Source organism: Crossiella sp. CA198 (assembly GCF_052078295.1).
GTDB lineage: Bacteria > Actinomycetota > Actinomycetes > Mycobacteriales > Pseudonocardiaceae > Crossiella.
This window is the reverse complement of record NZ_JBQJIM010000009.1, coordinates 115,344-173,014: the sequence shown is the minus strand read 5'-3', so window position 1 is coordinate 173,014 and position 57,671 is coordinate 115,344. Positions and strand designations below refer to the sequence as shown.

The following is a 57,671-nucleotide window of genomic DNA, read 5'->3' as shown; positions in this document are numbered from 1 at the left end:
GAACAGCATTGGGGTGTCGAGGTTTCCGTTGGCCTGCAGGATCACGTAGCCCAGGCCCTCGTTGGCGCCGACGAACTCGCCGACCACCGCGCCGGTCACCGCCAGCGTCACCGCGACCTTCAGGCCGGCGAACAACTGTGGCAGCGCGGCCGGGAAGCGGATCTTGACGAAGGTCTTGACCGGACCGCCGCCCATGGTGGCGGCCAGTTCCAGCATTTCCGCGCTGACCGACTTGAGCCCGGTGACCATGGAGATCACCACCGGGAAGAACGCGATCAGCACCGCCACCAGGACCTTGGGCTCCAGGCCGAAACCCAGCCACACCACGAACAGCGGTGCGATCGCGATCTTGGGAATCACCTGGGCGAACAACAGGATCGGGTAGAGCGTGCGCTCCACGGTCGGCGAGTAGACCATCAGCACCGCGGCCAGCACGCCCAGCACCGCGGCGATCAGGAAGCCGAGCAGGGTCTCGTAGCTGGTGACCCAGGTGTGCTCGCCGAGGTAGGACCATTTGGCGGCGAAGACCGACAGTGTCGCGCCGGGGGAGGGCACCAGGTAGGGCGCGACCAGGCCGGTGGCGGTGATCAGCTGCCAGGCCAGCAGGCAGGCGGCCAGCAGTGCGACCGGCCGCCAGGAGCGTTCCAGCCACCGGCGGGCGCGGGCGGCGCCTGCGGATTCGCGCTCGGTCATCGGATCCCCGTTCTCCGGTGGAAAGCGCCGTACACTCAGCACTGTCCAATCGGAAAGCGCTTTCCGAATCGCGTTGGGTCAGTACGCTAGAGCCGTCGTCCAGCACGGTCAAGAGGGGGAGGAAGCCTGATGACGTTGTCCGGCCTCACGATCGAGCGGGTCGAGACCTTCGCGGTGGCGCTGCCGACCCTGCGCGACTTCGGCGTGGCCGGTGGCGCGGTCGCGGTGGCCGGGCGGCCCAGCATCCGGATCCTGGTCAAGGTCAGCGCGGACGGGGTGTGCGGCTGGGGCGAGGCCACCCCGATCCCGGCCTGGACCTACGAGACCGCCGAATCCATCGTCACCACCATCGACCGCTACCTCGCCCCGGCCATCCTCGGCCGCCCGGCCTGGGACCTGGACGGCGTGACCGCGGTGTTCGACCGCGTGATCAACCGCGGTTTCTCCATCGGCGCGCCACTGGCCAAATCCGCGGTGGACATCGCCCTGCACGACCTGCTCGGCCACGCGCTGGGGGTGCCGCTGGGCGTGCTGTGGGGTCAGCGCCGCGCCGAGCGGATCCAGCTGGCCTGGGTGCTCTCCGGGCAGACCCCGGCCGAGGTGGCCGATTCGGTGGCCGAGGGCCTGGCCGCGGGCTACCGGGCGTTCAAGGTCAAGATCGGTCTGCACGCCGAGCGCACCGACCTGGCCGTGGTCGCCGCGGCCCGCGCGGCCGCCCCGGACGCGCCGCTGTGGGTGGACGCCAACCAGGCCTACACCGTGGACAGCGCGCTCCGGCTGGCCCGCGAACTGCACGGGCTGGGCGTCACCGAGTTCGAACAACCTCTGCCTGCCAACGACATCGGCGGGCTGCGCCGGTTGCGGGTGCTGAGCCCGCTGCCGATCGCACTGGACGAGAGCCTGCGTCACCCCACCGATCTGGCCACCTTTATCCGTCTAGACGCGGTAGACGTGGCGATCGCCAAGGTGCAGCGCACCGGCGGCCTGACCCTGTCCCGCCGCCTGTGCCAGCTCGCCCAGGACAGCGGGGTGCGGCTGATGGGCTCCGGCCTGACCGACTCCGACCTGGGCCTGGCCGCCGCACTGCACCTCTTCGCCGCGCACGGCATCACCGGCCCGGTCGATCTCAACGGCAGGCAGTTCATCGACTCCGCCTACACCGGCGAGACAACGGTGCAGGTCAGCGACGGTGTCGCCCAGGTGCCGACCGGGCCAGGGCTGGGTGTGCAGGTGGATGAGGCCGAGGTGCGAAAACGAGCTGTGGACGTGCTCGCCGCCCCGTAGGGTCAGCTCGTGAGCACCGCCAGCCCGCGCCGCCGTGCGGAGATGTTCGTCCCCGCCGACCGCGACCCGAGGCTGGCCGCCCCGGCCACCGGCGCCGAGCGCGAGGTGTTGCTCGGCATCCTGCACGGCCAGCGCGCCACCCTGGAACTCAAGTGCGCCGGCCTGGACCGCGCGCTCGCCGACCGATCGGTAGGGCCGTCCACACTGTCCCTGCTCGGCCTCATCCGGCACCTGGCCGAGGTGGAACGCCGCTGGTTCCGCCGGGTGCTGGCCGGTCAGGACGTGCCGCCGCTGTATGTCACCGCGGACCGGCCGGACGCCGATTTCGACGGCGCCGCACCCGATCCGGCGGTCATCGAGGCGGCCTGGACCCACTGGCGGGCCGAGGTCGCCTTCGCCGAGCAGTTCGTGGCGGCGGCGGAGAGCCTGGACGTCGAGGGCGTGGACGGCTGGCGCGGCCCGGTGTCACTGCGCTGGGTGCTGATCCACCTGGTCGAGGAGTACGCCCGGCACAACGGACACGCCGATCTCCTGCGGGAGCGGATCGATGGCGCGATCGGCGTCTGAAATGGAGCACTGAGTTGCTAGTCGACCCGTCCAACACCGAACAACTCCGAGCCTGGGACGGCGGCCAGGGCGAGTTCTGGACCCGGCGCGCCGACCGCTTCGACGCGGGTGTGGCCCGCTACCGGGAGCACTTCTTCGCCGCGGCCGCGATCGAACCGGATTCCACCGTGCTGGACGTCGGCTGCGGCGCCGGTCAGGTCACCAGGGACGCCGCCCGCCAGGCGAAATCGGGACTGGCGCTCGGTGTCGACCTGTCCGCGCCGATGCTCGCGCTGGCCAGGGAACTCGCCGGCCGGGAGAACCTGCCGAACGCGGTGTTCGGCCAGCTCGACGCCCAGGTGCACCCCTTCGCCGAGCACGCCTTCGACCGGGTGGTCAGCAGGCACGGCGCGATGTTCTTCGGCGACGCCCCCGCCGCCTTCGCCAACCTGGCCCGCGCGCTGCGCCCCGGTGGTCTGCTCACCCTGCTGAGCTGGCAGCCGATGCCGCGTAACGAGTGGATGCGCACCTTCCGCACCGCCTTCGCCAACGGCGTCGAGCCCACCACGCCGCCGCCGACCGCGGGCGGGCTCACCGATCCGGACCTGACCAGGGACCTGCTGAGCACCGCCGGATTCACTGATATCGCGGTGGACCCGGTCAGCGAGCAGATGTGGTTCGGCCGCGATGTCCCGGACGCGCTGGAGTTCATCACCGAGCAGTTCGGCTGGATCATGCGCGAGCAGGACGCGGACACCCAGGCCCGGATCGTCGAGACGGTGCGGGCGGACCTGGCCGCGCACCTGGCCGAGGACGGCGTGCGCTACGGCTCGGCCGCCTACCTGGTGCGCGCCCGCCGCCCCTGACCCCTCACCAGCGCCAGGCGTACCGCAGCTCGGCCTGCCACTGCTTGCGGTCGGCGGGCCAGCCGCGGTCATAGGTCTGGTGGATCCGGAACCCCATGCCCACGCCCAGCGCGATGTGCTGATCCCGTTCCAGTGACAGGGAGAACGGCACGCCCTTGTCGTCGTACCAGCGCTCGTGCTGGCGGATGCACAGCTGGTCGCCGAGGAAGCTGTTGGCGCACGGCGCGGGCGGGTACCAGATCTGCTCGTGCCGGAAGTTCACCACCGCGCCGTTCGCGCCGACCTTGATCGTGCCAGTGGCGGAGAGGCAGTAGGCGGTGGCCGGGATGGTCCAGCGCACGTAGTGCTGTCTACCTCCACTAGACGGCAGTGGCCGCATGTTGGCGCAGTTGGCGTCACCCATGGACTCCGCGGTCACCCGCTGGGTGTTGAAGTTGCTGTTGGTGTGGTCGAAGTAGCCGTTGACCAGCAGCCAGTCCCCGTCCTTGACGAAGTGCTCGCCGTAGCCGGGCGGCCACTCCTTCGGGTGACCCCAGGCGATCTCGGACTCGGTCTTGTCCGCGTTGAGCGGTTTCCAGGCCCACTGACTGGCGACCACGCCCTCGGCCCAGAGCTGCCCGGCGGCGCGCTCGAAGACCAGCGCGTAGTCGCCGTAGTTGGGCGCGGCGACCGCGCCTGCGGTGGGTAGCGGCAGGGCAAGTGCGATGGCCAGGGTGACGGCGGCCAGGCGGCGGATCACGTGTCGAACCTCCGGTGCTCGGATGTGCCGCGGGCACAATCCCACAGTGATCGCTCCCCGCGGGCGGGTTCGCCAGGAGACGCCCCGCCCGCAGGGGAACCTACCGATCGGTCGGCCCCGGTGCGGCCAGCGTGACGATCTCCGGCTGCCGCCCCGCCAGACTGATCGGCACCCGGGAGAGCACCCGGAACCCGGTGGGCCGGACGTCGTGCTCCGGCAACAGCAACACCGCCCGACCGCCGGGCCGCAGTACCCGGCGCAGCTCCCGCCAGAAGCGGTCCGGGCGGCGGGCGAGAATCCCGGTGGCCGGAACCTGGCGGTCCCAAGGCGGATTGCAGAGCACCAGGTCGATGGAGCCGTCGGCAACGGGAATCCGCCCGGCGTCAGCCACGCTCCACGCAATCCTGGCCATTGACCGCCCGGAACCCGTCACACCCCAGCCGACTGCGGCTCCGGCGTGCCCAGGCCCCGTCACGTCCCAGCCGACTGCGGCTCCGGCCCGCCCAGATCCCGCCGTCGCCCAGTCGGTCCCGGCTCCGGCGCGCGTTCCGCCCGCGCCCCTGCCCAGGCCCGCCTCCGGCACTCCACCCCAGTTCGCCCGCGCAGCCGCCACCGCCCGCGCATCCCGGTCAAACCCCAGCACCACCTCCGCCCCAGCCAACGCCGCCTCCACCGCCACCGTGCCCGCCCCACAACACGGATCCAGCACCCGGCCGCCAACCCCACCCAGCCGAACCATCGCCGCGGCCACCGGCGGATGCACACTCCCTGCCCGCGTCACCCGCCGATACTCCCGCCGGTGCAACGGCCGTGCAGCAATCCGCAACCCCACCAGTGCCCGATCACCCTCCAGCGTCACCCGCCAGCCCAACCCGCCACCCGGCGGCGCGACCCCACCCCGCCTGCTCCAGTACGGCATCCCCAACCGCGCGGCCAGCGGAACACCCACCGCGTCCTCGATGTCATACCGGGTGAAGTTCCGCCGCCCCACGAACGAAGCCGAAACCTCAACCCCCGCAACGGTGTCCGCGCCACCACACTGCTTCCGCAACGCCAGCGACTCCGCCACCGGCATCGCCAGCACCGCGGCGGTCAGCCGCTTCAAGTCAGTCCGCGCAGACCCGACACCACGCACAGAAGCACCGTGCACCAGCACATCATCGGCACACCGCAACCCGAGCACCGCCGAAGTCGGCTCCGCACAACGGAATCCGACCTCCCGATACCCCACCCACTCCACGGCGCCCAGCAGGCGGACCTCATCGGCCGCCACCTGTTCCAGACCCTGCACCGTCCGCGCCACCAGGCGCGCGGCCGTCACCAGCGGACGACTGCGCCCGGACGCGGAGAAACACGAAAGATCACTTGATCTTCTCCCACGTCGCGACCCGGGATGGCGTCCTGCCGTCCCGCATCACCGGCGATGGGGATACCCGTGAGCCGCCGGCGGTCGCTCAGCGTCGGAAGAAGAAACTCATGGCGCCGACGGTATCGGCGGCGGCAACCGATTTTCCGCCCGGACCGTAACGCCACTGGATCAACTCACGACGTGCAGGTGATATCCGTCCAGGGGAGGAACGGCGAGTGAGTCTGACAACGTGGTGGCAGTCGCGTAAACGCAAGTGGCCGTGGGTGGCGGGGCTGGTCCTGCTCGGGCTGGCGATCATCGGCGGCCTGACCGGCGGCCGCGGCACAACGGTCCCTGGCACCTCGGTGACGGTGTCCGCGGTGGCCGAGACCCCGGGCGGGGTGATCGTGCCGCCGGGGGTGATAGGCAAGAACCCCAAGGAGGCCAAGGCCGAACTGGCGGCGCTGGGGTTCCGGGATGTGCGGGTGGAGTCCGTCGACGGGCGGCAGGTGATCGTGGAGTCGAACTGGCGGGTGGTGTCGGTGACCAGCGTGGGCACCGCGGTGGCCGTCACCACCGGGCTGGTGCTGCGGGTGGACAAATCCCAGTCCAGCACCACCACCGAGGCCCCGCCTCCGCCGCCCACCACCCGCAGGCCGGAGCCCAGTCCGGAACCGCCGCCCGAGCCGGAACCGACCCGGCAGACCAACCCGGCGCCGGTGTACTACAAGAACTGCACCGACGCCAGGAACAAGGGCGCCGCACCAGTGCGCAGGGGAGATCCCGGGTACGGGAGACACCTGGACGAGGACGGTGACGGGATCGGTTGCGAGAAGAGGTAGTCGGCCATCGGGGCGAATATCGCGGCGCGAGTGGGCAGAGATGATCCACTCGCGGGCGGGCAGGCGGAGCCGGGTGTTGACTCGGGGGCATGCGGCGGATCGTGATCATCGGGGCCGGGCAGGCCGGTTTGGTGCTGGGGCTGGGACTTCTGCGGCACGGTTACGCGGTGACTGTGGTCGCCGAACGGTCCGCCGCCGAGGTGCTGGCCGGACGCCTGGTCTCCAACCAGTGCGTGTTCCACCCCGCCCTGGTCCGGGAGCGCGAACTCGGCATCAACTTCTGGGATGATCGCGCGATCCCGGTGGAGACGGTCTCCTTCACCGCGCCCGGCATGTCCTGGCGGGCGCCGCTGGACCAGCCCGCGCAGTCGGTGGACCAGCGGGTGAAGGTCTCGGACTGGATGGCCGAGTTCACCCGGCGGGGCGGCGAACTCCGGCTGCACCGGGTCACCCCGGAGGAGCTGGAACCGTACGCGCGGGAGTTCGACCTGGTGGTGGTCGCGGCGGGCCGCGGGCCGCAGTTCGACCGGCTGTTCCCACGCAACCCTGAATTGTCGCCGCATACCCAGCCGCAGCGCGGCATCGGGGTGCTGTACGTGCGGGGTGGCACGCCGCCGCCCGGACTCAGCTTCGCGCTCGGTCCGCACGGCGAGTGCTTCGGGCTGCCGATCCTCTCCGTCGACGGGCCGGTCTACGGCGCCGGGATCTTCGCGGCGCCCGGCGGACCCCTGGACCGCTGGGACGACATCACCGACGTGCACGCGCACCTGACCCGCGCCCAGCAGCTGATGCGGGAGCATTTTCCTTGGCAGGGCGGCATTCTGGACGGCACCGAGCCGGCCGGGCCGCTGGAGTTCCTGCACGGCCGGATCACCCCGGTGGTGCGCCACCCCGTCGGCACGCTGCCCTCGGGTGCGCTGGTGCTGGCCATGGGGGATACCGCGGTCACCAACGATCCACTGTCCGGGCAGGGCGCCAACATGGCCGCGCACGCCGCCCGCAGTTACGAGGAAGCCATTGTGGCGCACGGGAATCGGCCGTTCGACGCGGAGTTCATGCACGGGGCGTTCGCCCGGTACTGGGCGCGGGCCGCGCACGCCACCCGGTTCAGCCTCGACCTGCTCGACCCGCCGCCCGCGCACGTCATGTCCACTTTGGACACCGCGCAGCGGGTGCCCGAGGTGGCGCACCGGTTCGCCCAGCTCTTCGCCAACCCGGTCGACTACACCGGCTGGCTCACCGAGGAGACCGCCGCGCTGGACTACCTCGCCGCCGCCTCAGCCCGCGCCGCCGCCCAGTAGCGCCTCGGCCAGCGCGGTGCGCGCGCTCAGCACCCCCTTGCCCACCCGGTGGCTGGCCACCAAACCCGCGCCACGCAAGGCGTTGAGGTGCTGGGACACCGCGCCCGCGGACATCCCGGTGCGGCGGGCCAGTTCGGTGGTCGAGGTGGGCGCGGTCATCTCGGTCAGCAACCTCGCCCGGGAGCGGCCGAGCACCGCGCCCAGGTTTTCCGTTGGGCCGGAAGGAGTTTCCCACAGTGCGGCGACACCACGGGCCGGGTAGGCGAGTTGCGGGGCCTCGCCCGCGGAGATGCTGAGCACCGAGGGCCAGACGAAGACCGAGGGGACCAGCACCAGACCGGGGCCGTCGGTGACATTCGGGGCCTGGCAGTGGGTGTTGGCCACGGTCAGCGCCGCACCGTCCCAGCGCACCGACTCGTGCAGGTCGTTGAGCAGCGCGCCGATGCCCTGCTCGGCCAGCACCCGGGCGCCGCGGAAGACCTCCCGGTCCAGCAGCGCCCGGATCCGCGGCCAGTCCGGCGCCAGCGCGTGCTGCCAGTACCCGGTGATCTCCGCGGCCAGCCGGGTCAGCCCGGCCACCGGATCCTGGTGCAGTGCCTGGATCTCCGGGGTCTTCGGGATGCCGGACAGGTCCAGGTGCGCGCGCACCAGCTCGGGCGGGGTGGCCCTCAGCGCGGCCAGTTCGACGGTCAGGTCCGGGGCCTGTGGCGGCGGGGTGAGGAAGTCCGGGATGTAGTGCGGTGTGGCCGGGACCAGCTGCCACAGCAGAGAGTCCGCGGGTGGATACGCGGTGCGGGCGACCCAGGGCGCGTGCAGCACCCGGCCCTCGCCGCCGCGCAGCACCCGCAATCCGGCTACCACTTCCCACAGACAGGACACGGACAGTCGCACCCTGGCCACACCCTGTGCGGCGAAACCGATCGCGACCACCAGACCTGCCCATCGTTTTAGCTGAGGCGAAAAAGATAGGCAGGTGCCGGTCCGGCACACAAGCTGGGGGAGTGAGCCGAACCCACCACGCCGCCGAGTTCCGGCGGCTGCACGAACTCCGCCCGCTGGTCCTGCCCAACGCCTGGGACCCGGCCAGCGCGCGCGTCATCGAGGCCGCGGGCGCCGCGGCCATCGCCACCACCAGCGCCGGCGTGTCCTGGGCGCACGGCCGTTCGGACGGCGAGGGCCTGGACCGGGCCGGGATGATCGCCGCCGTGCGCGCCATCCTGGACACGGTGGCCATCCCGGTCACCGCCGATGTCGAGGGCGGCTACGACGATCTGGCCGGCACCGTCGCCGAGCTGGCCGAACTGGGCGTGGCCGGGGTCAACGTCGAGGACTCCGCGCACGGCGTGCTGCTCGACCCGGCCGCCGCCGCGGACCGGATCCGGCTAGCCCGCAAGGCCGACGCGGACCTGGTCCTCAACGCGCGCACCGACGTCTACCTGCTCGGCGGCAGCGGTCCCGAAGCCCTCGCCGAGGCGATCGCTCGCGGCAACGCCGCCGTCGCCGCCGGTGCGGACTGCGTGTTCGTGCCCGGCGTCATCGCCGAGGACACCATCGCCGCGCTGGTCGAAGCCCTGCACGGCCCGCTCAACATCATGGCCATGCCCGGCGCTCCTTCGGTGGCCCGGCTTGGTGAGCTGGGGGTGGCCAGGGTCAGCGTGGGCTCGGGCATCGCGCAGGCCGCGCTCGCCGCCACCGAACGGGCGGCGCGGGAACTCCTGACAACCGGCGGCTACGGCGCGCTGGCCGACGGCCTGCCCTTCGGCGAGGTCAACTCGTTGTTTCGCGCGCGGTGAGTTCCAGTCCGCGCAGTAGCGGCAGGTAGACCTCGTCCACCAGGGCGTGCACGGTGTCGTCGGTGATCTTCTCGCCGCCGTGGATGGCCTCCAGGCGGACCAGGTTGATCGGCAGCTGGATGAGTCGCGGGGACAGTTCGAGGGGGTCCAGTTCCCCTCGGGCCGCCGCCTCGCGCAGGATCTTGGTCAGCACCTCGGCCAGTGGTGAGTCGTGCAGGCGTTCGCGCAGCACCGCGGTGATCTCCGGGTGCCGGAACGTCTCGCCCATCACCCCGGCGAGCATCTCGCTGAGCATGCCCTCGATCCGCCGCGCGATCTCGCTGAACATCTTGATCAGGTCGCCACGCAGGGACCCGGTGTCCGCGGGCAGCGGGTCCATTCGTGCGGGCAGCCTGCGGTTCCAGGCCGCCAGGACCAGTTCGGCCCGGTTCGACCAGCGGCGGTAGATCACCGGCTTGCTGGTCCCGGCTCGTGCGGCCACCGCCTCGATGGTGAGCCGGTTGTACCCGGTCTCACTCAGCTCGGTCCAGGCCGCGTCCAGGATGGCCTGTTCCAGCTCGGCACCGCGGCGGCGCGACTTCGGCTCGCTCACCCTGCCCCTTTAAGTACGTTGCGTTTCTTAGCTGGGGAGTCTACGTTGGAAAAGTAAGATACGGAACGTTTCTTCTGTGGGGTATTCGGTGTTGAACCGACTGTTACGTACCTATCTACGGCCGTACACGCGGGAGCTGTCGGCGGTGCTCGTGCTGCAACTCATCGGCACGATCGCCTCGCTGTACCTGCCCAGCCTGAACGCCGACATCATCGACCACGGCATCGCCACCGGCGATACCGGCTACATCCTGTCCACCGGCGGCTGGATGCTGGCCGTCACCCTTCTCCAGATCCTCTGCTCGATCGGCGCGGTCTACTTCGGCGCCCGCTGCGCGATGGCCTTCGGCCGCGATGTGCGAGCCGCGGTCTTCCACCGGGTCGGCGAGTTCTCCGCCCGCGAGGTCAGCACCTTCGGCGCGCCCTCGCTGATCACCCGCAGCACCAACGACGTGCAGCAGGTGCAGATCATCGTGGTGCTGGTGTGCACCATGCTGGTGACCGCGCCGATCATGTGCGTGGGCGGCATCGTGATGGCGCTGCGCGAGGACCTCGGCCTGTCCTGGCTGCTACTGGTCTGCGTGCCGGTGCTGGTGATCGCGATCGGGCTGATCATCTCCCGCACGGTGCCGCAGTTCCGCAAGATGCAGGACCGCATCGACCAGGTCAACCGGGTGCTGCGGGAGCAGCTCACCGGCGTCCGGGTGGTGCGTGCCTTCGTCAGGGAACCCAGTGAGACCAAGCGGTTCGCCGTGGCCAACGACGCGCTCACCGACACCGCGCTGCGGGTGGGCCGGGTGCAGGCGCTGCTGTTCCCGGTGGTCATCCTGGTGCTCAACGTCTCCGGTGTGGCCGTGCTGTGGTTCGGCGCGGACCGGGTGGACCTGGGGCAGATGCAGATCGGCGCGCTGACCGCCTTCCTCAACTACCTGCTGCAGATCCTGATGTCGGTGATGATGGCCACCTTCATCGCCACCCTGATCCCGCGCGCCGCGGTGTGCGCGGAGCGGATCAACGAGGTGCTGGACACCGAGTCCTCGGTGCGGCCGCCGGACAGCCCGGTGCGCGAGCTGCGCGGGCACGGCGAACTGGAGTTCCGGGACGTCGAGTTCCGCTACCCTGGCGCCGCCGAACCCGTGCTGCACAACGTGTCCTTCCGCGCGCGGGCCGGGCAGACCACCGCGATCATCGGCAGCACCGGTGCTGGCAAGACCACCCTGCTCTCGCTCATCCCGCGACTGGTCGATGTGACCGCGGGCGCGGTCTTGGTGGACGGGGTGGATGTGCGCGAGGTCGCGCCGGAACTGCTCTGGGAGCGGATCGGCCTTGTCCCGCAACGTCCTTACCTGTTCACCGGCACCGTGGCCGGAAACCTGCGCTACGGCAACCCGGCGGCGAGTGACGCGGAACTGTGGCAGGCCTTGGAGATCGCCCAGGCCAAGGACTTCGTCACGGACATGCCCGGCGGACTGGACGCGCCGATCACCCAGGGCGGCACCAACGTCTCCGGCGGGCAGCGGCAACGCCTGTCCATCGCCCGCGCCCTGGTGCGCGAACCGGAGATCTACCTGTTCGACGACTCCTTCTCCGCGCTGGACCTGGCCACCGACGCCCGGCTGCGCGCCGCACTGCGCCCGCACACCGGGCAGGCGGCCGTGCTGGTGGTGGCGCAACGCGTGTCCACCATCCTGGACGCCGACCAGATCATCGTGCTGGACAACGGATCCATCGTCGGCACCGGCACCCACCACGAACTGCTGGACTCCTGCCCGACCTACCGGGAGATCGTCCAGTCCCAGCTGACTCCGGAGCAAGCGGCATGAGCGCCCCCACCACGAGCACCGCCCCCCGGCCACCGGCATCGGGGCCCATGGGCGGGCGGTTTCCCGGCATGGGCATGCCGATGGGCAAGGCGAAGAGCTTCAAGTCCTCGGCGAAACGGCTCTTCGGCCGGATGCGGCCGGAGCGCCCGAAACTGTTCGCCGTGCTCGCCCTCGGCGTGCTCAGCGTCGGCTTCTCCGTTGCCGGGCCGAAGATCCTGGGGCAGGCCACCGACATCATCTTCAACGGCGTGCTCGGCCGGATGCGCGGCGATGCCAACGCGCACATCGACTTCGCCGCCCTCGGCGTGGCGCTGACCTGGGTGCTCGGGCTGTACCTGGTGGCCGCGGCGTTCGCCTACCTGATGGGCCTGCTGCTCAACGGGGTGGTGCAGCGGGTGGTGTACCGGCTGCGCGAGGATGTCGAGGAGAAGTTGCACCGGTTGCCGTTGCGCTACTTCGACAGCCAGCCCCGCGGTGAGCTGTTGTCCAGGGTCACCAACGACATCGACAACATCTCCACCACGTTGCAGCAAACGCTGAACCAGTCGCTGACCTCACTGCTGACCGTGGTCGGCGTGCTGGTGATGATGTTCACCATCTCCCCGCTGCTGGCGGTGATCGCGCTGCTGATCATCCCGCTGTCCATGGTGATCACCGCCCAGATCGGCAAGCGCTCGCAGAAGTTGTTCGTGGCGCAGTGGCGTGAGGTCGGCGCGCTCAACGCGCACATCGAGGAGGCCTTCACCGGTCACCAGCTGGTCAAGGTCTTCGGCAGGCAGCGGGAGTCCGAGGCGGAGTTCGCCAGCCGCAACGAGAAACTGTTCGGCTCCAGCCTGGGCGCGCAGTTCATCTCCGGGCTGATCATGCCCTCGATGATGTTCCTGTCCAACCTCAGCTATGTGCTCATCGCGGTGGTCGGCGGCCTGCGCATCACCAGCGGCGCGATGACCCTGGGCGAGGTGCAGGCGTTCCTGCAGTACTCCCGCCAGTTCACCCAGCCGCTGACCCAGGTCGCCTCCATGGCCAACCTGCTGCAGTCCGGCGTGGCCTCGGCCGAACGCGTCTTCGAGCTGCTCGACGCCGAGGAGCAGAAGCCCGACCCGGTGGAGAACTCCCTTCCGGCGCAACGACATGGCCGGGTGGAGTTCGAGCGGGTCAGCTTCTCCTACAGCAAGGATCAGCCACTGATCGAGAACCTGTCCCTGGTCGCCGAACCGGGTCAGACCGTGGCCATCGTCGGACCCACCGGCGCGGGCAAAACCACCCTGGTCAACCTGATCATGCGCTTCTACGAACTCGACGCCGGCCGGATCACCCTGGACGGCACCGACATCACCAGCCTGAAACGGGAGGACCTGCGCGGCCAGATCGGCATGGTGCTGCAGGACACCTGGCTCTTCGGCGGCACCATCCGGGACAACATCGCCTACGGCCGCCCGGACGCCACCGAGCCGGAGATCCTGGCCGCGGCCAAGGCCGCGTTCGTGGACCACTTCGTGCGCACCCTGCCGGAGGGCTACGACACGGTGATCGACGAGGAGGGCGGCAACGTCAGCGCGGGTGAGAAGCAACTGCTGACCATCGCGCGTGCCTTCCTGGCCGACCCGTCCCTGTTGATCCTGGACGAGGCCACCAGCTCGGTGGACACCCGCACGGAATCGTTGGTGCAGCACGCGATGGCCAACCTGCGCACGGCCCGCACCAGCTTCGTGATCGCACACCGGTTGTCGACGATCCGGGACGCGGACGTGATCCTGGTGATGGAGTCGGGGCGGATCGTGGAGCAGGGGGATCACGAGCAACTCCTTGCGGCGCAAGGGGCTTATCACCGGTTGTATTCGGCGCAGTTCAACGCGACGCCGTGAGTGAGCGGGGCGGCCGGGGTGTTCCGGCCGCCCCGCTGTGCTCGTCGGGCAGAAGGGTCAGGTCGCCTGTCGCCCGTCGCCCATCGGGCGCTGCCCGCTGCCCGCTGCCCGCTGCCCGCTGCCCGTCGCCCGTCGGGCGCTGGCCGTCGGGCGCTGCCCGTTGTGTATTGGGCGCCGCGCGCTGAGCGCTGGGGGCGGAGTCGCTGTCGGCGTGGGCTAATCCGCCGACACTCGCGCGGCCCCGATCATCTGCCGCCCGCGCGCCCGCGCGCCCGCGCGCCCGCCCGTCCGCCTGCCTCCCTGCCTGCCTGCCTCGCCGTCTACAGCCCTGGTGCCATGAGTGGTCGACCACTCATGCTCTCTGCTTCAATCCGAACCCGCCCCGCCCGCCCTGCCGCCTGCCGCCCCGCCCCGCCATCTGTTATCCCTCCGTCAGCAACCCCGCCACCATGAGCGGTCGACCACTCACAACCCTTGTTTCAATCTCGAACTCGCCCGCCCCGTCCCGACCTGTCCCGCCGTCCTGCCCGGGCGCCAGCGGCTCGCCAAACCAGCGATCGCCACCCATCGGATCAACCGCTCACCGAAAACGTCTACATTGCGAATGGTCGCTCATCCGCGGTTATGCTCCGCCAAACGATCAAACGAACACGGGCGGTACCGGATGCGAGAGCCAAGCGAGGCCAGGCGTCGACGGATCCTGGCCGCCGTCCAGTCCCGTGGCTCGGTCCGGGTGACCGACCTGGCCACCGAGCTGGACGTCTCGGTCGTCACCATCCGCCGCGACGTCGAGGAACTCGCCAAGGCGGGCACCCTCCGCCGCGGCCACGGCATCGCCCGCTCCCTGCGCGCCCCCGAACCCACCCCCGCACCCCCGCCCGCCGAGGGCGGCGCGGTCGCCCTGGTCGTCCCGGAACGGCACGCCTACCTGCACGAAACCATGCACGGCGCCCGCACCGCCCTCGAAGAGGCCGGGATGCGGGTGGTGCTGCACATCGCGCCGCAGGTCGCAGGCGCGGAGCGGCCGATCGTGGAGCGGGTGCTGGCCGAGGACGTGCGCGGCCTGCTGATCGCGCCCCGCTGGCGGACCACGGCGGCCGAACTCGCCGACGACTGGCTGGCGGCGGTGCGGGTCCCCCTGGTGCTGATGGAACGCAGGCCCTGGCCGGGCAGCGCGTTGCACGGACTGGACTCGGTGTGCACCGACCACTGGTACGGCATGCACCTGGCGGTGGCGCACCTGGTCGCGCTGGGACACCGGCGGATCGTGCTGGCGGCGCGGGATGACAGTCCGACCGCGCGGACGTTGCGGGCGGCGTTCGCGGAGATCGCCTCGTACCGGGCGGAGATCGAGGACTGGGTGGTGGTCCTGAGCGCGGCGGACGCGGGGGCGGAGGCGCCATCCGGGCAGGTCGAGCCAAGCCTGGCCATCGCCGCCGGGTGGATCCCGGCCGGAGTCGACCCGGGGTCGGCGCTGCACGAGGCGGGCGCGTCGCGTATCGCCGCCGCGGCAGGCGGCTGGAGGCCGCGGTTGTCCGGGCCCCCCGAAGCCGCACCCGCCCTGGCCGCCACCCTGCGCGAGCACCGCGCCACCGCCGCCATCCTGCACGGCGACGTCGACGCACTCATGCTCGTCCAGCAACTCGCCGAAGCCGGGATCCGGGTCCCCGACGACTGCTCCATCGTCGCCTACGACGACGTCGTCGCCGCCCTCGGCAGCCCGCCCCTCACCGCCGTCGCCCCACCAAAAGCCCAGGTCGGACGCGCCGCCGCCGAGCTGCTCCTGCACCGGCTGGCCACCCCGGGCGAATGGCGGGCTCGCCGGGTGGAGCTGATCCCGGACCTCAAGGTGCGGGGGTCCACCCGATCGATTTGATCGTTTGATCGGTTTGAGTTTGTCTGATCGTTCTATTGACCTGAAATGCTCAGGCGATCAGGATTCGGTGACCTCATCCTGCCAACGGAGGCGCCGATGTCGACTCGCTTGAGCCGTCGTTCGCTGCTGACCGCGGCCGTCGCGCTTCCGGTGCTCGGCGCCTGCGGTCCGGATCCCACGCCACGGAAACCGGGGCCGGGTGGCGGGCCGGTGCGGATCACCTTCTGGTCCTCACTACGGGGCAGCCGCCAGGTGGTGGAGGCGTTCAACAAGTCGCAGAACCGGATCTTCGTCGACTTCCAGCAGGTGCCCTCGGGCGGGCAGGGCGGGTACGCCAAGCTCAGCAACGCCGCCCGCGCCGGGAATCCGCCGGATGTGGCCACCATCGAGTACCCCCAGGTCCCTGGATTCGCCATTGACGGGGTGTTGCGGGATCTGACCGGGTTGATCAGTGATCGGCTGCGGGCCAGGTTGCTGCCACAGGCGTGGGGGCTGACCACGTTCGAGAACCGGGTGTTCACGGTGCCGCTGGACGTCGAGCCGATGGTGCTGCACTACCGGGCCGACCTGTTCGCCCAGCACAACCTCGCCGTGCCACGCACCTGGAGCGAGTTCGCCGAACTGGCCAAGGTGGCCCGCGGGCTGCCGGGGGACCGGCGGCTGGCGCTGTTCGCCACCGACGGCGGCGCGCAGTTCGCCGGGTTCTCCTGGCAGGCGGGGGCACAGTGGTTCAGCACCACCGGCGGCGCCTGGAACGTCTCCATCGCCGACGAGCCCACCCGGCGGGTCGCCGCCTACTGGCAGCAGCTCATCGACGAAGGGCTGGTCTACACCAACGCCGCGGACAGCACGCACGCCGACGCCCAGATCGGGCAGGGCCGGGTGCTGACCCGGCTCACCGGCGCCTGGGACGCGGGTGCGCAGATGAACGCCCGGCCTGGGCAGAAGGGGCTGTGGAAGATCGCGCCCATGCCGCAATGGGACGGCGTGACCCGGGAGTCCGTTGCCACGCACGGGGGATCCACTTTCGCGGTCACTCAGGCAAGCGCTTTCCCCGAGGCCGCGATGGAGTTCATCGAGTGGCAGGTCTCGCAGCCGGAGTCCTTGCGCGCCAGGCTGTCCAGCGGCACCAGCAGCCAGTACCCGGCCGCGTCCGCGCTGGTGGAGGTGGGCAGCCAGGCCTTCGACCGCGCCTACTACGGCGGCCAGGACATCTATCGGCTCTTTGACACCGAGGCCCGCAAGATCCGGGACGGCTGGACCTGGGGACCACGGATGACCGCCACGCTCAAGCTCATGCACGACGGCTTCGCCCGCGCCGGCGGCGGCCAGGGCAGCCTGCTCGACGCGGTGCGGGAGGCGCACAGCGGAACCATGCCGGACCTGCGGGCGCTGGGCCTGACCACCACCGAGGTGACCGGGTGAAGCGCGGCGGACTGGCCTGCGCGCTGCTGATGGCGCCGTTCTTCGTGCTGTTCATCCTGGTGTTCCTGCTGCCGGTCGGCACCGCGGTGTGGCTGAGCTTTTTCAGCGACGACCAGCCGGGCCTGGGTTTCGGCCCGGAGTCCACCGTGTTCATCGGCCTGCGTGCCTACCTGGCCGTGCTCACCGACCCGACCTTCCTCGGCGGCATGGCCACCGTCGCGCTGTACTGCCTGCTCTACATCCCGCTGATGGTCCTCGGCGCGCTCGGCCTGGCGCTGCTGCTCGACTCCGGCGCCGCGCGGCTGCGGGCCTGGGCCCAGCTGGCGTTGTTCCTGCCGCACGCGGTGCCCGGCATCATCGCCGCCATCATCTGGCTCTACCTCTACACCCCCGGCCTCAGCCCGGTGATCGAGGTGTTGGCGCAGGCCGACATCACCGTCGACTTCCTCGGCGTGCGGACCGTGCTGCCGTCCATGGTGAACATCGCGCTGTGGAGCAACCTCGGCTACAACATGGTGATCTTCTACGCCGCGCTGCAGGCCGTGCCGCGCGAGGTGGTGGAGGCGGCCGTGGTGGACGGGGCAGGGCCGGTGCGCACCGCGTTGCGGCTCAAGGTCCCGCTGGTGCGCTCCTCGATCGTGATGGTCTCGATGTTCACCCTGATCTGGGCCCTGCAACTGTTCACCGAACCCATGCTGCTCAGCCAGTCCACGCCGATGATCAGCTCCCGGTTCTCGCCGAGCATGTACATCTACGACGCGGCCTTCACCCGCAACAACTACAGCCTGGCCGCGGCCGCCTCGGTGATCCTGTTGCTGGCCACCATCGCGCTGTCCTATGGCATCACCCGCTGGAGCAACCGGACCGCCGCCCGTGGGGAGACCGCATGAGCGCCAACGATTTGCCCGCCGCGCTGCGCCCTCGGCTGTTCGGCCGGATCGCGGTCAACACCGTGGTCGGCCTGTTCGTGCTCTACACTCTGCTGCCGGTGTTGTGGCTGTTGCTGGCCGCCACCAAGGACCGGGACGCGCTGTTCAACAGCGATGTGCTGTCGCTGACCAACTTCTCCTTCTGGCAGAACCTGACCGACGTCTTCACCGAGGACAAGGGACTGTTCGGTCGCTGGTACGCCAACAGCCTGCTCTACGCCGGGGTCGGGGCCGGGATCAGTGCGGTGGTGAGCATCGCCTGCGGGTACGCCTTCGACAAATACGTGTTCCGGCACAAGGAAAAACTCTTCGGACTGGTGCTCGCCGCGGTGATGGTGCCGCAGACCGTGCTGGCGCTGCCGCTGTACCTGATGGCCTCGGCCAGCGGACTGGTCAACACCTTCTGGGCGGTGTTCATCCCGGTGCTGTTCAACCCCTTCGGCGTGTACCTGGGCCGGATCTTCAGCCAGGGCTACGTGCCAGGCGAGGTCCTCGAAGCCGCGCGGATCGACGGCGCCGGCGAGCTGACCATGTTCTTCCGGGTCGCGCTGCGCATGCTCGGACCCGGCGTGGTCACGGTGTTCCTGTTCCAGCTCACCGCGATCTGGAACAACTTCTTCCTGCCCATGGTGATGCTCTCCGACCAGCAGCTCTACCCGGTCAGCCTCGGGCTCTACACCTGGAACAGCGCGGCCAGGGTGTCCCCGGAGTACTACCCGCTGGTGATCACGGGTTCGCTACTGGCGGTGTTGCCGCTGATCGTGGCTTTCCTGTTACTGCAACGGTTCTGGCGTTCCGGCCTGACCGCGGGGGCGGTCAAGTGAGCCGCCCACGAGCCGTGCTGGCCATGTCGCCGGAGGCCGCCGAGGCCGTGCTCGACCCGGTCGCGCTGGCTGCCTTCGACCAGGTGTGCGACCTGGCATCGGATGTCGTGCTCGCCGACTTCGACACCGCTACCGCCCGCGCCGCGCTGGCCGAGGCCGAGATCCTGATCATCGGCTGGGGCTGCCCGCCGCTGACCGCCGAGGTGCTGGCGATGGCGCCCCGGCTGCGTGCGGTGGTGCACACCGGTGGCACCGTGCGCGGATACGTCACGCAGGCGTGCTGGGACCGCGGCATCGAGGTGTCCTCGGCCGCCGCGGCCAACGCGCTGCCGGTGGCCGAGTACACCCTGGCGATGATCCTGTTGAGCGGCAAGAAGGTCCTCGAACGCGCCCGCGAGTATCGGGCCAGCGGGGAGGATCCCGGCCGGTGGCTGCGCACCTCCAGGTCGCTGGGCAACTTCGGTCGCACGGTGGGCATCCTGTCCGCCTCGCTGATCGGCCGCCGGGTGATCGAACTGTTGCGCCCCTACGATTTCCGGGTGCTGCTGCATGATCCGTATGTCACGGACGAGGAGGCTTGGGAACTCGGTGTCGAGCCGGTGAGCCTGCCCGAGCTGTTCGCCCGCGGCGACGTGGTCAGCGTGCACACCCCGCTGCTGCCCGCCACCCGCGGCCTGGTCAGCCGGGAGCTGATCGACTCGATGAGACCGGACGCGATGCTGATCAACACCGCTCGCGGCGCGGTGGTGGACCAGGAGGCACTGGCCGCCGCGGCACTGGCCGGGCGGGTGCGGGCGGTGCTGGACGTCACCGATCCCGAGCTGCTGCCCAAGCAACATCCGTTGTGGCACAGCGAGAATGTGCTCATCAGCCCACATCTGGCCGGATCCCAGGGCAACGAGTGGGGGCGGCTGGCCGAACACGCCGCCGCCGAGATCGCCCTCTGGAGCACGGGCGCCGGATTCGCCCACCCGGTACAACGCGAAAGGCTGGACCGGCTGGCATGAGACTACCCGAAGAGGACCGGAACCTGAGTCCGCACACCGGTTTCACCCGCGCGCACTGGGTGGCCGCGGCCGACGGACTGCTCAGCGCAGCCTGGCGCTGGGCCAGTCCGCGCGGCGCCCGCCTGGATCTGCCCGGCAGGCCCGCGCACAGCGGCGTGCGCTCCGACGGCCTGGAGGGCTACGCGCGCACCTTCCTGGCCGCCGCGTTCCGGGTGGCCGGGGAGCAGGGCGCCGACCCGCACGGCTGGCTCGGCCGCTATGCCGAGGGACTGGCCGCGGGCACGGCCACACCCGGCCGGGACGATCACGAGTCCTGGCCGCTGATCCGCGATCACCACATCCACGGCCAGCCCATGGTCGAGTCCGCCTCGGTCGCCCTCGGCCTGCGGCTGACCAGGGAGTGGTTGTGGGACAACCTGGATCCGGCCACCCAGGACCGGGTGGCGGCCTGGCTGCACGACGCGCTCACCCACGTGCCGGCGCCCAACAACTGGTACCTTTTCCCTTACACCGTCGCGGGATTCCTGGAATCGGTCGGCCGCGCCAGCACGCACACGGCACGGGCCCGGACCCGTGCGCTGGAGCTGCTGGAGACCTGGTATCGCGGCCAGGGCTGGTACGCCGACGGCGACGGCCGCGCCTTCGACCACTACAACGGCTGGGCCCTGCACCTGTATCCGGTCCTGGACCAGCACCTGGCGGGGGAGCGCGACACCGTGCACCAGGCCAGGTTGCGCGAGCACCTGGACAGTTTTTCGTTGCTGTTCGGCGGCGACGGCGCGCCGATCCACTTCGGACGGTCGCTCACCTACCGTTTCGCCGCCACCGCCGCGATCGGCCTTGGCGCGCTCACCGGCGACACCCCGCTCACCCCCGGCGCCTCCCGCCGGGTGCTCAGCGGTGCGCTGCGCTACTTCCTGGACCGCGGTTCGGTCACCGACGGCCTGCTCAGCCTCGGCTGGCACGGCCCGCACGAACCCACGCTCCAGCATTATTCCGGACCCGGATCCCCTTACTGGGCCTCGAAAGCCTTCCTCTGCCTGCTCGCCGCACCGGATCATCCACTGTGGACAGAGGTCGAACAGCCCGCGCCGGTGGAGGGCCCGGATCGGGTGCTCGCGTTGCCCGGCCCGGGACTGCTGGTGCAGACCACCAGGGCGGACGGGATCGTCCGGCTGCACAACCACGGCAGTGACCACGTCCGCCCGCACGAACCCGAGTCCGCCGCCCAGGACGACCCGCACTACGGCCGCCTGGTCTACTCCACGCACACCGGCCCCACCGCGAAGACCAACCCGGCGGACAACCACTTCAGCGTCCTGGTCGAGGGTATCCGCAGTGTCCGCCGCCGCATCCGGCCACTCGGCGCCGGGACCGGGGACGGCTGGGGCTGGGCGGCGTCCTGGCATCGCCCGGTGTTCCCGTCCGGCCCGCCGATGGTGCCCGGACTGCGGGTGGAGAGCCTCACCGTGGCCAAGGGCGCCGTCGAACTGCGGGTGCACCGGGTGGTCGGCGCGCCGCAGGGAGCCGCGGTCGAGCTGACCGGCTGGGCCACCGGGCCGGATTCCCTGGTGCGCTCGGGATTGGCCGGACTGCACGGGTGGACCGAGCAGGATGAGGTGCGCGCGCCACAGGGCACGGCCTACACCCCGTTCGCCACCCTGCCCCGGCTGTGTGGCACGGCGGGCGGCACCACCCTGCACCTCGCGGTGGCCACGCTCAGCGGCGCGCCGAAAGCCAAGGCGCTCAACGAGATCACCGTGGGCGCGGACTGGATCGAGCTGGTGTGGGCCGGGGACGGCGCCCGGCTGCGGATCGACCTCGGCGCACCCGTGCTCAGCGGCGAACCCGCGTTACCGGTACTGCGCTGAATGTCCCGATGGGCCACCAGCTCAGCCCTCCAGGACATTGGTCTTGAAACTTTCATGTTGAACCAACATGCTCGGAGCGCGATCGACCAGTGGCACTCAGTGAGGAGAAATCAGTGCGCGGTAAGAGGATCAGCTACGCCGCAGGGGTACTCGCGCTGGCAGGCTCGCTCGGCCTGGCCGCACCGGCCGCCGCCGACCCGGCCCACCCGGCGGGGCTGCGGGTGTGGGAGACGATCCAGTTCTCCGGCCAGACCGAACTGCACCCCGCGCCCAGCACCGCCTGCACCACCACGTCTTTCGTGGTGCGCGCCGAGTTCAACAACACCCCGCACACCCTGAAGTTCTTCCGCAGCACCGACTGCACCGGCCACGCGATCACCATCCCCGCCAACGACCTGCACTCCTTCCCCACCTTCCCCGCCCGCAGCTTCCGCCTGGCCTAGCCACCCCCGCACCGTGTTGGCCGTTGTCGTACGGTGTGTTGGCCGTTGTGGACGCCGTGTTGGCCGTTGTGGGCGGTGTGTTGGCTGAAGGGCGTACCAGTTCGGCCAAGACTGGGTACGACAACGGCCAACACGCCGGTGAGGTACGGACCGGGTTTCGGGTCAACTGCCTAGGCCGAGTCCCGGCGGATGAGTTCGGTGGGCAGGATCAGGGAGGTCGGCTGCTCGCCGTTGATCAGGCGGATCAGCATCCGGGTCATTTCCCGGCCCAGTGCCTCGATCGGCTGGCGGATCGTGGTCAGCGTGGGCTGGGTGTGCTGCGCGGTCAGGATGTCGTTGAATCCCACCACCGCCACGTCCGCCGGCACCCGGCGGCCCTGGGCCCGCAACACGGTCAGCGCCCCGGCGGCCATCGCGTCGGAGGCGACGAACACCGCGTCCAGGTCCGGGTGTTCGGCCAGTAGCCTGGTCATCGCGGCCGCGCCGCCGGACTCGGTGAAGTCGCTGTGCGCCAACCGTTTGTCGCTCAGTCCGGCCAGCGCCAGGGCCTCGCGGTAGCCGAGGTGGCGGGCCAGTGCGACCTGCTGGTCGGTGCCGCCGGTGATGGTGGCGATCCGCTGGCGGCCAAGGGAGATCAGGTGTTCGGTGGCCAGCCGGGCGCCACCGCGGTTGTCCGCGTCCACGTAGTGCCGAGGGGTGTGGCCCAGTGGCTGGCCGCCGTGCACGACCGGCAGGCCGCTGTCCGCGGCGAGTTTGCTCAGCGGATCGTGTTCGCGCAGGGCCAGCAGCAGCACGCCGTCGGCGGCGTGCAGCACCCTGGTGAACCGGTCCTGGCCGCGCTGGGAAGCGGCCAGCACCAGCAGCAGTTGCAGGTCGGTCTCCTCGATCACCGCGTTCACCCCGGTGATCACCTCGGCGAAGAACAGGTTGGCGGTCAGTGCCGGGTCCTCGCTGGAGATGGCCAGCACCACCGCACCGCGCCGCCGCGCGGCCAGGGAACGCGCGGCGGTGTTGGGCACGTAGCCCAGTTCCTCGATCGCCCGCTCCACCGCCTGGCGCGCCTTCTGGCTGACGTGCTGGGCGTTGTTGAGCACCCGGGACACCGTGCCGGTGGACACGCCCGCGCGCTGGGCCACCGCGTCCAGGGTGGGTGGCCGCTCGGTCATGGATCGGACCCCATCAGTCGGTCTGTCTGAAGCGATAACAGTATTACACGGTGCCGTCTAGCTGCGGTGACGCCGTCGCTAGAGCCGGAGTGCAGGGTGAAATTGGAAGCGCTTACAGCAGCGTAACCGTTGACAGCCGGGACCACCAGGGTCGACCATTCGGCACTGACGCCGTGCTGTGCCGGGACCCCTGCCGACCCGAGAGGTCCCCCGGTATGACCACCACCCGCAGGCTGTCCGTGGCCGCTCTGCTGCCCCTGCTGTTGATCGGCCTCGCGCCGCCCGCACACGCCCAGCCCTATCAGCGAGTGCTCAACGGCACCTTCGACACCGGCAAAACCCCGTGGTGGAGCAGCGGCAACACGCCCTCCCGGGTCGAGGCCGGTCGCCTGTGCGCGGATATCCCAGCCGGGACGATAAATCCGTGGGACGCCATGATCGGCCAGAACGAGATCCCTCTGGAAGCCGGTCAGCCCTACACGCTCCGGTTCACCGCCACCGGCAAAGCGGCGATCCGGATCAGCCTGCAACTCACCGCGCCACCGCACAGCGGCACGATCAACAAGCAGGTCACGCTCACCGAGACCCCGCAGACCTTCGAGTTCACCGGACTGTCCACTGTGGCCAGTCGACACGCCCAGGTGTCGCTCCAGGCAGGCGGCGCCACCCAGCCCTACACCCTGTGTGTGGACAACGTTTCGCTCACTGGCGGTGTGATCCCGCCGGGTGGCGGCTGGCACTACGGTTCGGCCGTCCGGGTCAACCAGCACGGTTACCAGGCCGACGGCCCGAAACAAGCCTCCATTGTGGACACATCAACGCAATCGTTGCCGTGGCAGGTGAAGAACGCCGCCGGTGCGGTGGTGGCCACCGGCCGGACCCGGGTGCACGGCCAGGATCCCGCCTCCCGCGATCACCTGCACCACGCCGACTTCTCCCAGCTCCGCACCAGGGGCACCGGCTACACCCTGGTGGTGGGCAAGGAAGTCAGCGAGCCGTTCGACCTGCTGGACCGGCCCTACGAGCAGCTGCGCCGCGACGCGTTGCAGTACTTCTTCCACAACCGCAGCGGAATCCCGATCGAGGCCCAGCACGTCGGCGCGGCACACGCCCGCCCGGCCGGGCACCTGGACCTCGCGCCGAACAAGGGCGACACCGCGGTGCCCTGCCTGCCCGGCACGTGTGACCACACCCTGGACGTGCGTGGCGGCTGGTACGACGCGGGTGATCACGGCAAGTATGTGGTCAACGGCGGCCTCGCCGTCTGGCAGCTCCTGGACCTCTACGAACGCGCCAGCGACCGCTGGGACCTGACCGGTCAGCGCGACGGCCTGCTGCGCATCCCCGAGCAGCGCAACGGCATCCCGGACGTGCTCGACGAAGCCCGCTGGCAGCTGGAGTTCCTGCTGCGCATGCAGGTCCCGGCCGGGCAACCCCTGGCGGGCATGGCCCATCACAAGATCCACGACCTGGCCTGGACCGGGCACCCGCTGCTGCCGCACCTGGACCCGCAACCCCGCTACCTGCACCCGCCGTCCACCGCCGCCACCCTCAACCTGGCCGCGGCGGCCGCTCGCTGCGCCCGGATCTGGACCCGCTGGGACCGGGCCTTCGCCCAGCGCTGCCGGGAGGCCGCCAACACCGCGTGGCAGGCCGCACTGCGTCACCCGGACCGGTTCGCGCCCAGGGAGACCGCCGGCGGCGGGCCCTACGACGACACCGACGTGCGCGACGAGTTCTCCTGGGCCGCGGCCGAACTGCACGCCAGCACCGGCGAACCGGGCTACCTGCGCCACCTCACCAGCACGCTCACCCCGGCCGGGTTCTCCTGGAAGGACACCGGCGGCCTCACCGACCTGACCATCGCCCGACACCCCCTGCGCTTCCCCCTGGACCGCGTTCTCGCCGCCCGCCAACGAATCCTGACCGTCGCCGACGGCTATGTGCGGCACCAGCAGGGGCAGGGCTACCCCAACCCCGGCGAGTACGCCTGGGGCTCCACCAGTTCCACCGCCAACCACGCGATGATCATCGCCACCGCCTACGACCTCACCGGCAGGCCCGGCTACCGGGACGCGGTGCTCGCCGCGATGGACTACCTGCTCGGCCGCAACGCGCTCAACCAGTCCTTCGTCAGCGGTTACGGCGAACGGGCCAGCCGCAACCAGCACCACCGGCACTGGGCCAACCAGCTCGACCCCACCCTGCCCAACCCACCGGCCGGCGCGCTGGCCGGCGGCCCCAACCCCGGGCTGCAGGACCCGGTGGCCCAGCAGAACCTGCCCGGCTGCGCCCCGGCCAAGTGCTACCTGGACGACATCGGCTCCTTCTCCACCAACGAGGTGGCGATCAACTGGAACTCCGCCCTGGCCTGGGTGGCGGCCTTCGCCGACACCCGCTGACCACCGCAACCGAAGGGATTCCACAATGTCGTGGACCGCCCGGCTGGCCCTGTCCGCAACCGCCCTGCTCCTGGCCACCGCGCCACCCGCGCTCGCGGCCAACCCGATCGACCTCACCAGCGGCTTCTACGTCAACCCGAACTCCGCGCCCGCGGTCTGGGCCCGCAACAACCCCGGCGACGCCCGCGCCGCGCGGATCCAGTCCGCGATCGCGAACCGACCGATCGGTAGGTGGTTTGGCGCGGACGCCAACATCGGCGCCACCGTGGCCAGTTACGTCGGCGCGGCCGACAGCCACGACAAACTGCCCGTCCTGGTCGCCTACCATCTGCCCGGTAGGGACGCCTGCGGCGGCCACTCCGGCGGTGGCGCGGGCAGTCCGGCCGCCTACCGGACCTGGATCTCCAGCCTGGCCGCCGGGATCGGCGCCAAACCCGCGGTGGTGGTGATCGAGCCGGACGCGCTGGGTGATTTCGAGTGCATGAGCGAGGCCGCCATCCAGGAACGCCTCGGCATGCTCACCTACGCCACCCAGCAGCTCCGGCAGAAGGCCCCGAACACCTTCGCCTACCTCGACGGCGGCAACGCCGGCTGGGTGCCCGCCGCCACCATGGCCACCCGGCTGAACTCCGCCGGGGTGCGCGACGTGCGCGGCTTCGCGGTCAACGTGTCCAACTACTACCCGACCGCCGCCTCCCAGAGCTACGCGAACTCGGTGGTCGCCGCCCTGGGTTACCCAGCCAAATTCGTGATCGACACCAGTCGCAACGGCAATGGCCACAACGGGCAGTGGTGCAATCCGCCCGGCCGGAAACTCGGCGTGCCCGCCCAGGTCGGCGGCGGCGCGGAAATGCTGCTGTGGGTCAAGACCCCCGGCAACTCCGACGGCGACTGCGGTATCGGCCCTGGCATTCCCGCCGGTCAGTTCAGTCCCGCGCTCGCGATCAGGTTGATCGAGGGCAGCTGACCCCCTCGGCCGCCGCCGCGCCGGATAACCCCCAGCTATCCGGCACGGCGGCGGCCCCCCACACACGCCACCACCAACAGATGGCTGTCACAGCCCGCCCGGCGCTGACAGCCTCGCCCCCTGCGGATGACGCGTGTTTCTGTGAGTTGCCGCATCCCGCTGCTGAATGCGACAGGGTGATGTCTACTGCCTTCGGGTTGTCCGGTGTCACGACGGTGGGGGTCGTACAACAGGCTCCGGACAACGCACCACCTGCTGGGGGACCCGCATGCCACGCACCGAACAACCGCTCGGCTCCGGCGATGACCCGCTGACCGGCTTCGCCCGCGACCTCCGTGCCCTGCGCACGGCCGCGGGCAGCCCGACCTACCGGGAACTGGCCCGCCGTTCGCACTACTCGGCCACCACCCTCGCCGATGCCGCCGGCGGCAAACGACTGCCCAGTCTCGCCGCGACCCTGGCCTTTGTCCGGGCCTGCGCGGGCGATGCCGGGGAATGGGAATCCCGCTGGCACCGGGTCGCGGCCGAATTGGCCCAGCCCGACGAGGAGGCGGAAAAGCCGCCGCCGGTGGAAACCGACGCGCCCTATGTCGGCCTGGCCGCCTTCCAGGCCACGGACGCGGACCGCTTCTTCGGCCGCGCCGAGATTGTCGGACAACTCATCCACCGCCTGGCCCTGCGGCGATTCCTGGCCGTCTTCGGCGCGTCAGGGGCCGGGAAATCCTCGCTGTTACGGGCCGGGCTGATCGCCACCGTGCGCAAGGGGGAGAACCCGCCGCCGGTGCTGCTGATGTCGCCGGGCAGGCAGCCGGTGGAGGAATGCGCGGTGCAACTGGCCGCGCTCACCGGCGAATCCGCGGCCGTGCTGCGCGCGGAGTTCGGCCGCGGCGCCGAGCACCTGCACCTGCGGGTCCGGCAGGCCCTGGCCGACCGGGAGGGCGTGGACCTGCTGGTGGTGGTGGACCAGTTCGAGGAGGTCTTCACCCTCTGCGCGGACCCGGCCGAACGCGAGCTGTTCCTGGCCATGCTGCTGCACGCGGCCAGTGCGCCGACCAGCCGGGTGCGGGTGGTGCTGGGCGCGCGCACCGACTTCTACACCCACTGCGCCGCGCACGCCGAGCTGGTCGAGGCCATCCAGGACGGGCAGGTGCTGCTCGGCCCGATGACCACCGAGCAGCTGCGCGAGGCGATCACCCGGCCCGCCATGGACCGCGGTTACCGCCTGGAGAACGCCCTGGTCGCCACCGTGATGGCCGAGACGGCGGGGCAGCTGGGGGTGTTGCCGCTGGTCTCGCACGCGCTGCTGGAGACCTGGCGGCGCAGGCACGGCACCACGCTCACCTCGGTCGGCTACCAGGCCGCGGGCGGGATCGCGCACGCCATCGCGCGCACCGCCGAGGGCACCTACGCCGGGTTCGACCAGGCCCAGCAAACCGTGGCCCGGCACCTGTTCCTGCGGCTGACCGCACTCGGCGAAGGCACCGAGGACACCAAACGCCGCCTCTACCACCGGGAACTCGACGAGCACCCGGACACCGCGCACGTGGTCGCCGAACTGGTCTCCGCCCGCCTGGTCACCGCAGACCAGGACGGCCTGGAGATCAGCCACGAAGCCCTGATCCGGTACTGGCCACGCCTGCACGACTGGCTGGCCGCCGACCGCGAGGGCCTGCGCACGCACCGCCTGCTCACCGAGGCCACCGACACCTGGGAGTCCCTGGACCGGGATCCGGCCGCGCTCTACCGCGGTGTCCGCCTGGCCCAGGCCAGTGCCTGGGCGGCCGGCGGCGGGGAGGCGATGACGGTGCGGGAGCGGGAGTTCCTCACCGCGGCCGAGCAGGCGCGGGAGGAGGAGGCGGCCGGGCAGCGGCGGCGGACCCGGCGGCTGCGGCAACTCGTGGCCGCGGTGGTGGCCTTCGCGATCCTGGCCTCCACCACCGCGATCGTGGCCTTCCAGCAACGGGCCACCGCCGAACGGCAGCGCGACGACGCGAGTTTCCGGCACGTGCTGGCCGAGGCCGACCGGCTCGCCGCGAGCGATCCCTCGCTGTCCGCGCAGCTCAACCTGGCCGCGCACCGGCTGCGCCCGCAGGATCAGAGCGTGCACACCCGGCTGGTCGGCACCCGCAACACCCCGCTGGCCGAGAGCCTGACCGGGCACGTCGGCGAGGTCTTCCAGGCCGATTTCAGCCGGGACGGGAAGATGCTGGCCACCACCGGGGACGACGGCACGGTCCGGCTGTGGGACTTCCGCGATCCGGCGAACGTGCGGCCGTGGGGACCGCCGCTGGAGGGGCACAGCGGCTTGCTGGGCACCGTGGTGTTCAGCCCGGACGGCAAGCTGCTGGCCGCGGCCGGGGCCGAGGGCAGGGTGCGGCTGTGGCGCCTCACCGACCCGGCCGCACCCGTGCTGGTGACCAGCTGGCTGGTGGCGCCGGAGGGCAAGGAGCGGGTCAACATCGCCGCCTTCCACCCGGACGGGCAGGTGCTGGCCACCGGGCAGGACAGCGGCACCGTACGGCTGTGGGACCTCACCGATCCGGCCAGGCCGCGGCCGCTGGGCAGCCCGCGGCAGGGCGCTGACGGCGAGGTGTGGGCGCTGGCGTTCAGCTCGGACCGGCGCACCGTGGTCAGCGCGGGCGGCGACGGCCCGGTCCGGCTGTGGGAACTGACCGGCGGCGAGCTGCGCGGACCGCGGAACCTGACCGGCGCCAGCGACAGCGTGTACACCGCGGCCTTCACCCCCGACGGTCAGACGCTGGTCGCGGGCAGCCGGGACTCCAGCCTGCGACTGTGGCGGGTCGCCGACGGCAGCCCGCTGTTCAACCTGGTGAGCGGGCACAACGGCGCGGTGTGGCAGGTGGCGTTCAACCGGGAGGGCACGATAATGGCCACCGCGGGCGGGGACGGGCTCGCGGTGTTGTGGAACGTCGCCAATCCCACCGCGGTGACCAGCATCGGGCCGCCGCTGGCCGGCACCGGCGGCACCATCTACTCGCTGGCCTTCAGTCCGGACGGCCGCACCGTGGCCACCGGCGCCGGTGACGGCACGGTGCGGCTGTGGGCATTGCCCGCGGCGGTGCTGATCGGGCACCAGGAGCCGATGGACTCGGTGGTGGTCAGCCAGGACGGGCGGGTCACCGTGACCGGGGCCAAGGACCAGAAGATCCGGATCTGGTCCACAGTGGAGGGTGAGCCGGTCCGGACGGTGGCCGAGCTGCCCGCGGTCAACACGCCGAGGAAGTGCCAGGACTGCCCGACCCAGCTCCGGCTGGCCAAGGGCGGTCGCCTGCTGGCCACCCTCAGCAACACCTCGCTGCTGCGGCTGTGGGACCTCACCAGGCCGGACGATCCGGTGCTGCTCCACGAGTTCACCCTGGGCACCGCCTTCACCGGCGGGATCACGCTGAGCCCGGACGGCCGTGCCATGGCGACCAACGAGACCGATCAGACCAGCAGGCTGTGGGACATCAGCGATCCGCGCAACCCCAGGAAAATGGGCACGCTGGACGGGCACGAGCGCGAGGTCATGGTGCTCGCCTACCGCTCGGACGGGCGCCTGCTGGTGACTTCGGGTCTGGACCGCACCGTGCAGCTGTGGGATGTCAGCGATCCGGCCAACCCGGTGCGGCGCGGCCGGTTCACCATGCCCGGCCCGGTGGACCGGCTGGCGATCAGCCCGGACGGCCGCACCCTGGCGCTGTCCTACCGCGAGGACGCCATTGTGCTGTGGTCGATCGCCGATCCGGCCAACCCGCGTCAGCTCAGCACCCTGTCCGGACACACCAAACAGATCACCGCGATGACCTTCAGCCCCGACGGCGGCACCCTGGCCAGCACCAGCAACGACAGCACGATGCGGTTGTGGCGGGTGTCGGATCCGGCCAGCCCCAGTGCGATCGGCGGGCCGATCAGCACCGGGAACAACGCGGGTTCGGTGCTCGCCTTCCGCGCCGACGACCGGCATCTGGTCGTCGGCGACGGCACGAACATCGCGCGGCTGCTGGAACTGGATGTGACCAAGGCGGTGGACCGGATCTGCGCCAGCACCGGGCAGCTGACCGAACAGCAGTGGCAGCGGCACCTGCTGGACCTGCCGCGCCGGCCTACCTGTTAGCCGGGACGGCCGCCCGCGCCGGTTCCACGTGCCGGGTCTCCGGGGCCAGCGCCACCGTGACCGCGGTCAGCCCGCTCATCAGCGCCACGAACACCACCACGCCGAAGACGTTGTGGTCGAACCACAACAGCAGCGCGGTGGCCAGCAGCGGGGCCAGGCCGCCGGTGAGCACGGTGCCGATGTTGTTGGCCACGCCGACCGCGCTGAAGCGCACCTTGGTGTCGAAGAGTTCGGCGAAGAACGCGGGCTGGGAACCCAGGATCGCGGACTGGCCGATGCCCAGGGTGATCAGCAGCGCCAGCCAGATGGCCCAGGTCTGGCCGCCGTCGACGCGGGCGAGGTCCCCGGCAACGCCCTCACCGCCGGCCTGGCCCTGGAAAAAGCCCTGGCAGCAGACCGGTCCAAGCCGATCCCGATGAACATCGACGGCGCCACCGCCATCATCTACGCCGAACTCGGCTTCCCAGCCGAACTCGCCCGCGGCCTGTTCCTGCTCTCCCGCAGCGTCGGCATCCTGGCCCACGCCTGGGAGGAAAATGAGGGCGGCGCCCGCATCAAGGGCCCGCTGCCCAAAACCGTGTTGGCCGGTTACCACGGCAAGCCGTACCGTGATCTTGACCGACCCTGATCCCGACAGGAGCAACCCGTGGACCCCTTGGCCTGGCCCCTCACCCTCACCGGCCACGGCCTGGTACTCCGCGAATGGAACGACGCCGACCTGGAAGTGATGACCGAACTCCTCGACCACCCCGAGATCCACGCGAACACCCCCATCCCCAGTCCCTTCGACCCGGCCGACTACCTGGCGATGATCCGCCGCACGCGTGCAGAGGACAATCGTCTGCACCTGGCGATCACCACGGACGGCAAGACCGCGCTGGGGCTGGCTTTTCTGGCGCCGACCCGGGCTGAGGCGGGGTATGTGGTGGGGCCCGCGCATCGGGGGCAGGGACTGGCGGTGCGGACGACCCGGGTGTTGACGGAGTTTGGGCACGATGTGCTGGGGCTGGATGAGATCCGGCTCCGGATCAACACGACGAATGATCCGAGCAAGGGGGTTGCGCGGTCGGCGGGGTATCAGCTCGCGCCGGGGGAACCGGAGCGGCTGGAACGGGATGGTGCGGTCGTGTTCCTGGAGATCTGGACCCACCAGGCGGACTGATCGCGTGCTGGGACACCTCCGCGTTCGCCACTGCTGATCAGTCCCGAACGCGGGCTGCCCTGGAGTGGATCAGCACCGATCGGGCGAACGTGTCTTGAACCGACGGTCGACGGCCAGCGGTGCGATACCGTGCCGACGGTTGCGGTTTGAGGGGGGAGCGAGGGCATGACCGACGTTGATGACAGCGCCGGGCTTCGAGTGGAGTCACTGACAGTGGTGCCAGACGGCGGCCTGCCGGTGGCGGCGCGGCAGGAGCAGTTCAGTTTGGCCTTCGTGCGCATGGTGGTCGCCGCGGCGGGCTGTTCGATCAAGAGCCATGACACCGACTACGACGGCGTCGACATCACGATCGTGGCTTCCGCCGAGTACGAGAGGTACTACTGCCCTGAGTTCGAGCTGCAGCTCAAGTGCACGACTCAGCACAGTTTGCTCAAGAACGATCACATGACGTGGCCGCTGAAGCGGGACCGGTTCCTCAAACTGGTGAACCCCAAGCGGTTCGCGCCGGCGTTTCTCGGTGTGCTGCTGATACCGGAGGATCCCGACCGGTGGCTGGACCTCTCGGAGGACGGACTGACCAGCTCCGGTCGTATGTACTGGGAACATGCTGCGAACCTCGGGACGATCGAGGACCATCATGCCAGCAAGACGGTGCGGCTCCGCAGAAGTAATCTGTTCGATGTCGGCGAACTCAAGGGCATCATGCAGCGGATCGGTGAAGGGGGTCAGTGGTGAACGGCACCTCGCTTGATGGCTACCGCGACATCGCTGCCATCCTGTCGCCGCTGGCCGTATCTCAGTATCTCGCCACGCAGGACTGGCAACTGGAGACTCGCGACCAAGACGTCAAAGAGATCTGGCGGCTCCCCGGCGAGCATGGTCACCTTGGGCGGATCATGCTGCCGTTGGCCACGGACTACGTTGACTTTCCCCAGCGATTCCACGACACCCTCCGGGCGCTCGGCGCGATCTACGACTGGGCCCCAGCGGAACTGGCTGAGCGCATCGCCGCCACCCGGGCGGATCTGTTCTTCGTGCGGCTCGACCAGGAGATGGTCGACGGCACCATCCCGTTCCGGCAGGCAGAAGCCACCTTGGACGCTCTGCTGAGGATGTTGAAAGCCGCCGCGACGACCACCGACGACCCCAACCACTCGCACCGAGGCAGAAGGTCGGCCGCGGTCACGGACTTCCTCGAAGACGACATCCGTCTCGGGCACACCAAGCAAGGCAGCTTCGTGTTCACCGTCGTGACCCGTCTCGGTGACGCGCAGCCACCGCATGCGGACGGAACACCGGCGGTGGCGTTTCCCCGCAGGGTGATGACGACCCTGGCCACGGGCCTCCAGTCGGCGCGGCGACTGGCCCTTGACTGGGACGAGCGTGCACTCGATCAAGCCGAGCAGTTGGGCTTGAGCGCCAGCCTCGTGGAGTCACTGATGGAACTGACCCAGCCGCAGGCATTGCGCGCGTTGGACCTCTCGTTCGACTGGGCCGCTGCCGAAACCCCACCCGCGGTCGAGACCTCGCATATCGTCGTCGACCGGAACGCGATGGCGGGCTTGCCTCGTGTCCGGGAGCGGCTGGTGCGCAATGAGGAGCCACCGCGGCGAGAGACGCTGGTTGGTGTGGTCCGCACACTCAACCGGGACGATCTCGGCGACGGGGATCAGGAGACCACCAGCATTGTGCTGGCCACCCATGTCGGAGGCCGGGCCCGTAAGGTCCACGTGCCTCTATCCGGCAGGGAATACGAGTGGGCGATCCGGGCCCACCAGAGCAGGCTTCCGGTCGTGGTGTCCGGCGATCTTGTGTTCGAGCGTGGCGCTTGGCGACTAACCGGAACGATCACCGTGGATCCCAGATTCTTGAATCGCTAGTTCTGGTCCCACCTCAGCGTTACGGCTTGTTACGCGACGGCAGCCTCGGTCAGGATCTCCCGGATCACGTGCCGGGAGCTGGCTACCAGCACCGGGTTGGTGTGCAGGTAATACGGCAGCTGGATCAGCGAGATCGACAGCGCCCACCCCCGCCCACGCGCCCAGGTCGCCGCGTCCACCCCCACCGCCGCCCGGAACTCACCCCGCACACGCGCGGGCAGCAGATTCCACGCCGGGATCAGGTCCACCGCCGGATCCCCGGTGCCCGCAGCGCCGAAGTCGATCACAGCGCTGAGCCTGCCCTGGTCGAGCAGGATGTTGCCGGGGGACAGATCGCTGTGCAGCCACACCGGTGCGCCGGACCACTCCGGAGCCCGCAATGCCTGCTCCCACAACGCGGTCGCCGCTGGCACGTCGATCTCCGCGTCCAGCTGGGCCAGGGCCTGCCGGGTGGGTTCGTCCCTTGTGGACAGTGCGCGGCCGCGGGAGCAAGGCGGGCCGTCCGGTTCGATCCGGTGCAGGGCGTTGATGAACGCGCCCAGGTCGGTGGCCAGTTGAGCGGGGGAGCCGAGGCGGTCGACGGTGGGGTTCTCGCCGGTCAGCCAGCGGAAAACCGACCAGTGCCAAGGGAATCCGGCGCCGGGCAGGCCGTGGCCCAGGGGCACGGGGACCGGGACGGGGAGTTCGGGGGCCAGGCGGGGGAGCCAGCGTTGTTCGAAGGCGACCTGGCCCGCCGTGCCGGCGATCCGGGGCAGGCGGACCACCATGTCCGCGCCCAGGCGGAACATCGCGTTGTCGGTGCCCGCCGAAGCCAGGCGGGACAGCGGGAGGCCGGCCCAGTGTGGGAACTGCCCGGCGAGCAGGCTCCGGACCCGGGCGACGTCCAGTTCAACCTCGTCGGCGTGCATCTTGGTGACCACAGTGGACATCCTGGCCGCCGGGGCCGGAACGCGCCGCTGAATAAAGCCGGGGCCGAGTGGCGGGGGAGGGCCCCGCGCACCCGGCCCCGGCCGGTCAGCGCACTTGCCTTACTTGATGAAGCTGACGTTGAGCAGCTTGTTCGGCGAACCGGTCTTGATGTCGGTCAGCTTGTCGCTCACCGCGTTGTTCACCAGCGCGTCGCGGACCTGCTGCGGCGTCGCCTGCTGGTTCACCGAGAGGTACAGCGCGACCGCGCCCGCGACGTGCGGGGTGGCCATGCTGGTGCCGCTCTTGGTGGAGGTGCCGGTGTCGTTGGTGTGGATCGCGGACACGGTCGCGGTGCCGGGGGCGAAGATGTCCAGGCACTTGCCCCAGTTCGAGGCGACCGAGGCGCCCTGCCACACCGCGCGGGCGTCGTTCTGCTGGGTGGCGCCCACGGTGATCGCCTCCGGCACCCTGGCCGGGGTGAAGTTGCAGGCGTCGGCGCCGGAGTTACCACCGGCGATCGCGAAGGTGACGCCGGCGGCGACCGCCTTCTTGACCGCGTTCTCCATGGCCGCGTTGCTGCCGGTGCCGCCGAGGCTCATGTTGGCCACGGCAGGCTTCTTGGCGTTCTTCGCGACCCAGTCGATGCCCGCGATGATCTGCGACCACTGACCGGAGCCCTGGCAGTTGAGCACGCGCACCGCGACCAGGTCCGCCTTCTTCGCCACGCCGTACTTGGTGCCGCCCACGGTGCCGGCCACGTGCGTTCCGTGGCCCTGGCAGTCGCTGGCGTCGGCGTCGTTGTCGATGAAGTCGTAGCCGCTCTTGGCGCGGGTGCCGAACTCCTGGTGAGTCAGCCGCACTCCGGTGTCGAGGATGTAGGCGGTCACGCCCGCGCCCTCGTTGCCGTAGGTGAACTTCTTGTCCAGCGGCAGGGACTGCTGGTCAAGCCGGTCCAGGCCCCACTCCGGGTTGAGCTGTTCGCCGGCGAGGCTGACCACGCCGTCCTGTTCCACGGAGGCCACGCGGGAGTCCGCGGCCAGCCGCTTGGCCTGCTGCTCGCTCAGCGAGACGGCGAAGCCGTTGAGGGTCTTGTCGTAGGTCGCGGTGACCTTGCCGCCGAACCGGGAGGCCAGGTCCTGCGCACCGGCAGCGCCATCCTTCAGCGTGACGATGTAGCTGCCCGCGACCGCGTTGGCGGTGCCGGCGTTGAGGATCTGACCTTCAGCGGGCGCGGCGAGGCCGGGCAGCGCCGAAGCGACCAGGGCGAGCAGGGAGGTGCCGGCGATCAGCCCGGCGCCCAGTGCGGCCCTGCGTCGGTCTCGTGCCATCTGTTACTCCGTTCACTCCGCCGTGTAGCCCTCACCACACGGAGCTGTGGCTGCGGCTCAGGGGCGGTTACTGGCAGCCACTGGATGCAGCATGGTTGACCCGAACGGAGTAAGCAACAGGTCGTTAGTAGGTGTCGTTACAGGTTTGCCTTAACTTTTTAGTCACACTTTGGCTAGCTCAGGCCCGGGTGTGTGCCCGTGACCTCGTCGAACACCAGCCAGGTACGGGTTGAACGCACGCCGAGCACTTCCTGAATCCGCTCCAGCACGATCTCCCGGAGGGCCTGGTTGTCCGGGGCGCGCACTAGCACGAGCACGTCGAAGTCGCCACCGACCATGGTCAGGTGTTCCACGTACTGAATCGAGCGCAACTGCTCGGACACCTCGCGCCACGAGGCCTGCTCGATGGTCACCACCACCATCGCGGTGGTGCCCAGCCCGGCCCGCGCCGGATCGATCCGGGCGCCGAACCCGGTGATCACCTTGTCGCCTACCAAGCGGTCGATTCGGGCGTAGGCGTTGGTGCGCGAGATGTGCAGTCGCTCGGCCAGGGTTCTGATCGAGATCCGGCCGTCCTTGGCCAGCATTCTCAGGATCGAGCGGTCCACCTCATCCAGAGAGGTGGCCATCTGTCCGCCCGGTGAGCCAACGGCACCGCTGTCGATGGACATATTGCCGCCTTTCACGTTTCAGGGAAGCCGTTCGTCTGCTGTTTCTGGCACATCTTGAGCCAGCCACCCGTACGGGGCAACCATTTGAGGACGCCTGTCAGACAGGGACGTCCGACTAGGAGGTTCGCCGTGACCGAAGCTCCCGCGCGCCCTGACGCGCTGCTGCCCTCCGTGACCCCGGTCCGGTTCCTCGCCGAGGACGGCAGCCCGGCCGATTTCCGGGCCGGCTACGCCGAGCCGCCCGTGGCCCTGCTCCGCGAGGCCTACCGGCGCATGATCATCGGCCGCCGGTTCGACACCCAGGCCACCGCGCTGACCAAACAGGGCCGCCTCGCGGTGTATCCCTCCAGCCGCGGCCAGGAGGCCTGCCAGATCGGCGCCGTGCTCGCCCTGCGCGACACCGACTGGGTCTTCCCCACCTACCGCGAGTCCATGGCCCTGGTCGCCCGCGGCCTGGACCCGGTCGAAGTGCTCACCCTGCTGCGCGGCGACTGGCACTGCGGCTACGACCCCAAGGCCGCGCGCACCGCACCCCAGTGCACCCCCCTGGCCACCCAGACCCTGCACGCCACCGGGCTGGCCTTCGCGGAGAAGCGGCAGGGCCGGGACACCGTGGTGCTCGCCTTCATCGGCGACGGGGCCACCAGCGAGGGCGACTTCCATGAAGCCCTCAACTTCGCCGCCGTGTTCAACGCGCCGGTGATCTTCCTGGTGCAGAGCAACGGCTACGCCATCTCGGTGCCGCTGTCCAAGCAGAGCGCCGCGCCCGCCTTGTCCTACAAGGGCATCGGCTACGGCGTGCGCTCCGAACAGGTCGACGGCAACGACCCGGTGGCCATGCTCGCGGTGCTGCAGGCCGCCGTCGAGCACGCCCGGTCCGGCAACGGGCCGTTCCTGATCGAGGCGCACACCTACCGGATGGAGGCGCACACCAACGCCGACGACGCCACCCGGTACCGCGAGGACGAGGAAGTCCAGCGCTGGCTCGGCCGGGATCCCATGGCCAGGCTGGAAAAACACCTCCGCGACCTCGGCGCACTGTCCGAAGAGGACATGGCGGCCTGGACCGCCGAGGCCGAGGCCAAGGCCGCCGACCTGCGCACCCGGATGAACGCCGAACCCGTTGTCGCGCCGATGGATCTGTTCGCGCACGTCTTCGCCGAACCCACCAGCCAGCTCCGCGAACAGCAGGAGATGCTGGCCGCCGAACTCGACGCCGAGGAGCGCTGAGATGCCGAACCTGTCCATGGCCCAGGCGCTGAACCAGGCGTTACGCGATGCCATCAAGGAAGACGAGCGAGTGGTGGTCTTCGGGGAGGACGTCGGCGCGCTCGGCGGCGTCTTCCGGATCACCGACGGCATCACCCGCGACCTCGGCGAAGACCGCTGCTTCGACACCCCCCTGGCGGAGGCCGGGATCGTCGGGCTGGCCGTGGGCATGGCCATGGGCGGGATGAAACCCGTGGTGGAGATGCAGTTCGACGCCTTCGCCTACCCCGCCTTCGAGCAGATCGCCTCGCACGTGGCCAAACTGCGCAACCGCACCCGCGGCGCGCTGTCCCTGCCCATGGTCATCCGGGTGCCCTACGCCGGTGGCATCGGCGGCGTGGAACACCACTGTGACTCCAGCGAGGCCTACTACGCGCACACCCCCGGCCTCAAGGTGGTCACCCCGGCCACCGTCGAGGACGCCTACTCGCTGCTGCGCGCGGCCATCGACGACCCCGATCCGGTGATCTTCCTGGAGCCCAAGAAGCTGTACTGGGCGAAGGCCGACGTCGAACTCACCCGCGGCGAGCCGTTCGGCCGGGCCGCGATCCGCACGCGCGGCAAGGACGTCACGCTCGTCGCCTACGGCCCGTCCACCCCGGTCGCGCTGCAGGCCGCCGAAGCGGCCAAGGAAGAGGGCTGGGACGTCGAGGTCGTCGACCTGCGCAGCATCGTGCCCTTCGACGACGAGACGGTGGCCGCCTCGGTCCGCCGCACCGGCCGCTGCGTAGTCGTGCAGGAGGCCCAGGGTTTCGCCGGGGTCGGCGCGGAAATCGCCGCCCGGGTGCAGGAACGCTGCTTCCACTCCCTGCACGCGCCCGTGCTGCGGGTCAGCGGCTTCGACATCCCCTACCCGCCGCCCATGCTGGAGCACGCCCACCTTCCTGGCGTGGACCGGATCCTGGACACTCTGGACCGGTTGCAGCGCGACGACAAGCCGGACCTGCGTTACGTGGCCGAGGTGGTCGCGTGAGTGAGCAGGTGTTCCGGCTCCCCGATCTCGGCGAAGGACTGACCGAGGCGGAGGTGGTGAGCTGGCGGGTCGCCGTGGGGGACACGGTGACCGTGGACCAGGTCGTGGTCGAGGTGGAGACCGCCAAGGCAGCGGTCGAGGTGCCGATTCCCTTTGCCGGCACCGTGTTGACGCTGCACGGCGAGTCCGGTGCGGTGCTGGAGGTCGGCAAACCGCTGATCACCGTCTCCGCCGAGGGCACGCACGAGACCTACCGCACCGAAGAACGCGCCGGAACCAAGGAGCCCGAAGGCTCGGGCAACGTGCTGATCGGCTACGGCACCAAGGAGGACAACGGATCCCGGCGTCGCCGCCGCCGCCGTCAGCCCGCCCCAGCCCTGGTCGCCGCCGTGCCCGCACCCGAACCCGCGCTCGCCCCCCGGGTGATCAACCCGCTGGTCCGCGGCCTGGCCAAACAACACGACATCGACCTCACCGCGATCACCCCCAGCGGACCGGCCGGGATCGTGCTGCGCAAGGACGTCGAAGCCGCCATCGCCGCGGCAGGCAACGCGCCCGCCGCGGTCACCCTGCCCGATGCCGGTGGCCCGGAACGGATCCCGCTGCGCGGGCTGCGCCGGGCGGTCGCGGACAAGCTCAGCCGCAGCCGCGCCGAGATCCCGGACGCCACCACCTGGGTGGACGCCGACGCCACCGCCTTGCTGGAAGCCAAAAAGGCGGTGCAGGCGGCCTGCCCCGAGCAGAAGATCAGCCTGCTGGCGCTGCTCGGCCGGATCTGCGTGGCCGGACTCAAGCGCTACCCGGAACTGAACTCCTCTGTGGACGGTCAGGCCAGGGAAATCCTGCGCTGGCCGCACATCAACCTCGGCTTCGCCGCACAGACCGACCGCGGCCTGGTCGTCCCGGTGGTGCGCGACGCCGACCGCCTGAGCACCGCCGAACTCGCCGCCGCCATGGCCGCGCTCACCGAACGCGCCCGCACCGGCACCCTGGAACCGGCCGATCTCACCGGCGGCACCTTCACCCTCAACAACTACGGGGTGTTCGGCGTCGACGGCTCCACCCCGATCATCAACCACCCCGAGGCGGCCATGCTCGGCATCGGCCGCATCATCGACCGGCCCTGGGCGGTGGACGGCCAGCTGGCCGTCCGAAAGATCACCCAGTTGTCCTTCACCTTCGACCACCGGGTGTGCGACGGTGGGGTGGCCGGTGGATTCCTCCGCTTCGTCGCCGACGCCGTCGAGTCACCGCTCGGCCTGTTGGCCCGTCTGTGATCATCCGGCTGTTGACCAACCGTTCGCCCGCGATCCGAGGAGAGGGCATGTCCGCCCAGGACTTCCACGCCAAGCACGCCGAGCAGCTCGACCACGCGGTCACCGCGATCGACGCCCGCGAGTACTGGTCGCCGTTCCCCGAGACCCCCAGCAAGTCGGTCTACGGCGAGGACGCGGCCCCCGCCGGTGAAGCCGCGTTCAAGGCGTTGCTGGGCAAGGACTACGCGCTGGACCAGCCGGGCGTTGTCGAGCACGTGGGCACCGAGGTCTCGCCGTTCGGCCTGGAACTGGGCATCCGCTACCCGCGCAGCGAACCGGCCGAGCTGATCGCGGCGGCCAAGGCGGGCATGACCGCCTGGCGCGACGCCGGGCCCGCGGTGCGCGCCGGGGTGGCCCTGGAAGTCCTGCACCGGATCAACGCGCGCAGCTTCGAGTTCGCACACGCCGTGCAGCACACCACCGGCCAGGCGTTCGTGATGGCCTTCCAGGCCGGTGGCCCGCACGCCCAGGACCGCGGCCTGGAGGCGATCGCCTACGCCTACGCCGAGCAGTCCCGCCAGCCGCGCAGCGCCCGCTGGGCCAAGCCGCAGCGCAAGGGCGACCCGCTGGTGATGGACAAGACCTTCACCGCGGTGCCGCGCGGGGTCTCCCTGGTCATCGCCTGCAACACCTTCCCGACCTGGAACACCTACCCCGGCCTGTTCGCCAGCCTGGTCACCGGCAACCCGGTGATCGTCAAGCCGCACCCCGGCGCGGTGCTGCCGCTGGCGCTGACCGTCTCCATCGCCCGCGAGGTGCTCACCGAGGCCGGCTTCGACGCCAACCTGGTCACCCTGGCCGTGGAGGCACCCGGCAAGCCGATCGCGGCGGACCTGGCCACCCACCCGGACGTCCGGATCGTCGACTTCACCGGCTCCACCGAGTTCGGCGACTGGCTGGAGGGCAACGCCCGCCAGGCCGTGGTCTACACCGAGAAGGCCGGCCTGAACACCGTCGTGGTCGACTCCACCGACGACTACAAGGGCTTGCTGCGCAACCTGTCCTTCTCCCTGTCCCTCTACAGTGGACAGATGTGCACCACCCCGCAGAACATCCTGGTCCCCGCGGGCGGCGTGCGCACCGACGTCGGTGACCGCACCCCGGAGGCCTTCGCCGCCGACCTGGGCGAGGCCCTGGACAAGCTGCTCGGCGACCCGGCCCGCGCCGCGGGCACCCTGGGCGCCATCGTCAACGACGGCGTCAAGCAGCGCCTGGCCGACGCGGAGAACGTGGGCGCCGTCGCGCACGCCTCCACTCCGGTCGAGGACCCGGAACACCCCGGCGCCACCATCCGCACCCCGCTGGTGGTGCGCCTGGACGCCAAGGACGAGGAGACTTACACCCGCGAGTGGTTCGGCCCGATCTCGTTCGTGATCAGCACCGACTCCACCGAGCACTCCCTGGACATCTTCCGCGGCTCGGTGCGGGCCAAGGGCGCGCTGACCGCCTCGGTCTACTCCACCGAGGCCGCCGTGATCGACGCGGCCAGGGAAGCGGCGCTGACCGCGGGCGTGCACCTGTCGGAGAACCTCACCGGCGGCGTGTTCGTCAACCAGAGCGCGGCCTTCAGCGACTTCCACGGCACCGGCGCCAACCCGGCGGCCACCGCGGCGCTGACCGACCCGGCGTTTGTCACCGGGCGGTTCCACATCGTGCAGTCCCGCAGGCACGTTCCGGCTTGATCGAGATCCCCGCTGTGCCGGTCGTCCGGCACAGCGGGGACGCTCACTTCCGGTAGGACCGGTGGTACCAGTACCCGACCACCGCGAGCCACACCAGCGGGGCCACCAACGAGAACAGAATCGCGAGTGTGTCGGGCAGCAGTCCGGCAACGCGAACGATGTTGGCCACAAGGAAGAGCAGGATCGCGCCGAAGACGGTTACGCGTTCGGTTCTCGACTTCGGCCGGGTCGATTCCCGGACGACCGACCGGACGAAGAGTGACCGTCGCCGTGGCATGGCGCTCCTTTCCCGTACGTTGTGCGGCTAACAGGTGGCGGCGGCCGCGATTCCGGTGCCAAGGCCGAATCCGGCTCCGATCGGTCCGCCGATAAACGCACCGCCGACCGCGCCGGAAATCGTGGCCGCCATGCCGCACCAGAAGCCGCCCCAGGTGAACCGGGGCATGGCGCCGGTGACGGTGAAGCTGAATTTGCCCCCCGGCTGCACGGCGAACTCGCCGGTCACCGTGCGGCCCGAGGCCAGCTTCAGGCTGGGCGCCACATCGTCGAGGACCTTGCCCGCGGTGTTCTTGACCTGCAGATGCCCGTTGCTGACGGCGAGTTGGTAGGGCTGGTTGAAGGTGACCTGGAACTGGCCGGTCGCACCCTCGGCGGAGACCTTGCGCAACGAATAGGTCCCCGGTCCCTCGGCCGGTGCCGCAGCGGCGCTGAGACTGGGCAGGACGCCGATGGCCGCCGCGCCCAGTGTGATCGCGGTCAGCCGGGCGACGGTCTTCACCTTGGTCATGAATTCCCCCTTGAATTGACTGCGTAATTCGCAGGTACAGCAGCCAGATTAGGGAACGCCTTGGCGTGGGCGGCAGTGGAAAAGCTCATCGATTACCGGTGAGAATCTCACGGTCGACCCGCGGCAACAGCAATGGCGTGGCCAGGATCAGCAGCCCGGCGATCCCGATCGCCACCCGCGCGCCGGTGCATGCCGCCAGCGCACCCCACAACGCGGTCAGTCCCGCCACCGTCAGATTGCTGCTCACCGTCCACGCCGCCAGCACCCGCGCCGACCGATCGGTCGGGACCTCCGCGAGCCGGTAGGCCGCGAACACCGGGTTGAACACGCCCATGCAGGTCACCAGCCCGCACTGGACCGCGATCACCAGCAGCAGTCCCGGCAGGCCCGGCCCGACCAGCACCAGGCCCACCGGCCAGCACACCCGGGCCACCCCGGCCACCCGCAGCACCCGCGCCGACCCGAACCGCGCCACCAGCCCGGGAGCCAGGCGCGCGCCGAGCAGACCGCCGAGACAGGGCAGCGCGAAGGCCAGGCCGTACTCCCACAGCGTGAAACCCAGCTCCCGCACCATGAGCACCAGAGCCAGCGGCGCGGTCGCCATGATCAGGCCGTTGACCAGGATCGTGTTGCCCAGCAACAACTTCAGCCCGGGGTGATGCCAGATGTGCCGCCACCCGGCGAGCAGCTCCCCGGCTCGTGGCGTGGCGGCGCGTTCCGGCAGGCGCTCCCGTCCGCCCGCGGCCCGGATACCCGCAGCCGACAGCAGGTAGCTGACCGCGTCCGCGACCAGGGTGGCCATCGGCCCGAACGCCGCGATCGCCAGCCCGCCCAGCGGCGGCCCCAGTGTGATGGTGGTCCAGGTGGTGGCTTCCAGGCGCCCGGTGGCGTGCACCAGGTCCTCCCGCCGCACCAGCTGTTTCAGCCAGGCCCCGCTGGCCGACCGGGAAGCGAGGTCGGCCACCGCGGTCACCATCGACACCACCAGCAACTGCGCGAAACCCAGCCACCCCAGCGCATAGGCCACCGGCACGCTCAGCAGTGCCACGCAGCGGAGCAGGTCCGCGCCGATCAGCACCGAGCGTTTGCGCCGGAACTCCACCCACGGCCCCAGCGGGATCCCCAGCACCGCCCCCGCCGCCAGCCCCGCCGCGGCCAGCACGGACACCTGCGCCGTCCCGGCGTCCAGCACCAGCAGGGCGACCAGCGGGAAGGCCTGGACGGCGAGCCGGCTGCCGAGTGAGCTGACCGCGAAGGACGCCCACAGCCAGCCGAACTCCCGTCCCAGTGAGCTACGCACGGGGGAGATCCAAGCGAGCGCCGCCGCGATGACGCAAACAACCGACTCGCGCGGATCCACAACGGCTGGTTGTGACACCGCTCAGCGTCGAGTTGGCCCAAGTCGTACGCCTGGTTGGGACAACTGGTCGTCCCACTTGGGCCAACTCGACGGGTGAGGCTGCGCACCCGCGGCGGTCAGGAGTTCAGCCGCCGGTGCACAGGGTGTCGAGGCGTTCCAGGGTTGTGGTCATGCCGGGCAGCCAGGTCTGGCCATGGGTGACCGAGGCGCGGTGCTGCTCGGCCATGTCGGTGAGGTCGAAGATCTGGGTCACCACCGTGGCATCCGGGCCGTCCGGGCTCAGCTCGAAGATCCACCGCTGGCCCCAGGAACTGCCCCGCTCCGGGTGGCCGTGACCGGCGACCGGCCGCCAGCCAATGCGCTGGTCCGGCTCGAAGACCACCACGTGGTTGTCCATCTCGTAGTCGCCTAAGTGCTTGTAGTGCATCTTCATCGTGAAGACCTGGCCCACACCCGAGAGGGCCCCCTCGAACACGGCCTCGCGGAGCATGCGGGAGGCGTCCAGTTCCACGTGCCGTCGGGGTTCGGCCAGCACGCGGAAGATCTCGGCTGCCGGTGCGGCGATCCGCCGCGATACCGACACCTGTTTCGTTTCCTCGGTCACGATCTTCACCCTAGCCACGGCACCGACAATCCAGGCCGTGCTCCGGCGAGGGTGTCATCCCGGTGATTCAGGACGTCATAGGATGCGGGCGTGCCTACGAACGACGCCCCGTCCGCGCTGGTCGACGACTTCGCGCTGCTCCTGCTCACCGAAGACGGCCAGTTCGCCACCCGGCGGTCCCTGGACGGGCTGTTCGCGGTCGCGCTGCTGATCGAGCTGGCCCAGCTGGAACGGCTGGAGCTGTTCGGCGAGGACAACCGGCTCTTCGTCACCGACGACTCCGACACCGGGGTGCCCGCGCTGAACGAGGCGCTGGCCGCGCTGGAGGAGCACAAGGGCTCGGTGGTCAAGGAGGCCATCGCGCGGCTGTCGACCGGGCAGAAGGACCGGGTGCTGGGGCGGCTGGTCGCCGAGGGCGCGGTGGAGTCGCGGACCGAGCGGCGGAAGCTGATCTTCTCCAGCACCAGCTGGCACCTGGTGGACACCGCCCGCCGGAACAAGATCCACGCCGACATCAAGGCAGTGCTCTTCGGCGCGGAGGACCCGGCCGAGCAGGATGAGCTGATCGTCGGGCTGCTGTCCGCGGCCGCGCTGGTCAAGATCGTCGCCGGGCGCAGCAAGACGGCCAAGCAGATCGCGGAGAAGGTCTGGGAGCGGTACCCGGTGGCCGGCGTGGTGATCGACCTGGGCGTGCAGGGTGTGCCGGAGGGCATCATCCCGCCGATCTGATCACTCGAACGGGAGATCGGTGGCGCTCGAACGGCGGCTTCGCCAACGTATGCGCCGGGTCAGGATCGACGCGTGGACGAACGCGCGCTCGAAGACCTCAAGTTCCAGGGTGATCCGCCCGCTGACGCGGTCATCGCCGAGCTGGTGGCCACCGGCGAGATCAGCCGGGTGAACACGCTGCTCGCCGAGTTGCGCGCCAACGACGAGCCCATCCCGGAACACCTGCCGCCGGTGGTGCGCGAGTTCCTCATCGCCACCGACAACCCGCCGCCGTGGACCGACCTCGCCAGGGTGAGTCGCGCGCAGGAGTTCTTCCTCGACGACGGCATGCACGTGGCCTCGGTGCTCTCCTTCGGCGCCATGGTCAACTGCTACGCCCAGCCGCGCCCGTCCAGGGTGCTGACCCTGACCCACCGGCTCAACCAGCCGCACCGCAGGCTGTCCGAGACCGCGCAGTTCGTGCTGAGCCTGATGGCGCCCAAGCCGTTCACCAGCGGCGGCTCCTTCGTGCCGGTGATCCAGAAGACCCGGCTGATCCACGCCGCGGTCCGCTACTTCATCGCGCGCTCGCCGGAGTGGGACCACGAGCGCGACGGGGTGCCGATCTGTCAGCAGGACCTGCTCGGCGCACTGCTCATCTTCTCCGTGCAGGTGATCATCGGCATGCGCCGGATCGGCATCTCCGTCACCGAGCAGGAGGCCGAGGACTACTACCACGTGTGGCGGGTCGCCGGGCACCTGCTGGGCATCCGCACCGAGGCGATGCCGGAAACCCTGACCGAGGCCGAAGTGCTCAACGCCACCCTGGTCGAGGCGAGTTACGGGCCGTCCGCGGAGGGCGTCGAACTGACCGCGGCGCTGGTCGAGCTGTACCGGAAACTCATGCCGGGCAAGGCTTTCGACGGGGTGGTGCCCGCGATGGTCCGGCAGGTGGTGAACCCGGAGGTCGCGGACTGGCTGCGGGTGCCCAAGCAGCGCGGCTGGGGCCGGGTGGTCGGGTTCGGCGTGCGGGTGATGCGGCGGCTGGAGCGGGCCGAGGACGAGAGCGAGGTGGCCCGGCGGGTGCTGGATCGTGCGGCGCGGTTGTTGTTGAGCGTGAACGTGCGGCAGTTGACCGACGGGCAGTCGACGGCGTTGACGATTCCGGCGGAGTTGCGGGAGAAGTGGGGCGCGGGGTCAGGCTGAGTGCTGTGGGCCGTCGACCTGTTCGGCCAGGCGCTGGAGGTACCCGGCGAAGCGTTGCCGGTCCGCCTCGGCCCAGTCCGCGGTCAGCTCGCCGAAGGCTTCCCGTTGCCAGTCCAGCGCGCCGGTCAGGAGTTCCCGCCCGGACCCGGTGAGCCGCGGCACCGTCCGCCGTCTGTCCACTTCGGACTCGGCGCGGGCCAGGTAACCCGCCGCGGTGGCATCCCGGACCAGGCGGCTGGCCCCGGAGTGGTCCAGGCCCAGCCGGTGCGCGATCTCGCCCACGCTCGGTTCCACCCCGCCGGTCACCGCGCTGTGCACGGCCTCCAGGGTGTGCACGTGCTGGACCTGGCGTTGTTCGCCCGCGGCCAGGCCGGCCCAGCGCCGGGACCAGAACCGCACCAGCCGGAACAACGCCGGACCGCCGTCATCGGAGCGCGCCATGGCTGTCAACCTATCCTAGACATGTGCGAATCGCACCCTTGTTGTGTGCGATTCGCACGCATATGCTGCGGGACCATGCCCATCACGCTGAACCACCTGATCATCCCGGTCACCGACCGCTGGGCCGGATCCCGTTTCCTGGCCCGGCTCATCGGCGACGAACCCGTTGCCGCCGGACCGTTCGCGGCCCTGCGGGTCAACACCGACCTGACCCTGGACTTCGCCGACGACCAGCCCCAGGCCGCCGGGCACTACGCATTCCTGCTCGACGACACCCGGTTCGACGCCCTGCTCGCTGTGCTGGCCGCCGACCCGGGAATCGACTACGGCTCGGGTGTGGAACACGGCTGGGACCGGCGGACCAACAGTCTCGGCGGTGGTCGCGGGGTCTACGTGTGCGATCCCAACGGCCACTCCTACGAGTTCTTCACCGCGGTGCCCTGATCGGCGGAGGAGAATCGCCGATTCTTCGCTTGGGCGAGTGGTCCTGTCCGTTCCGCTCGAAGTTGGCGGAATCTGTTGGTGTCGAGTTCGAGCGTGTCCGGTCCAGATCGCGTCTTCGCGGACGTCGTCGGGTTGAGTCGACTCAGAACGAACACCCATCATTCTGCCAACGAGCACCGACAGGCCCAACGATCCGCGTGGTGATACTGGCCCTTGTGCGAGGAGAATCCCCGCGCCGGCGCACACGACTCGAACGGCACCGACAACACCTCGGTCAATCTCATCCATCGTGTCGGCGAGCCAGTCTGCGAATGGATCGGATGCCCGGCGGTTGCTGGCCGAGTGGTCCGGCGTCCAGCGTCTCAATGTGGACTGGCATGGCGGAACGGAGATCGTTCTGCCTCGGTTGGCACGCACGCATCGCGGCATGGGCGGATGACCGTGGTTGCGGCATGATCGGATCATGACCGACCAACGCGACGACCTTCCCGTGCTGGTAGTCGACGGAGCCCGCTTCTCCGACTTCGATGGCTTCGCGCGTGAGTTCTCACGGCTGCTCCGCCACTACACGTGGCGGGGAAATCTGGATGCCTTCAACGACGTGCTCAGAGGAGGCTTCGGGACACCTGCGAACGGCTGGACTCTCAGGTGGCTCAACTCCGAACTGTCACGGTCGGTACTCGGCTACGAGGCAACAGTCCAACAGTTGGAATCACTTCTTTCCACCTGCGATCCGTCGAGTCGCCCGAGTGTCATGGCCAGGATCAGCAGCGCACGACTCGGGGAGGGGCCGACCCTGTTCGACGAAGTCATCGACATCATCCGCGACCACGGCCCCGGCGGTGACGAATCCGAGGATGGCGTCCTCCTGGAGTTGCTCTGACCGACCGGACCCTGCCGAAGCCCGCAACGACCCCTAGAAACCGCCTTGTCGTACCCAGTGTTGGCCGAACTGGTGCGCCCATTCGGCCAACACACCGCCCAGAACGGCCAACACAGCGTCCACAACGGCCAACACGCCGTGCGAGAACGGCCAACGGCGCTTGCCTGGGGCCGTGCCTGACTCAGGACAGCCGCAACTCCCGCCATACCGGCACCGCGCCGCCGGTTACGCACACCCAGGAGTGCACCGGGTTCGCCGCCGTGATCGCGGTGTTCACCCACACATCGCCGGGCAGGAAGCCGCCGCCGGTCGGCGCCGCGGTGCCGGAACCCTGTTGCTGCCAGCTGTTCGCGGTCCGGGTGGCGGTGATCTCGGACTGGTCCACCCGGATCCGGGATCCGGTGCCGCCGGGCGCGTTGTTGGTGATCGGCACGCTCGCCCGGGGCACCGCGCCGTCGAAGGACCACTGGGTGTTGGCCCCGGCGATGTGCAGGTATTCGGTGACCTCGCTGGGGGTGAACGCCGGATCGATGGTGATCACGTTGCCGGAGACGACAAATCGGTGCCGGTCCGGGCCGGTGTGCTCGACCTGGAGGTAGCCGTTGATCCGGTTGCGGAAGTGCTGGGGCGCGGGGTTGGTGTGGAAGGTGTTGCCCGCGATCACGCAGTCGCTGAGCAGTTGCACCGAGATCCGCAGCGCCTTGTTGTTGTAGGCGGCCTGGCGCCGTCCGGAGTTGGAGTGCGCGCAGTCGACGAAGGTGTTGTTGTCCACCTGGAGTCCGCGCCAGCGCCCACCTTCGATATAGAGTCCGGAGAACGCGCAGTCGTAGACGGTGTTGCCGGTGATCCGCACGTTGTCGTAGACCGCGTCCGCGGCGGTGGTGTTGTGGAAGGCGAAGGACAGCGCGCCGGCCCGCCGCTCCAGTTCGGTCAGGTACACGTAGTCCAGGACCACGTACTCCTGCGGGTAGCGGATGGTGTTGCCCGCCACCAGCAGGTTGCGGAAACCAATGCTGGGCGGGGGATTCTCGCCGGCGCCGCCCTTCTTCACCGCGAACACGCCGATGCCGCGCATGCCCTTGCCACTGGCCACGGTGCCGGTGTACTTCTCCGGCCGCAGCGTGACGTGGTTGCCGGAGATGGTCATGTCCTCGAAGCCGACCGTGGTGGTGTGCGTGCCGTAGCGGTGCGACCAGATCAGGATGCCGTCCCGGCTGGTCTCGATCAGGTTGTCCTGGCACAGATGCCGGTAGGTGGTGCCGCCATGCCGGGCGTTGCCGGTGATGTTGATCCCGATCTGGAACTTCTCGATCAGGTTGCCCTGCACCACGGTGTTGGTGGCGTGTGTCTCGATCGCGGTGCGCGGCGCCCTCTCCCAGTGCACGCCGTGGAACCTGTTGTGCAGTACGGTGAGCGAGGTGCAGGTGGCGTTGACGAAGGAGTGATCGTCCTCGGCCGCGCCGGTGCGGTTGCTCGCCTCGGTCCACAGGCAGTCGTGCACCGCGACGCTGCCGGAGTCGGCCTGGCCGGGGAAGTACAGCGACACCCGGGAGTCGGCGCGGTGCACGGTCAGGTGCCGCACGGTGATCCGGCCGAACTTCGGCGTGTAGGCATAGCTGGAGATCGAACTCACCAGCACCGGGACCTTCTTGCCGTTGGACTCGATCTCCACCGGCGCCTTGTTCTTCTCGCAGTTGTGATCGATGGTGAAGTTGGTGAAGCACACCAGGTCCGGCACCATCGCGCCCTCGGCGAAGCCCAGCACCGCGCCGTAGACGTAGGGCTTGTCCGGGGCTGGCTGGTCGGCGACCTTGAGCACCGAGGCCGGGCCGTCGCCGCGCACGATCAGGTTGCGGCAGGGCGGGATGGTCAGGATCGGCGCGGCGTGCCAGACCCCGGGCTTGGGCGCGATCAGGTAGGTGCCTGCGGGGATGTGCAGCACGTGGTTGTCGGCCAGCTTGTTCAGTGCCAGCTGGATCAGCCTGGCGTTCTCCACCGGGTCACCGCCGCCGGTGCGGTCGACCCCGATGGCGCCCAGGTCGACCACGCGCGCCGGCACCGGGTCGGCCGTCGCGGCGGCGGCCACCCCGGAGCCGGTCAGCGCGGTCGCGGACAACGCGGCCAGGCCGGTAAGCGCGGCACGCCGGGACGGCAACGACTGGTTCACGACAATCCCCCCTCGGGACAACATGGTCAGACACCGGGATCATGCCCGCGCGGTCGCGGATCTGAGCCGAATCTGGTCCCGATGGGGCAGGTTTTGCCGACCTGGCTTGACCGGCGGAAAATCGGTGCTACCCCTGGGCTCCGGGTGGGGCGCCAGACCGGCACCCCACCCGGGCACGGCTAGCGCAGCAGGTACGCGTCGATGATGGTCTGGTCGACAGAGTTGCCCGCCTGGTCCGCCGCGGTGGCCCGCAACGAGACCGACTTGGCGTTGTCCGGGTGGTACAACAGCGCGCGGCCGCCGAGCACCGGCGCGGTCTTCCAGGTGGCGCCCTGGTCGTAGGAGACCTGGACGACCTGCAGGCGTTGCCTGGAGCTGGTGCCCGCCTGGTTCTCGACCGAGACGGGCAGGGCGAACAAGCCCCTGGGGGCACTGCCCGCGTCGTCCAGGGCCGGGGTGAAGCGGACGGCGGAGACCGGGTGCTGGGTGACGCCCGGGGTCCGGTCGCCCTGGAAGGTCCAGCTGCCCATGACCTTGGTGGCCTGGGTGTGGCCGGTGCGGGTGGCCTCGGTGGTCACCCGGTAGGTGGCTCGTCCGGCCGGGATCACGAACCGGCCGACCCCGGCGTCGCGGGTCTCACCGAAGAGTTGACCGTCGCGGTACAGCTTGGTCGAGGCCGAGCTGGTGGCCGAGAAGCCCGCGTTGCCCGCGCCGTCGCTGAACAGCGGCAGCGCCACCACCATGAGGTCACCGCGTTGCTGCACCCACAGGTCGTCCCTGGTGTCCGGCAGCGCGGGCCCGAAAACGCCGCGGTACAAGGACTCCGCGTAGGTCCGGCCCGGAGAGTAGGACTTCACCGCGCCGGTGAACGACTGGTGGTTCTCGCCGGGCAGGCTCAGCCGACGGGACCAGTCGGCGTTCTCGCCGCCGTAGAATTCGGTGTACACACCGGGTTTCACCGCCGTCAGCGCACCCCAGCCCCAGTCGGCGCGGGCGTTGTGCGGCGCGGAGGTCAGTCCGACGTAGGAGTCACCGGTCACCGGGCCGAGATTCACCCGCACCGTGGCCAGGTCCGCGGGCTTGATCACCTTGGACAGTCCGGTGTGCACACCGCCCTTGCGGTACCAGGCCAGTCCGTACAGTCCGGTGGTCGTGGTCCAGTTGGTGTGCAGCCCGCCGGTGACCTCGCCGGCCGGGGCGTCCGGACCGACCTGGGCGAAACCGACATCGCGCACGTCCCCGCCACGGGAGAAACTGCTGATGGTGTACCGGTGCGGCCCAGCGAGCCGCCCGAAACCGATCTGCAGCAGGGACAATCGCGCGTCCGCCTCGGGCAGCGTGAGGTCGAGCGGTTTGGTCGTGCGGGCGTCGAGGGTGATCGTGGCCGGTCCGCTGACCCGCAGGTTCGGCGCGTTCAGCACGTCGTGCGCGTACGGCTCGCTGGTGGTCACCGAGCCGGAGAGCAGGTAGCGCCCGGCCGCGAGGCGCTGGATCAGCTTGCCGTTGTTGAAGCTGCCAGGGAACACCGCCTCGCCGCTGTCCACGTTGACCAGGAAGGCATTCGCGAAGCTCGGCGCCGCCCCGGTCCGGTCCAGCGCGGCGATGGTCACGTCGTAGCTCTCGACCTCAAGATCGATCTCGACCGCCGTACGCACGGACATCCCGCCGCCGGTGGCCAGTACCGCACCACCGAACTTGCCACCGTCCGGGGCCTTGCTCACCTCTGCTTTCACTGTGGCAGCAGCGGTTCCACCGGCGGGCACGACGATCTGGCTGGGGGACACGCTGAACACGCCGCCGCTGGTGTCCATCTTGAGGTCCAGGGTCACCGGCGTGCTGCCGCTGTTGGCGTAGCTGATCTCCTTGGTGACCGCGGGTTTGCCGGTGTGCGGCCACCGGTTGCCGCCCAGGCTCAGGCTGATCGGCCTGGTGGTGACGGTCTGCGTGAGCACCTTCGCCGAGTCCACCCGGCCCGCGCCTTGCTCGAACGGGGTCAGCCCCGGGGTCGGCACGCTGGAGCCGGTGAGCAACGCCTTCAGCTGGTCACCGGTGAGCCCGGAGTGTTGCTGGGCGAGCAAAGCAGTCGCACCGGCCACGTGCGGGGTGGCCATGGAGGTGCCGGACAGCCTGGTGTAGCCGTCGCCGACCGGCTCGCCGATCTTGCCGTCTGCGTGCCGGGCCGCCACGATGTCCACGCCGGGTGCGGTGAGGTCCGGCTTGATCATCCCGCCGCCCTTGCGCGGGCCGCGGGAGGAGAACTCGGCGAGCTGGTTGTCACGGTCTACCGCGCCGACGGTCAGCGCCGCGTCCGCGCTGCCGGGCGAGTGGATCGTGCCTGCCCGCGGGCCCGCGTTGCCCGCGGCGATCACGAACAGCGTGCCGTGCTTGGCGGACAACGTGTTCACCGCTTCCTCAAGCGGGTCCAGGTCCGGGGTGTCGAAGCCGCCGAGGCTCATGTTGACGATGTCCGCACCCTGCTCCGCGGCCCACTGCATACCGGCGATGATCCCCGAGTCCGCGCCGGATCCGTTGTCGGCCAGCACTTTCACGTCCAGCAGCCGGGCGTCCGGCGCGACCCCGCGGTACTTGCCGCCGGACTTCGCGCCGGTGCCCGCGATGGTGGAGGCCACGTGCGTGCCGTGGCCGTAGTGATCCAGCGCGTCGGGCGAACCGGAGAAGTTCTTGCCACCCACCTCGCGGTCGGCCAGGTCGGGGTGCGTGTTGTCCACCCCGGTGTCCAGCACTGCCACGGTCACGCCGCTGCCGGTGTACCCGGCCGCCCACGCGGTGGGCGCACCGATCTGCTGGACGCTGTGGTCGAGGGTGGCCTGGCGCTGCCCGTCCAACCAGATCTTGGCTATACCACTGGACTTCAGCGACGGGCCGGTCAGGTCGCGCCAGAAGGAGGCGGGGTCGACCTTGACCGCGGTGGCGTTGATGCTGGGCAGATCGAGCGCGCCCGCCACCCGGGCGAGGGGCCGTTCCGCGTTGGCGTACTTGACGATGAGCGGGAGCGGGCCCTGGTACGCACGCAGTTCGGTGACGTCGAAGAGCCGCCGGTCGATGACCTTGTCGGCGAGCAGCGGCGCCGCGTCCGCGGGGATCACGTAGGTGTGGCCCTGGGACTGGTAGCTGGTGAAGGTCTGCCGCTCCCGGCCGGGCGCGGGGATCAGCTGACCGGCGCCGCCGTTGGCGCCGGGGACGACCTTGTCGCCGGTGATCAGGGTGACCGCGGCGGCGGGGGCGACGGGGGCTGGAGCGGCCTGGGCGAGGGCCGGTAGCCCGGCTGAGACCAGTAAGGCGGAGAGCAGGAAGCCAGCACACAAACGGCGCACGAGTACCTCCAGGTAGGCAACGTCGCCGGAACCTAGTGGCCGGTGTCGGCCAGGTACAAGAGCCGTGCGGAGGGCTTCCGATCAACGCGCATCCTCTTGCGCTGTAAGGTGAGAGCGCTACCATCAGTCGTCCGCCGACGGCGCTGTTCGGGGGTCCGGACAGCGCCGTCGACGGCGGTCGGGTCAGTCGGTTTCCAGGGTCAGGTCGTAGCGGTTGAGCACCTCGCGGACCGGTTGGAAGTAGGTGCCGCCACCGTCCTTGCAGTTGCCGGACCCGCCGGAGAGCAGCCCCTGGGCGTCCGCTCGCCCGTGTTCGGGGCGGCTGACGAAGGAGCCGCCGGAGTCACCCCGTTCGGCGCAGGCGTCGGTTCGGGTCAGGCCGCGGACGACGTTGCCGTCGCCGTAGTTGGCGGTCTCGTTGATGGCCAGCACCCGGCCGCAGTGCCAGCCGGTGGTGGAGCCGGAGCGGCAGACCCGGCCGTTGACACCGACCACCGAACTGCCCTCGACGCGCACGTCCGAGCCCTCGTTGTAGCGGTCCACCTTGGACGTGATCTTCGCGTCGTCCTTGCTCACCCGGACGGTGCCGTAGTCGTTGCCAGGGAAGGAGGAACGGCTCACCGTGCCGATGGTGCCGCCGGCGCCGCGGACCGTGCCGCCGTGCCTGGCGCAGTGTCCGGCGGTGAGCACGTAGTGATCGTCGTCGTGGAACGCGCTGAACCCCACCGAACAGCGATGCCCGGAGAAGTAGAGTCCTTGTCCGCCAATGATGTCCCAGAGCAGCCGGGGTGCGGCGGCCACCCGGTCGACCCGGATGCCGGGGACGCCGCTGCCGTGGATCCAGGCCAGCCCGGCGGGATCGGCGCCGACCAGGCTGACCACAAGCTGGTTGGCGGGCAGGTCGACGTGCCACCCGGCGACCGAGTCGGGTGCGCCCGCCGCCCGACTGTCTAATGTGGACTGTAGTTGGCGTAGTCGGGACTCGCTGTGCCGCATGGTCTTCGGGATCGCGCCCGCCGCGCGAACCCGGGCCGAGTGGGCGGGGTCGGTGACGCCGACGACGAGCTTGCCCGTGTTCAGGTCCAGCCAGGAACCGGCGAAGCTGCCACCGAGCGCGGTGCTCAGTGCGGTCCGGGCGGTCTCCAGGGCGGCCGGTCCGGCGGATTCGGTCAGGGTGGCCGGGGCGGCCGCCGCGGGTGTGGCGAATGCGGCGGCACACAGTGTCACGGTGGTCAGGACGGCGAATGTGGACAGCGAAAGTCGACGCACGAGAGCCTCCGGAGAATGCGCGAAGTGAGAACGGATCTCGACGTTACGGCAGTCCGGGTAGGCGCAGGTAGCGGCTCATTGTGTAGCTGACCTGGGCTGATGTGCGGAAAAGTGGTGGACTCTTCGCTCGGACGGGTGAGGTGCATAAGCGGAGTGGTCGAAATCGCGGACGGTGTGCGCGGATTTCCCTGGGTATCGTCGTGAATTCCGCTCGAATTAGGTGATCGGGCGTTTGACGCGGTCCAGGTCCGCGCTGGACTTGTCCACCAGGGCCCGCATCGCGGCCTCGGCCGCCGCCGGATCCCCGGCCCGCACCGCCTCGTACACCGCGCGGTGGCTCGGCACCGGATCATCCGCCGGGTCCGCGCCGTGCACCAGGCGGTCCCTGGCGGCCAGCCCGATCGCGATCACCCGCTCGATCTGCACCAGGAAGTTGTTGTGCGTGGCCGACAACAGCGCCCGGTGGAACTCCAGGTCGGCGGCCACCATCTCCTCGGTGTCCGCACCGGCCGCGGCCATCCGCTCCAGCGCGGCGGCCAGTGCCTCCACCTCGATCGGGTTGGCCCGGCGGGCGGCCATCCGTGCGGCGGCGGGTTCGACCACCGCGCGGACCTCGGTCAGCTCGTCGAACAGATCGGCGGCCGCGGTGGTCGCGGTCTGCCAGCGCATCACGTCGGTGTCCAGCATGTTCCACGAGCTGCGTGGCTGCACGAAGGTGCCGCGCTTCTGCCGCGCGTCGATCATCCCCTTGGCGGTGAGCACCTTCAGCGCCTCGCGCAGCGCGGTCAGGCTCACGTCCAGCTCCGCGCGCAACGCGGGCAGGTCCAGGGTCTCGCCTTCGGCCAGCTCGCTGGACAGGATGCGGCTGGCCAGCACCTCGACGGTCTGGCCGTGCACGCCGCGGGGACGGTGCGTGGTCATGCCAGCACAGTAACGAGTCCTGGCCTCGGACGGGTTAATGCTCGTAAATTACGAATTAATCTTGACACCCGAGGTTCGGCTTGCGAGCCTGTGACCCCGGCCACCGTCCCCACAACGAGGTGCAGGCAATGATCGAGGTCAGTAGGCGGAACTTCCTGCTCGGAATGGGTGCGCTCGGCGGCGCCGCGGTGCTCGGCGGCTGCGCCACCTCGGCCTCCAGCGGCGCGGTGCAGCAGACCGAGGGTGCGGTGAGCATCCAGTCCAACCTGTCCGCCCCGGCGGCCAAGGCCGCGATCGAGGCGCTGGCCAAGGGCTTCAGCGACTCGGGTGCGGCCAAGGCGGCGGTGAACACGGTGGCCTCGGAGACCTTCCGCACCCAGTTGCCCAGCTACCTCACCTCGGCCACCCCACCGGACACCTACACCTGGTACCCCGGCTCGATCCTGGCCGGGTACGCGCGCAAGGGCCTGCTGCTCGACGTGGGCGATGTCTGGCAGGGCATGGGGGACTACAGCCAGTCCTTCCGCACGCTCAGCGGTGACGGCGCAGGCAAGCTGGTGTTCGTGCCCACCACCTACTACTGGTGGGGCTTCTTCTACCGCAAGAGCAACTTCGCCAGGTGGGGCGTCACACCGCCGACCACCTGGAGCGAGTTCCTCGCGCTGTGCGAAACCTTGCGCGGCAAGGGGATCGAGCCGATCGGGCTGGGCGCGGGCGGCGGCACCCAGTGGACCTCCTCGGCCTGGTTCGACTACCTCAACATCCGGATCAACGGCGCCCCGTTCCACCGCGATCTGCTGGCTGGCAGGGGCCGCTTCGACGATCCCAAGGTGGCCAAGGTCCTGGAGACCTGGAAGACCGTGTTGCCGCACTTCGACCCGCGTGGCACCGCGATCCCGTTCCAGGACGCCACCACCTCACTGTTGCAGGGCCGCACCGGGATGATGCTGATCGGCACCTTCTTCGCCGACGCCGCACCCAAGGAAGCCCTGGAAGACATCGACTTCTTCCAGTTCCCGATCCTGGACCCGGCCGTGCCGGTGGCCGAGGAAGCCCCCACCGACGGCTTCTTCGCCAGCTCCCGCACCCCGCACCTGGCCGCCACCAAGGAGTTCCTCAAGTACGCGGCCACCGCGCCCGCCCAGGAGCTGTACATCCGCAACTCCTCCGGCACCATCCTGCCCGCTCATCCGTCCGCAAAGGACACTGGCACCCCGCTGGTGCTCAAGGGCCGCAAGATGTTGCAGGACGCCAAGGAGCTGACCCAGTTCTTCAACCGGGACTCCAGCGACGCGTTACAGCCCACCGCGGACACCGCGCTGATCCGGTTCATCCAGCGCCCCAACGAGATCAGCTCCATCCTCACCGAGTGGCAGGCCGCCGCGCAGAAGGTGTGGAACTCCTGAGATGACCGTCCTCGCCGCCCCGGCGCGCTGGCGCCGACACCGGCTGCCACCGATCCTGCTGCTGTTCGTGTTCGTGCCGTTCGCGGTCGAGGCGTTCTGGGTGTTCTGGCCCGCGCTGCAAGGCTTCTACCTGTCCCTGACCTCCTGGGACGGCGTGTCCCTACCCACCTGGGCCGGGTTCGACAACTACGCCGAGCTGTTGTCCGACCCCACCTTCGGCACCGCCTTCGCC

51 protein-coding genes (2 of these 51 cut by a window edge) are annotated in these 57,671 nt (G+C 70.0%); 32 read left to right on the top strand and 19 right to left on the bottom strand.

Features of this window, described 5'->3' with window-relative positions; all coding sequences use genetic code 11:
* Positions 1-693, bottom strand: partial view of an ABC transporter permease gene (locus tag ACTOWY_RS17120; protein ID WP_441310617.1) — the 5' portion only. Its footprint begins 120 nt before the window's first position; the window shows 693 of its 813 coding nt (coding positions 1-693); it begins with the start codon at positions 691-693; its stop codon lies off the left edge, out of view.
* Between the two features lie 129 nt (positions 694-822).
* On the opposite strand from ACTOWY_RS17120, the gene ACTOWY_RS17115 reads away from it, so the two are divergent.
* From ACTOWY_RS17115 to ACTOWY_RS17105, 3 genes are read left to right on the top strand one after another with little or no spacing between them, the layout of a single operon-like run.
* Positions 823-1,977, top strand: coding sequence for a mandelate racemase/muconate lactonizing enzyme family protein (locus ACTOWY_RS17115; protein ID WP_441310616.1), 1,155 nt, complete (start codon positions 823-825; stop codon positions 1,975-1,977).
* 42 nt (positions 1,978-2,019) lie between these two features.
* Entirely contained in the window at positions 2,020-2,544 is a 525-nt protein-coding gene (locus ACTOWY_RS17110) for a DinB family protein (protein WP_441310732.1), read from the top strand.
* A gap of 14 nt (positions 2,545-2,558) precedes the next feature.
* Positions 2,559-3,389 (top strand): class I SAM-dependent methyltransferase, encoded by an 831-nt coding sequence (locus ACTOWY_RS17105; protein WP_441310615.1) that lies wholly within the window; start codon positions 2,559-2,561, stop codon positions 3,387-3,389.
* Positions 3,390-3,393: 4 nt separating this feature from the next.
* Here ACTOWY_RS17105 and ACTOWY_RS17100 read toward each other — a convergent pair whose 3' ends face one another.
* Positions 3,394-4,128 (bottom strand): hypothetical protein, encoded by a 735-nt coding sequence (locus ACTOWY_RS17100; protein ID WP_441310614.1) that lies wholly within the window; start codon positions 4,126-4,128, stop codon positions 3,394-3,396.
* A 100-nt stretch (positions 4,129-4,228) separates the two neighbouring features.
* The gene (locus ACTOWY_RS17095; RefSeq protein WP_441310613.1) at positions 4,229-5,449 is read right to left on the bottom strand and encodes a methyltransferase domain-containing protein; all 1,221 of its coding nucleotides are present in this window, start codon (positions 5,447-5,449) and stop codon (positions 4,229-4,231) included.
* A gap of 263 nt (positions 5,450-5,712) precedes the next feature.
* Here ACTOWY_RS17095 and ACTOWY_RS17090 point away from each other — a divergent pair, with 263 nt between their 5' ends.
* Entirely contained in the window at positions 5,713-6,318 is a 606-nt protein-coding gene (locus tag ACTOWY_RS17090) for an excalibur calcium-binding domain-containing protein (protein WP_441310612.1), read from the top strand.
* An 89-nt stretch (positions 6,319-6,407) separates the two neighbouring features.
* Positions 6,408-7,619 carry a styrene monooxygenase/indole monooxygenase family protein gene (locus ACTOWY_RS17085; protein ID WP_441310611.1) on the top strand — a complete coding sequence of 404 codons (1,212 nt, stop codon included), beginning with the start codon at positions 6,408-6,410 and terminating at the stop codon, positions 7,617-7,619.
* On the opposite strand, the gene ACTOWY_RS17080 is transcribed toward ACTOWY_RS17085, so the two are convergent.
* Positions 7,596-8,549: a winged helix-turn-helix domain-containing protein gene (locus tag ACTOWY_RS17080; protein ID WP_441310610.1), complete on the bottom strand. Its 954-nt coding sequence runs from the start codon at positions 8,547-8,549 to the stop codon at positions 7,596-7,598. The genes ACTOWY_RS17085 and ACTOWY_RS17080 overlap by 24 nt on opposite strands.
* A 71-nt stretch (positions 8,550-8,620) precedes the next feature.
* On the opposite strand from ACTOWY_RS17080, the gene ACTOWY_RS17075 reads away from it, so the two are divergent.
* On the top strand, positions 8,621-9,412 hold the full coding sequence (locus tag ACTOWY_RS17075) for an isocitrate lyase/PEP mutase family protein (RefSeq protein ID WP_441310609.1): 792 nt from the start codon (positions 8,621-8,623) through the stop codon (positions 9,410-9,412).
* Here ACTOWY_RS17075 and ACTOWY_RS17070 read toward each other — a convergent pair.
* Complete coding sequence (locus ACTOWY_RS17070) at positions 9,387-10,004, bottom strand: TetR/AcrR family transcriptional regulator (protein WP_441310608.1); 618 nt, start codon at positions 10,002-10,004, stop codon at positions 9,387-9,389. The two genes, ACTOWY_RS17075 and ACTOWY_RS17070, sit on opposite strands and share 26 nt — an antisense overlap.
* A gap of 88 nt (positions 10,005-10,092) precedes the next feature.
* On the opposite strand from ACTOWY_RS17070, the gene ACTOWY_RS17065 reads away from it, so the two are divergent.
* The 9 genes from ACTOWY_RS17065 to ACTOWY_RS17025 all read left to right on the top strand — a co-directional run bounded on the left by ACTOWY_RS17065 (position 10,093) and on the right by ACTOWY_RS17025 (position 22,066).
* Complete coding sequence (locus ACTOWY_RS17065) at positions 10,093-11,826, top strand: ABC transporter ATP-binding protein (RefSeq protein WP_441310607.1); 1,734 nt, start codon at positions 10,093-10,095, stop codon at positions 11,824-11,826.
* Positions 11,823-13,691 (top strand): ABC transporter ATP-binding protein, encoded by a 1,869-nt coding sequence (locus ACTOWY_RS17060; protein ID WP_441310606.1) that lies wholly within the window; start codon positions 11,823-11,825, stop codon positions 13,689-13,691. Before ACTOWY_RS17065 ends, ACTOWY_RS17060 begins: the two co-directional genes overlap by 4 nt.
* 664 nt (positions 13,692-14,355) lie before the next feature.
* Complete coding sequence (locus ACTOWY_RS17055) at positions 14,356-15,567, top strand: substrate-binding domain-containing protein (RefSeq protein ID WP_441310605.1); 1,212 nt, start codon at positions 14,356-14,358, stop codon at positions 15,565-15,567.
* A 96-nt stretch (positions 15,568-15,663) separates the two neighbouring features.
* A complete protein-coding gene (locus ACTOWY_RS17050; protein WP_441310604.1) occupies positions 15,664-16,992 on the top strand; it encodes an ABC transporter substrate-binding protein in 1,329 nt (442 codons plus the stop codon).
* Positions 16,989-17,882, top strand: a complete 894-nt coding sequence (locus ACTOWY_RS17045; protein WP_441310603.1) for a carbohydrate ABC transporter permease — start codon at positions 16,989-16,991, stop codon at positions 17,880-17,882. The genes ACTOWY_RS17050 and ACTOWY_RS17045 overlap by 4 nt, the downstream gene beginning before the upstream one ends.
* A complete protein-coding gene (locus ACTOWY_RS17040; protein WP_441310602.1) occupies positions 17,879-18,745 on the top strand; it encodes a carbohydrate ABC transporter permease in 867 nt (288 codons plus the stop codon). Before ACTOWY_RS17045 ends, ACTOWY_RS17040 begins: the two co-directional genes overlap by 4 nt.
* Positions 18,742-19,752, top strand: coding sequence for a hydroxyacid dehydrogenase (locus ACTOWY_RS17035; protein ID WP_441310601.1), 1,011 nt, complete (start codon positions 18,742-18,744; stop codon positions 19,750-19,752). Before ACTOWY_RS17040 ends, ACTOWY_RS17035 begins: the two co-directional genes overlap by 4 nt.
* The gene (locus tag ACTOWY_RS17030) at positions 19,749-21,623 is read left to right on the top strand and encodes a DUF2264 domain-containing protein (protein WP_441310600.1); all 1,875 of its coding nucleotides are present in this window, start codon (positions 19,749-19,751) and stop codon (positions 21,621-21,623) included. Before ACTOWY_RS17035 ends, ACTOWY_RS17030 begins: the two co-directional genes overlap by 4 nt.
* Positions 21,624-21,736: 113 nt before the next feature.
* Positions 21,737-22,066: a hypothetical protein gene (locus tag ACTOWY_RS17025; RefSeq protein ID WP_441310599.1), complete on the top strand. Its 330-nt coding sequence runs from the start codon at positions 21,737-21,739 to the stop codon at positions 22,064-22,066.
* 170 nt (positions 22,067-22,236) lie between these two features.
* Here the strand turns inward: ACTOWY_RS17025 and ACTOWY_RS17020 are convergent, their stop codons facing one another.
* Entirely contained in the window at positions 22,237-23,232 is a 996-nt protein-coding gene (locus tag ACTOWY_RS17020) for a LacI family DNA-binding transcriptional regulator (RefSeq protein ID WP_441310598.1), read from the bottom strand.
* A 215-nt stretch (positions 23,233-23,447) separates the two neighbouring features.
* On the opposite strand from ACTOWY_RS17020, the gene ACTOWY_RS17015 reads away from it, so the two are divergent.
* The 3 genes from ACTOWY_RS17015 to ACTOWY_RS17005 all read left to right on the top strand — a co-directional run bounded on the left by ACTOWY_RS17015 (position 23,448) and on the right by ACTOWY_RS17005 (position 30,718).
* Positions 23,448-25,634: a glycoside hydrolase family 9 protein gene (locus ACTOWY_RS17015; protein WP_441310597.1), complete on the top strand. Its 2,187-nt coding sequence runs from the start codon at positions 23,448-23,450 to the stop codon at positions 25,632-25,634.
* Between the two features lie 25 nt (positions 25,635-25,659).
* The gene (locus ACTOWY_RS17010; protein ID WP_441310596.1) at positions 25,660-26,601 is read left to right on the top strand and encodes a glycoside hydrolase family 6 protein; all 942 of its coding nucleotides are present in this window, start codon (positions 25,660-25,662) and stop codon (positions 26,599-26,601) included.
* Positions 26,602-26,869: 268 nt separating this feature from the next.
* Positions 26,870-30,718, top strand: a complete 3,849-nt coding sequence (locus ACTOWY_RS17005; protein ID WP_441310595.1) for an nSTAND1 domain-containing NTPase — start codon at positions 26,870-26,872, stop codon at positions 30,716-30,718.
* Here ACTOWY_RS17005 and ACTOWY_RS17000 read toward each other — a convergent pair.
* Positions 30,708-30,932, bottom strand: coding sequence for a hypothetical protein (locus ACTOWY_RS17000; RefSeq protein WP_441310594.1), 225 nt, complete (start codon positions 30,930-30,932; stop codon positions 30,708-30,710). The genes ACTOWY_RS17005 and ACTOWY_RS17000 overlap by 11 nt on opposite strands.
* A 201-nt stretch (positions 30,933-31,133) precedes the next feature.
* Here ACTOWY_RS17000 and ACTOWY_RS16995 point away from each other — a divergent pair, with 201 nt between their 5' ends.
* The 4 genes from ACTOWY_RS16995 (at position 31,134) to ACTOWY_RS16980 (ending at position 33,760) form a co-directional block, all read left to right on the top strand.
* Entirely contained in the window at positions 31,134-31,346 is a 213-nt protein-coding gene (locus ACTOWY_RS16995) for a citrate/2-methylcitrate synthase (protein WP_441310593.1), read from the top strand.
* Between the two features lie 18 nt (positions 31,347-31,364).
* On the top strand, positions 31,365-31,880 hold the full coding sequence (locus ACTOWY_RS16990; RefSeq protein ID WP_441310592.1) for a GNAT family N-acetyltransferase: 516 nt from the start codon (positions 31,365-31,367) through the stop codon (positions 31,878-31,880).
* A gap of 165 nt (positions 31,881-32,045) precedes the next feature.
* A complete protein-coding gene (locus tag ACTOWY_RS16985) occupies positions 32,046-32,615 on the top strand; it encodes a DUF4365 domain-containing protein (RefSeq protein WP_441310591.1) in 570 nt (189 codons plus the stop codon).
* Positions 32,612-33,760 (top strand): hypothetical protein, encoded by a 1,149-nt coding sequence (locus ACTOWY_RS16980; protein ID WP_441310590.1) that lies wholly within the window; start codon positions 32,612-32,614, stop codon positions 33,758-33,760. Before ACTOWY_RS16985 ends, ACTOWY_RS16980 begins: the two co-directional genes overlap by 4 nt.
* 29 nt (positions 33,761-33,789) lie before the next feature.
* Here ACTOWY_RS16980 and ACTOWY_RS16975 read toward each other — a convergent pair whose 3' ends face one another.
* The 3 genes from ACTOWY_RS16975 to ACTOWY_RS16965 all read right to left on the bottom strand — a co-directional run bounded on the left by ACTOWY_RS16975 (position 33,790) and on the right by ACTOWY_RS16965 (position 36,626).
* Complete coding sequence (locus tag ACTOWY_RS16975) at positions 33,790-34,680, bottom strand: aminoglycoside phosphotransferase family protein (RefSeq protein ID WP_441310589.1); 891 nt, start codon at positions 34,678-34,680, stop codon at positions 33,790-33,792.
* A gap of 108 nt (positions 34,681-34,788) precedes the next feature.
* Positions 34,789-35,997 (bottom strand): S8 family peptidase, encoded by a 1,209-nt coding sequence (locus tag ACTOWY_RS16970; RefSeq protein ID WP_441310588.1) that lies wholly within the window; start codon positions 35,995-35,997, stop codon positions 34,789-34,791.
* 173 nt (positions 35,998-36,170) lie between these two features.
* A complete protein-coding gene (locus tag ACTOWY_RS16965) occupies positions 36,171-36,626 on the bottom strand; it encodes an Lrp/AsnC family transcriptional regulator (protein ID WP_441310587.1) in 456 nt (151 codons plus the stop codon).
* Positions 36,627-36,797: 171 nt separating this feature from the next.
* Here ACTOWY_RS16965 and pdhA point away from each other — a divergent pair, with 171 nt between their 5' ends.
* The 4 genes from pdhA to paaN are packed head-to-tail and all read left to right on the top strand — an operon-like array spanning position 36,798 to position 41,908.
* On the top strand, positions 36,798-37,898 hold the full coding sequence (pdhA, locus tag ACTOWY_RS16960; protein WP_441310586.1) for a pyruvate dehydrogenase (acetyl-transferring) E1 component subunit alpha: 1,101 nt from the start codon (positions 36,798-36,800) through the stop codon (positions 37,896-37,898).
* Position 37,899: 1 nt separating this feature from the next.
* Complete coding sequence (locus tag ACTOWY_RS16955; RefSeq protein ID WP_441310585.1) at positions 37,900-38,910, top strand: alpha-ketoacid dehydrogenase subunit beta; 1,011 nt, start codon at positions 37,900-37,902, stop codon at positions 38,908-38,910.
* Positions 38,907-40,187, top strand: coding sequence for a dihydrolipoamide acetyltransferase family protein (locus ACTOWY_RS16950; protein ID WP_441310584.1), 1,281 nt, complete (start codon positions 38,907-38,909; stop codon positions 40,185-40,187). Before ACTOWY_RS16955 ends, ACTOWY_RS16950 begins: the two co-directional genes overlap by 4 nt.
* Positions 40,188-40,234: 47 nt before the next feature.
* Positions 40,235-41,908: a phenylacetic acid degradation protein PaaN gene (gene paaN, locus ACTOWY_RS16945; protein WP_441310583.1), complete on the top strand. Its 1,674-nt coding sequence runs from the start codon at positions 40,235-40,237 to the stop codon at positions 41,906-41,908.
* A gap of 43 nt (positions 41,909-41,951) precedes the next feature.
* Here the strand turns inward: paaN and ACTOWY_RS16940 are convergent, their stop codons facing one another.
* From ACTOWY_RS16940 to ACTOWY_RS16925, 4 genes are all read right to left on the bottom strand, one after another.
* Positions 41,952-42,185 (bottom strand): hypothetical protein, encoded by a 234-nt coding sequence (locus tag ACTOWY_RS16940; protein ID WP_441310582.1) that lies wholly within the window; start codon positions 42,183-42,185, stop codon positions 41,952-41,954.
* A 27-nt stretch (positions 42,186-42,212) separates the two neighbouring features.
* Entirely contained in the window at positions 42,213-42,695 is a 483-nt protein-coding gene (locus ACTOWY_RS16935) for a hypothetical protein (protein WP_441310581.1), read from the bottom strand.
* Between the two features lie 85 nt (positions 42,696-42,780).
* Complete coding sequence (locus ACTOWY_RS16930) at positions 42,781-43,995, bottom strand: MFS transporter (RefSeq protein ID WP_441310580.1); 1,215 nt, start codon at positions 43,993-43,995, stop codon at positions 42,781-42,783.
* A gap of 184 nt (positions 43,996-44,179) precedes the next feature.
* On the bottom strand, positions 44,180-44,659 hold the full coding sequence (locus ACTOWY_RS16925; protein ID WP_441310579.1) for an SRPBCC family protein: 480 nt from the start codon (positions 44,657-44,659) through the stop codon (positions 44,180-44,182).
* A 90-nt stretch (positions 44,660-44,749) separates the two neighbouring features.
* Between ACTOWY_RS16925 and ACTOWY_RS16920 the strand changes: the two genes are divergently transcribed.
* Positions 44,750-45,388, top strand: coding sequence for a GOLPH3/VPS74 family protein (locus ACTOWY_RS16920; RefSeq protein ID WP_441310578.1), 639 nt, complete (start codon positions 44,750-44,752; stop codon positions 45,386-45,388).
* Between the two features lie 72 nt (positions 45,389-45,460).
* Positions 45,461-46,573, top strand: coding sequence for an oxygenase MpaB family protein (locus tag ACTOWY_RS16915; protein ID WP_441310577.1), 1,113 nt, complete (start codon positions 45,461-45,463; stop codon positions 46,571-46,573).
* On the opposite strand, the gene ACTOWY_RS16910 is transcribed toward ACTOWY_RS16915, so the two are convergent.
* Positions 46,565-47,014, bottom strand: a complete 450-nt coding sequence (locus ACTOWY_RS16910) for a MarR family winged helix-turn-helix transcriptional regulator (protein WP_441310576.1) — start codon at positions 47,012-47,014, stop codon at positions 46,565-46,567. The genes ACTOWY_RS16915 and ACTOWY_RS16910 overlap by 9 nt on opposite strands.
* Positions 47,015-47,089: 75 nt before the next feature.
* On the opposite strand from ACTOWY_RS16910, the gene ACTOWY_RS16905 reads away from it, so the two are divergent.
* Both ACTOWY_RS16905 and ACTOWY_RS16900 read left to right on the top strand, forming a co-directional pair.
* Positions 47,090-47,458 carry a VOC family protein gene (locus tag ACTOWY_RS16905; RefSeq protein WP_441310575.1) on the top strand — a complete coding sequence of 123 codons (369 nt, stop codon included), beginning with the start codon at positions 47,090-47,092 and terminating at the stop codon, positions 47,456-47,458.
* Positions 47,459-47,921: 463 nt separating this feature from the next.
* Positions 47,922-48,341 carry a barstar family protein gene (locus tag ACTOWY_RS16900; protein ID WP_441310574.1) on the top strand — a complete coding sequence of 140 codons (420 nt, stop codon included), beginning with the start codon at positions 47,922-47,924 and terminating at the stop codon, positions 48,339-48,341.
* Positions 48,342-48,522: 181 nt separating this feature from the next.
* Here the strand turns inward: ACTOWY_RS16900 and ACTOWY_RS16895 are convergent, their stop codons facing one another.
* The 4 genes from ACTOWY_RS16895 to ACTOWY_RS16880 form a co-directional block, all read right to left on the bottom strand.
* A complete protein-coding gene (locus ACTOWY_RS16895; protein WP_441310573.1) occupies positions 48,523-50,508 on the bottom strand; it encodes a hypothetical protein in 1,986 nt (661 codons plus the stop codon).
* 179 nt (positions 50,509-50,687) lie between these two features.
* On the bottom strand, positions 50,688-53,843 hold the full coding sequence (locus ACTOWY_RS16890; protein ID WP_441310572.1) for a S8 family peptidase: 3,156 nt from the start codon (positions 53,841-53,843) through the stop codon (positions 50,688-50,690).
* 183 nt (positions 53,844-54,026) lie between these two features.
* The gene (locus ACTOWY_RS16885) at positions 54,027-55,112 is read right to left on the bottom strand and encodes a S1 family peptidase (RefSeq protein ID WP_441310571.1); all 1,086 of its coding nucleotides are present in this window, start codon (positions 55,110-55,112) and stop codon (positions 54,027-54,029) included.
* Positions 55,113-55,328: 216 nt separating this feature from the next.
* On the bottom strand, positions 55,329-56,033 hold the full coding sequence (locus ACTOWY_RS16880; RefSeq protein ID WP_441310570.1) for a FadR/GntR family transcriptional regulator: 705 nt from the start codon (positions 56,031-56,033) through the stop codon (positions 55,329-55,331).
* A 128-nt stretch (positions 56,034-56,161) separates the two neighbouring features.
* On the opposite strand from ACTOWY_RS16880, the gene ACTOWY_RS16875 reads away from it, so the two are divergent.
* Both ACTOWY_RS16875 and ACTOWY_RS16870 read left to right on the top strand, forming a co-directional pair.
* The gene (locus tag ACTOWY_RS16875; RefSeq protein WP_441310569.1) at positions 56,162-57,439 is read left to right on the top strand and encodes an ABC transporter substrate-binding protein; all 1,278 of its coding nucleotides are present in this window, start codon (positions 56,162-56,164) and stop codon (positions 57,437-57,439) included.
* A 1-nt stretch (position 57,440) separates the two neighbouring features.
* Positions 57,441-57,671 carry the 5' end (the start) of a carbohydrate ABC transporter permease gene (locus tag ACTOWY_RS16870; protein ID WP_441310568.1) on the top strand. The gene runs 669 nt beyond the window's last position, so the window shows 231 of its 900 coding nt (coding positions 1-231); it begins with the start codon at positions 57,441-57,443; its stop codon lies off the right edge, out of view.

Excerpts from the sequence above, each read along its gene's own strand:
- ACTOWY_RS17030 (WP_441310600.1), top strand. The coding sequence starts at position 19,749 with ATGAGACTACCCGAAGAGGACCGGAACCTGAGTCCGCACACCGGTTTC.
- ACTOWY_RS16995 (WP_441310593.1), top strand. The coding sequence starts at position 31,134 with ATGAACATCGACGGCGCCACCGCCATCATCTACGCCGAACTCGGCTTC.
- ACTOWY_RS17040 (WP_441310602.1), top strand. The coding sequence starts at position 17,879 with ATGAGCGCCAACGATTTGCCCGCCGCGCTGCGCCCTCGGCTGTTCGGC.
- ACTOWY_RS17060 (WP_441310606.1), top strand. The coding sequence starts at position 11,823 with ATGAGCGCCCCCACCACGAGCACCGCCCCCCGGCCACCGGCATCGGGG.
- ACTOWY_RS17050 (WP_441310604.1), top strand. The coding sequence starts at position 15,664 with ATGTCGACTCGCTTGAGCCGTCGTTCGCTGCTGACCGCGGCCGTCGCG.
- ACTOWY_RS16965 (WP_441310587.1), bottom strand. The coding sequence starts at position 36,626 with ATGGCCACCTCTCTGGATGAGGTGGACCGCTCGATCCTGAGAATGCTG.
- ACTOWY_RS17110 (WP_441310732.1), top strand. The coding sequence starts at position 2,020 with ATGTTCGTCCCCGCCGACCGCGACCCGAGGCTGGCCGCCCCGGCCACC.
- ACTOWY_RS17020 (WP_441310598.1), bottom strand. The coding sequence starts at position 23,232 with ATGACCGAGCGGCCACCCACCCTGGACGCGGTGGCCCAGCGCGCGGGC.
- ACTOWY_RS16905 (WP_441310575.1), top strand. The coding sequence starts at position 47,090 with ATGCCCATCACGCTGAACCACCTGATCATCCCGGTCACCGACCGCTGG.
- ACTOWY_RS17115 (WP_441310616.1), top strand. The coding sequence starts at position 823 with ATGACGTTGTCCGGCCTCACGATCGAGCGGGTCGAGACCTTCGCGGTG.
- ACTOWY_RS17015 (WP_441310597.1), top strand. The coding sequence starts at position 23,448 with ATGACCACCACCCGCAGGCTGTCCGTGGCCGCTCTGCTGCCCCTGCTG.
- ACTOWY_RS16985 (WP_441310591.1), top strand. The coding sequence starts at position 32,046 with ATGACCGACGTTGATGACAGCGCCGGGCTTCGAGTGGAGTCACTGACA.
- ACTOWY_RS16875 (WP_441310569.1), top strand. The coding sequence starts at position 56,162 with ATGATCGAGGTCAGTAGGCGGAACTTCCTGCTCGGAATGGGTGCGCTC.
- ACTOWY_RS16900 (WP_441310574.1), top strand. The coding sequence starts at position 47,922 with ATGACCGACCAACGCGACGACCTTCCCGTGCTGGTAGTCGACGGAGCC.
- ACTOWY_RS17010 (WP_441310596.1), top strand. The coding sequence starts at position 25,660 with ATGTCGTGGACCGCCCGGCTGGCCCTGTCCGCAACCGCCCTGCTCCTG.
- ACTOWY_RS17085 (WP_441310611.1), top strand. The coding sequence starts at position 6,408 with ATGCGGCGGATCGTGATCATCGGGGCCGGGCAGGCCGGTTTGGTGCTG.
- ACTOWY_RS16970 (WP_441310588.1), bottom strand. The coding sequence starts at position 35,997 with ATGGCACGAGACCGACGCAGGGCCGCACTGGGCGCCGGGCTGATCGCC.
- ACTOWY_RS16910 (WP_441310576.1), bottom strand. The coding sequence starts at position 47,014 with ATGGCGCGCTCCGATGACGGCGGTCCGGCGTTGTTCCGGCTGGTGCGG.
- paaN (WP_441310583.1), top strand. The coding sequence starts at position 40,235 with ATGTCCGCCCAGGACTTCCACGCCAAGCACGCCGAGCAGCTCGACCAC.
- ACTOWY_RS16935 (WP_441310581.1), bottom strand. The coding sequence starts at position 42,695 with ATGACCAAGGTGAAGACCGTCGCCCGGCTGACCGCGATCACACTGGGC.
- ACTOWY_RS16880 (WP_441310570.1), bottom strand. The coding sequence starts at position 56,033 with ATGACCACGCACCGTCCCCGCGGCGTGCACGGCCAGACCGTCGAGGTG.
- ACTOWY_RS17055 (WP_441310605.1), top strand. The coding sequence starts at position 14,356 with ATGCGAGAGCCAAGCGAGGCCAGGCGTCGACGGATCCTGGCCGCCGTC.
- ACTOWY_RS17005 (WP_441310595.1), top strand. The coding sequence starts at position 26,870 with ATGCCACGCACCGAACAACCGCTCGGCTCCGGCGATGACCCGCTGACC.
- ACTOWY_RS16955 (WP_441310585.1), top strand. The coding sequence starts at position 37,900 with ATGCCGAACCTGTCCATGGCCCAGGCGCTGAACCAGGCGTTACGCGAT.
- ACTOWY_RS16940 (WP_441310582.1), bottom strand. The coding sequence starts at position 42,185 with ATGCCACGGCGACGGTCACTCTTCGTCCGGTCGGTCGTCCGGGAATCG.